The organism is Sphingobium lactosutens DS20, assembly GCF_000445105.1.
GTDB classification, from domain to species: Bacteria; Pseudomonadota; Alphaproteobacteria; order Sphingomonadales; family Sphingomonadaceae; genus Sphingobium; species Sphingobium lactosutens.
Genome location: NZ_ATDP01000108.1, coordinates 54,758 through 111,486, shown reverse-complemented (window position 1 = coordinate 111,486; position 56,729 = coordinate 54,758). Strand labels below are relative to the sequence as shown.

Annotated in this window: 53 protein-coding genes, 1 pseudogene and 1 other annotated feature (2 of these 55 running past the window's edge); of the genes and pseudogenes, 19 read left to right on the top strand and 35 right to left on the bottom strand. The window is 60.1% G+C overall.

The genetic code is table 11. The annotated features are described in order from the left end of the window. Window positions 1-164 carry the end of a LysR substrate-binding domain-containing protein gene (locus RLDS_RS52260; protein WP_021228442.1) on the top strand. The gene continues 787 nt to the left of window position 1, outside the view, so 164 of the gene's 951 nt are visible here — the last part of the coding sequence; its start codon lies off the left edge, out of view; it ends in the stop codon at window positions 162-164. A 121-nt stretch (window positions 165-285) separates the two neighbouring features. Here the strand turns inward: RLDS_RS52260 and RLDS_RS52255 are convergent, their stop codons facing one another. Continuing rightward, entirely contained in the window at window positions 286-861 is a 576-nt protein-coding gene (locus tag RLDS_RS52255; protein ID WP_021228441.1) for an NADPH-dependent FMN reductase, read from the bottom strand. A 184-nt stretch (window positions 862-1,045) separates the two neighbouring features. Between RLDS_RS52255 and RLDS_RS52250 the strand changes: the two genes are divergently transcribed. After that, window positions 1,046-1,429, top strand: coding sequence for a nuclear transport factor 2 family protein (locus tag RLDS_RS52250; RefSeq protein WP_021228440.1), 384 nt, complete (start codon window positions 1,046-1,048; stop codon window positions 1,427-1,429). 252 nt (window positions 1,430-1,681) lie between these two features. On the opposite strand, the gene RLDS_RS52245 is transcribed toward RLDS_RS52250, so the two are convergent. Continuing rightward, entirely contained in the window at window positions 1,682-2,320 is a 639-nt protein-coding gene (locus tag RLDS_RS52245) for a TetR/AcrR family transcriptional regulator (protein ID WP_021228439.1), read from the bottom strand. A gap of 116 nt (window positions 2,321-2,436) precedes the next feature. Here RLDS_RS52245 and RLDS_RS52240 point away from each other — a divergent pair, with 116 nt between their 5' ends. Continuing rightward, a complete protein-coding gene (locus tag RLDS_RS52240; protein ID WP_021228438.1) occupies window positions 2,437-3,132 on the top strand; it encodes an SDR family oxidoreductase in 696 nt (231 codons plus the stop codon). 219 nt (window positions 3,133-3,351) lie between these two features. Here RLDS_RS52240 and RLDS_RS52235 read toward each other — a convergent pair whose 3' ends face one another. Both RLDS_RS52235 and RLDS_RS52230 read right to left on the bottom strand, forming a co-directional pair. After that, entirely contained in the window at window positions 3,352-4,578 is a 1,227-nt protein-coding gene (locus tag RLDS_RS52235; protein WP_021228437.1) for an NAD(P)/FAD-dependent oxidoreductase, read from the bottom strand. Between the two features lie 34 nt (window positions 4,579-4,612). Then, window positions 4,613-4,915, bottom strand: a complete 303-nt coding sequence (locus RLDS_RS52230) for a 2Fe-2S iron-sulfur cluster-binding protein (RefSeq protein ID WP_408021197.1) — start codon at window positions 4,913-4,915, stop codon at window positions 4,613-4,615. 1,222 nt (window positions 4,916-6,137) lie between these two features. On the opposite strand from RLDS_RS52230, the gene RLDS_RS52225 reads away from it, so the two are divergent. From RLDS_RS52225 to RLDS_RS52215, 3 genes are all read left to right on the top strand, one after another. Next, window positions 6,138-7,313: a Gfo/Idh/MocA family oxidoreductase gene (locus RLDS_RS52225; protein ID WP_021228435.1), complete on the top strand. Its 1,176-nt coding sequence runs from the start codon at window positions 6,138-6,140 to the stop codon at window positions 7,311-7,313. Between the two features lie 6 nt (window positions 7,314-7,319). After that, window positions 7,320-8,312 (top strand): ABC transporter substrate-binding protein, encoded by a 993-nt coding sequence (locus RLDS_RS52220; protein WP_021228434.1) that lies wholly within the window; start codon window positions 7,320-7,322, stop codon window positions 8,310-8,312. A gap of 132 nt (window positions 8,313-8,444) precedes the next feature. Then, entirely contained in the window at window positions 8,445-8,936 is a 492-nt protein-coding gene (locus tag RLDS_RS52215) for a MarR family winged helix-turn-helix transcriptional regulator (RefSeq protein ID WP_021228433.1), read from the top strand. Between the two features lie 153 nt (window positions 8,937-9,089). Here the strand turns inward: RLDS_RS52215 and nadC are convergent, their stop codons facing one another. After that, window positions 9,090-9,965 carry a carboxylating nicotinate-nucleotide diphosphorylase gene (gene nadC / locus RLDS_RS52210; RefSeq protein ID WP_021228432.1) on the bottom strand — a complete coding sequence of 292 codons (876 nt, stop codon included), beginning with the start codon at window positions 9,963-9,965 and terminating at the stop codon, window positions 9,090-9,092. Continuing rightward, window positions 9,965-11,287 carry a Rieske 2Fe-2S domain-containing protein gene (locus tag RLDS_RS52205; RefSeq protein WP_031299122.1) on the bottom strand — a complete coding sequence of 441 codons (1,323 nt, stop codon included), beginning with the start codon at window positions 11,285-11,287 and terminating at the stop codon, window positions 9,965-9,967. The genes nadC and RLDS_RS52205 overlap by 1 nt, the downstream gene beginning before the upstream one ends. A 132-nt stretch (window positions 11,288-11,419) precedes the next feature. On the opposite strand from RLDS_RS52205, the gene RLDS_RS56165 reads away from it, so the two are divergent. Then, window positions 11,420-11,611, top strand: a complete 192-nt coding sequence (locus RLDS_RS56165) for a hypothetical protein (protein ID WP_152528142.1) — start codon at window positions 11,420-11,422, stop codon at window positions 11,609-11,611. A 474-nt stretch (window positions 11,612-12,085) separates the two neighbouring features. Here RLDS_RS56165 and RLDS_RS54800 read toward each other — a convergent pair whose 3' ends face one another. From RLDS_RS54800 to RLDS_RS52160, 10 genes and pseudogenes are all read right to left on the bottom strand, one after another. Beyond that, a complete protein-coding gene (locus RLDS_RS54800; RefSeq protein ID WP_031299121.1) occupies window positions 12,086-12,721 on the bottom strand; it encodes a TetR/AcrR family transcriptional regulator in 636 nt (211 codons plus the stop codon). Between the two features lie 405 nt (window positions 12,722-13,126). Next, window positions 13,127-13,534: pseudogene (locus RLDS_RS52195) on the bottom strand (transposase); the annotation flags it as partial. Next, window positions 13,136-13,252: a sequence feature (AL1L pseudoknot), on the bottom strand. (Overlaps the previous pseudogene by 117 nt.) Before the next feature lie 60 nt (window positions 13,535-13,594). After that, the gene (locus tag RLDS_RS52190) at window positions 13,595-14,482 is read right to left on the bottom strand and encodes a crotonase/enoyl-CoA hydratase family protein (protein WP_021228428.1); all 888 of its coding nucleotides are present in this window, start codon (window positions 14,480-14,482) and stop codon (window positions 13,595-13,597) included. Between the two features lie 44 nt (window positions 14,483-14,526). Continuing rightward, a complete protein-coding gene (locus RLDS_RS52185; RefSeq protein ID WP_021228427.1) occupies window positions 14,527-15,450 on the bottom strand; it encodes a BKACE family enzyme in 924 nt (307 codons plus the stop codon). 116 nt (window positions 15,451-15,566) lie between these two features. Beyond that, on the bottom strand, window positions 15,567-15,977 hold the full coding sequence (locus RLDS_RS52180; protein ID WP_021228426.1) for a nuclear transport factor 2 family protein: 411 nt from the start codon (window positions 15,975-15,977) through the stop codon (window positions 15,567-15,569). Between the two features lie 272 nt (window positions 15,978-16,249). After that, complete coding sequence (locus RLDS_RS55620; RefSeq protein ID WP_084515020.1) at window positions 16,250-16,741, bottom strand: SDR family NAD(P)-dependent oxidoreductase; 492 nt, start codon at window positions 16,739-16,741, stop codon at window positions 16,250-16,252. Next, the gene (locus RLDS_RS52175) at window positions 16,644-18,008 is read right to left on the bottom strand and encodes a transposase (protein WP_013039168.1); all 1,365 of its coding nucleotides are present in this window, start codon (window positions 18,006-18,008) and stop codon (window positions 16,644-16,646) included. Before RLDS_RS52175 ends, RLDS_RS55620 begins: the two co-directional genes overlap by 98 nt. Before the next feature lie 5 nt (window positions 18,009-18,013). Beyond that, on the bottom strand, window positions 18,014-18,475 hold the full coding sequence (locus tag RLDS_RS52170; protein ID WP_021228424.1) for an SDR family NAD(P)-dependent oxidoreductase: 462 nt from the start codon (window positions 18,473-18,475) through the stop codon (window positions 18,014-18,016). Between the two features lie 219 nt (window positions 18,476-18,694). Continuing rightward, the gene (locus RLDS_RS52165) at window positions 18,695-20,857 is read right to left on the bottom strand and encodes a TonB-dependent receptor (protein ID WP_021228423.1); all 2,163 of its coding nucleotides are present in this window, start codon (window positions 20,855-20,857) and stop codon (window positions 18,695-18,697) included. Window positions 20,858-21,629: 772 nt separating this feature from the next. After that, on the bottom strand, window positions 21,630-21,962 hold the full coding sequence (locus RLDS_RS52160) for a hypothetical protein (RefSeq protein WP_021228422.1): 333 nt from the start codon (window positions 21,960-21,962) through the stop codon (window positions 21,630-21,632). Window positions 21,963-22,351: 389 nt separating this feature from the next. On the opposite strand from RLDS_RS52160, the gene RLDS_RS52155 reads away from it, so the two are divergent. From RLDS_RS52155 to RLDS_RS52140, 4 genes are all read left to right on the top strand, one after another. After that, a complete protein-coding gene (locus tag RLDS_RS52155; protein ID WP_021228421.1) occupies window positions 22,352-23,332 on the top strand; it encodes a 3-keto-5-aminohexanoate cleavage protein in 981 nt (326 codons plus the stop codon). Window positions 23,333-23,439: 107 nt separating this feature from the next. Continuing rightward, on the top strand, window positions 23,440-24,372 hold the full coding sequence (locus tag RLDS_RS52150) for an NAD(P)H-dependent flavin oxidoreductase (protein WP_021228420.1): 933 nt from the start codon (window positions 23,440-23,442) through the stop codon (window positions 24,370-24,372). Window positions 24,373-25,000: 628 nt separating this feature from the next. Further along, on the top strand, window positions 25,001-26,023 hold the full coding sequence (locus RLDS_RS52145; RefSeq protein WP_031299115.1) for an NADP-dependent oxidoreductase: 1,023 nt from the start codon (window positions 25,001-25,003) through the stop codon (window positions 26,021-26,023). A gap of 102 nt (window positions 26,024-26,125) precedes the next feature. Continuing rightward, entirely contained in the window at window positions 26,126-26,962 is an 837-nt protein-coding gene (locus RLDS_RS52140; protein WP_169534116.1) for an IS5 family transposase, read from the top strand. Window positions 26,963-27,211: 249 nt separating this feature from the next. Here RLDS_RS52140 and RLDS_RS54795 read toward each other — a convergent pair whose 3' ends face one another. Next, a complete protein-coding gene (locus RLDS_RS54795; protein WP_161626760.1) occupies window positions 27,212-27,883 on the bottom strand; it encodes a TetR/AcrR family transcriptional regulator in 672 nt (223 codons plus the stop codon). Between the two features lie 372 nt (window positions 27,884-28,255). Between RLDS_RS54795 and RLDS_RS52130 the strand changes: the two genes are divergently transcribed. Beyond that, the gene (locus RLDS_RS52130) at window positions 28,256-28,948 is read left to right on the top strand and encodes a VOC family protein (RefSeq protein ID WP_021228416.1); all 693 of its coding nucleotides are present in this window, start codon (window positions 28,256-28,258) and stop codon (window positions 28,946-28,948) included. 481 nt (window positions 28,949-29,429) lie between these two features. Here RLDS_RS52130 and RLDS_RS52125 read toward each other — a convergent pair whose 3' ends face one another. From RLDS_RS52125 to RLDS_RS52080, 11 genes are all read right to left on the bottom strand, one after another. Beyond that, window positions 29,430-30,194, bottom strand: coding sequence for an SDR family NAD(P)-dependent oxidoreductase (locus RLDS_RS52125; protein WP_021228415.1), 765 nt, complete (start codon window positions 30,192-30,194; stop codon window positions 29,430-29,432). A gap of 178 nt (window positions 30,195-30,372) precedes the next feature. Beyond that, window positions 30,373-31,779 (bottom strand): aldehyde dehydrogenase family protein, encoded by a 1,407-nt coding sequence (locus RLDS_RS52120; RefSeq protein ID WP_021228414.1) that lies wholly within the window; start codon window positions 31,777-31,779, stop codon window positions 30,373-30,375. A 199-nt stretch (window positions 31,780-31,978) separates the two neighbouring features. Next, window positions 31,979-32,398, bottom strand: a complete 420-nt coding sequence (locus RLDS_RS52115; protein ID WP_021228413.1) for a hypothetical protein — start codon at window positions 32,396-32,398, stop codon at window positions 31,979-31,981. Between the two features lie 533 nt (window positions 32,399-32,931). Then, a complete protein-coding gene (locus RLDS_RS0129035; protein ID WP_031299112.1) occupies window positions 32,932-33,309 on the bottom strand; it encodes a winged helix-turn-helix transcriptional regulator in 378 nt (125 codons plus the stop codon). Between the two features lie 59 nt (window positions 33,310-33,368). Beyond that, window positions 33,369-34,394, bottom strand: a complete 1,026-nt coding sequence (locus RLDS_RS52110) for an NADP-dependent oxidoreductase (protein WP_040603952.1) — start codon at window positions 34,392-34,394, stop codon at window positions 33,369-33,371. A 16-nt stretch (window positions 34,395-34,410) separates the two neighbouring features. Next, window positions 34,411-35,043, bottom strand: a complete 633-nt coding sequence (locus RLDS_RS52105; RefSeq protein ID WP_021228410.1) for a superoxide dismutase — start codon at window positions 35,041-35,043, stop codon at window positions 34,411-34,413. A gap of 31 nt (window positions 35,044-35,074) precedes the next feature. Beyond that, entirely contained in the window at window positions 35,075-35,353 is a 279-nt protein-coding gene (locus tag RLDS_RS52100; RefSeq protein ID WP_021228409.1) for a hypothetical protein, read from the bottom strand. Window positions 35,354-35,394: 41 nt separating this feature from the next. Continuing rightward, a complete protein-coding gene (locus RLDS_RS52095) occupies window positions 35,395-35,805 on the bottom strand; it encodes a DoxX family protein (RefSeq protein ID WP_021228408.1) in 411 nt (136 codons plus the stop codon). Continuing rightward, on the bottom strand, window positions 35,789-37,291 hold the full coding sequence (locus tag RLDS_RS52090; RefSeq protein ID WP_021228407.1) for an efflux transporter outer membrane subunit: 1,503 nt from the start codon (window positions 37,289-37,291) through the stop codon (window positions 35,789-35,791). The genes RLDS_RS52095 and RLDS_RS52090 overlap by 17 nt, the downstream gene beginning before the upstream one ends. Next, window positions 37,284-40,382: an efflux RND transporter permease subunit gene (locus RLDS_RS52085; protein ID WP_021228406.1), complete on the bottom strand. Its 3,099-nt coding sequence runs from the start codon at window positions 40,380-40,382 to the stop codon at window positions 37,284-37,286. Before RLDS_RS52085 ends, RLDS_RS52090 begins: the two co-directional genes overlap by 8 nt. Window position 40,383: 1 nt before the next feature. Continuing rightward, window positions 40,384-41,517 (bottom strand): efflux RND transporter periplasmic adaptor subunit, encoded by a 1,134-nt coding sequence (locus RLDS_RS52080; RefSeq protein WP_021228405.1) that lies wholly within the window; start codon window positions 41,515-41,517, stop codon window positions 40,384-40,386. Window positions 41,518-41,712: 195 nt separating this feature from the next. Between RLDS_RS52080 and RLDS_RS52075 the strand changes: the two genes are divergently transcribed. Next, a complete protein-coding gene (locus tag RLDS_RS52075; RefSeq protein WP_021228403.1) occupies window positions 41,713-42,381 on the top strand; it encodes a helix-turn-helix transcriptional regulator in 669 nt (222 codons plus the stop codon). A 667-nt stretch (window positions 42,382-43,048) separates the two neighbouring features. Then, window positions 43,049-43,531, top strand: a complete 483-nt coding sequence (gene soxR, locus RLDS_RS52070; protein ID WP_021228402.1) for a redox-sensitive transcriptional activator SoxR — start codon at window positions 43,049-43,051, stop codon at window positions 43,529-43,531. Between the two features lie 294 nt (window positions 43,532-43,825). Here soxR and RLDS_RS52065 read toward each other — a convergent pair whose 3' ends face one another. From RLDS_RS52065 to RLDS_RS52045, 5 genes are all read right to left on the bottom strand, one after another. Further along, window positions 43,826-44,281, bottom strand: coding sequence for a lytic transglycosylase domain-containing protein (locus RLDS_RS52065; RefSeq protein WP_021228401.1), 456 nt, complete (start codon window positions 44,279-44,281; stop codon window positions 43,826-43,828). Between the two features lie 68 nt (window positions 44,282-44,349). Further along, entirely contained in the window at window positions 44,350-44,763 is a 414-nt protein-coding gene (locus tag RLDS_RS52060; protein WP_236616938.1) for a restriction endonuclease, read from the bottom strand. A 185-nt stretch (window positions 44,764-44,948) separates the two neighbouring features. Further along, entirely contained in the window at window positions 44,949-47,903 is a 2,955-nt protein-coding gene (gene mobF, locus RLDS_RS52055; RefSeq protein WP_021228399.1) for a MobF family relaxase, read from the bottom strand. Continuing rightward, on the bottom strand, window positions 47,900-49,993 hold the full coding sequence (locus RLDS_RS52050; protein WP_021228398.1) for a type IV secretion system DNA-binding domain-containing protein: 2,094 nt from the start codon (window positions 49,991-49,993) through the stop codon (window positions 47,900-47,902). The genes mobF and RLDS_RS52050 overlap by 4 nt, the downstream gene beginning before the upstream one ends. Further along, window positions 49,990-50,289, bottom strand: coding sequence for a hypothetical protein (locus RLDS_RS52045; protein WP_021228397.1), 300 nt, complete (start codon window positions 50,287-50,289; stop codon window positions 49,990-49,992). The genes RLDS_RS52050 and RLDS_RS52045 overlap by 4 nt, the downstream gene beginning before the upstream one ends. Window positions 50,290-50,518: 229 nt before the next feature. On the opposite strand from RLDS_RS52045, the gene RLDS_RS52040 reads away from it, so the two are divergent. The 5 genes from RLDS_RS52040 (at window position 50,519) to RLDS_RS52020 (ending at window position 54,437) form a co-directional block, all read left to right on the top strand. Beyond that, window positions 50,519-51,034: a sigma-70 family RNA polymerase sigma factor gene (locus RLDS_RS52040; protein ID WP_031299104.1), complete on the top strand. Its 516-nt coding sequence runs from the start codon at window positions 50,519-50,521 to the stop codon at window positions 51,032-51,034. Between the two features lie 91 nt (window positions 51,035-51,125). After that, window positions 51,126-52,118 (top strand): FecR family protein, encoded by a 993-nt coding sequence (locus tag RLDS_RS52035; protein WP_021228395.1) that lies wholly within the window; start codon window positions 51,126-51,128, stop codon window positions 52,116-52,118. A 287-nt stretch (window positions 52,119-52,405) separates the two neighbouring features. Further along, window positions 52,406-53,818: a TonB-dependent receptor gene (locus RLDS_RS57095; protein ID WP_021228394.1), complete on the top strand. Its 1,413-nt coding sequence runs from the start codon at window positions 52,406-52,408 to the stop codon at window positions 53,816-53,818. Beyond that, window positions 53,815-53,988: an energy transducer TonB family protein gene (locus tag RLDS_RS57090; RefSeq protein ID WP_021228393.1), complete on the top strand. Its 174-nt coding sequence runs from the start codon at window positions 53,815-53,817 to the stop codon at window positions 53,986-53,988. The genes RLDS_RS57095 and RLDS_RS57090 overlap by 4 nt, the downstream gene beginning before the upstream one ends. Window positions 53,989-54,038: 50 nt before the next feature. Then, window positions 54,039-54,437 carry a hypothetical protein gene (locus tag RLDS_RS52020; protein WP_021228392.1) on the top strand — a complete coding sequence of 133 codons (399 nt, stop codon included), beginning with the start codon at window positions 54,039-54,041 and terminating at the stop codon, window positions 54,435-54,437. Window positions 54,438-54,593: 156 nt separating this feature from the next. Here the strand turns inward: RLDS_RS52020 and RLDS_RS0129030 are convergent, their stop codons facing one another. Continuing rightward, window positions 54,594-56,540 carry a DEAD/DEAH box helicase gene (locus tag RLDS_RS0129030; protein WP_161626759.1) on the bottom strand — a complete coding sequence of 649 codons (1,947 nt, stop codon included), beginning with the start codon at window positions 56,538-56,540 and terminating at the stop codon, window positions 54,594-54,596. Next, window positions 56,521-56,729, bottom strand: partial view of a DEAD/DEAH box helicase family protein gene (locus tag RLDS_RS0129025; protein WP_031299099.1) — the end only. Its footprint extends 1,183 nt past the window's final position; the window shows 209 of its 1,392 coding nt (coding positions 1,184-1,392); the start codon falls outside the window, past its right edge; it ends in the stop codon at window positions 56,521-56,523. Before RLDS_RS0129025 ends, RLDS_RS0129030 begins: the two co-directional genes overlap by 20 nt.

Genomic DNA, 56,729 nt, shown 5'->3' with positions numbered 1-56,729 from the left:
CGCACTGGTCCGCCGAGACCCACATGATCCATTTGCTCTATCCGACCCCGCGCGGGATGCTGCCGTCGGTCCGCAGCCTGATCGACTATCTGGCGGTGCATTTGCCCGCCTGCATCCAGGAGCGAAGCGTCGAGTTGGAGGATGACCACGAAACGGCGCCATAGCGCGTCGACCGCGGGCGCCGGTTCCGCATGCTTCCCGTGAATCCCGGCGCTTGGGCGAGCAGCGCGCCGACCTCTCTCCCCTTGCTCGCTTATGCAGTTCGAGGCAGGAAACGGTCGTTGGTTATCGGTCGTTTCGACCTTCGCGAAGCGTCCTGGTCCACCAGGCGAGTTCATCGAGCATCGTTTCGGCGCTGCGGGTGAGATATTCATAATCCGAGAAGGTCTTGCCTTCCCTGATGCCGAGCAATTCGGCCAGGCCGATATGCACGGCGTCACGAAGCGGGGCGACCCGAAGCTCCACCAGGATCAGCCGCAATTGCTCGACGGCGCGTGCGCCGCCGACGCCGCCATATCCCACGAAGGCCGCAGGCTTGTGACCCAGCTCCGGGAAAAGATAGTCGATGGCGTTCTTGATCGCGCCTGTCGGCGCGTGATTATACTCGGCGGTGATGAAGATGTACCCGTCCAGTCCCGCCATCCTGGCGCTGAGCCGTTGCGCCACCTCGTGGGTAGCCGGCTGATAGATCGGCGGGGCCGGCTCGTCGTACAGCGGGAGGGGGTAATCACGCAGGTCGACAATCTCGAACTCGAAATCGCTGCGTTGCGACGCCAAGCCATGGATCCAGTCCGCAACCTTGTCGCCGAAGCGTCCTTCACGTGTGGATCCGATCACGATCCCTATCTTCGGCAGGCTCAATTCAGTTCTCCGGCTTCAAATGTCGTCGCGCATGTACATGCGCGACAGGCAGTGATTTGCCAGGACAAGTAACCGAAGGCGCCCGCGCAGGGAAGGGTGAGGGAGCGCGTTGACTTGGGACCTGTTGCAGGATGCGCGCAAGCGGCCGCATATGAGTGGACAGTGATTTTGAGAGGATCCCGCAATGTCTGAACAGGATGTCCGGGAAATTGTGGCCCGGCTCGAAACGGTGCGCATGGACGCCCTCCTCCGCGGCGATGTCGCCACGTTGGACGATATCACGAGCGACCGCTACATCCACATCGAGAGCACTGGCCGGCGGCGAAGCAAGGCCGAATTCCTGGACGGTCTCGCCCGTGCCGAGTTCCGCTTCGAAAGCTTCGATATCGAAGAGAACAGGATAATCGCCCGGCCCGAATTTGCTTATGCGGTGGGCAGTTACAGAAACAGGATCCGGACGCGGGAAGGCCTCAATCCGGTGAAGCACGCACGTCATGTGCGGATCTACGAGAAGGAGAACGGCGTCTGGCGGAATGTCTTCCATCAGGCCACGGAGTCCACGACATAGCCACGACGACCGAGCCCGGCAATGCGCCCGGCTCGGCCGTCACCGGCATCAGTCAGGCAAGGACGGACGGGATACAAGGTGCGGTGCCGATGCCGGCCGATTTCCCGCCAGACCAGGAGCATGGAATATGCGCTCGATGGCATGGACAGCGGGCCGGCCGCTTGGAAGCGCGCCAGCCCGCCGCCGCCAGTCGTCCCGATGACGATCGGAGACCTCTTGACAAGCGGGCGGCACGGAAGCCCGAGGCGTCCCTCAAAGCGCCCGATCGGGCGCGAACCAGGACGGGTACATCGCCTCGATGGCGGCCAGCAGCATCCGTTCGTCGCGAGGCCCGGGAAGATGCAGCCAGGCCTCGACGGCGCCGGCGGCGCCATGGGCGAGCTGGGCCGCATAGAGCGCGGCGGCTTCCGGTCCCGGCATCGGCGGGTTCACGAAGCCTTCGCGAAATATGGTCAGCATGGATTGCTCGATATGCTCGGCGAGCACCACGCGCAGGGCAAACCTGGCCGAGGCGCGACCGACGCCGCCGTAGACATCCTCATGCCTGAGGACATGCGCCAGAATTGCGTGCAGCGTGCTGCGGGTCAGGTCGCGCAGCAGGAGGCCGTCGCGTTCGAGCTGGTCCATCCCGCGCCGCCGCACCATATCCAGCTCGCAGGAGAGGACGCGGGTCAGCAGTTCCACGGGCGTGCGGGCATGTTCGTAAAAAGTGCTGCGATTGATGCCCGCGCGGCGCGTTAGCTCCGAAACCGACACACTCGTGATGTCCCGCTCGGCCGCCAGCGAAAGCACCGCGGCGGCGAGCCGGGCACGGGTGCGCTCTATCCGCGCATCCTCGGCTTCAGCGCCGTCGCCAAAGCCCTTGTCCGCCGCTCGTGAATGCACCGTCATCTGCCGCCCCTATCAGGGCTGGTTAATCCAACACCTGTCGGTTATCATGCTAGGAGAGCGGCGCTTCGGTCGTCAAGCCGGACCGGCGGCGGCATTGGATGGAGGACGGAAAACAGATGAAAGACCTCACGGCATTGGTGCTGGGCGGCACCGGCGACGTTGGCGAAGGGATCGTCCGCAGCTTTCTGAAGCACGGCGCAACCGTTATCGTGCCTTCGCGCAGCCAGGTGAAAGGCGACGCCCTGCGCGACTATGTGGGCGACATCGAGACGGGCACGCTGAAAACCGTCGATGGCCTTTTCGACACGCCGGCCGAGGCGGAGGCGCTGCGTGACAGGATCGCCGCACTGTCCAGCCGCATCGACCTGATCGTCGCGGCGCTGGGCGGCTGGTCGCAGGGCTTTGCCATCACCGATCTCGGCTTCGACCAGTGGGAACGGATCCTCCGCAACAACCTCACGACTCACTTCCTTGCGATGAAGACTTTCGTACCCCTGCTGGCCTCGGGGAGCGGCACCTATGTCCATATCAACGGGCAGAGCGCCGAAGGCCCGCATCCCGGCGCCGGGCCGGTGGCCGCCATGTCGGCCGCGCAGAGATCGCTGACGCTGACGCTCGCCGAGGAACTTCGTCCGTCCGGGCTGAAGGTGCACGAGCTGCTGATGCCTCCCATCAACACCCGAAGGCGCATCAGTCACCACCACGACCGCCCCGAATGGCCGAGCGCGGAGGACATCGGCGACTATGTCGCCACGCTGATCGACCGGAACGACGACGTGGTCACCCACTGGATCGAGCCGAAGAAGATTTAGCCGCCGACCATCGCGTTCTCGCGGGCGCAAGGCAGTCGCCTACAGTGCCAAGGGTTTGCCGAGGCGTTCGAGATAGGCGGAAGTCGCTGCCGCCACTTTTCCTACGGTGCCGGTGCGGGGGTGGACATCAGCTGCCGGCACCAGGTCGCTTGAATACGAAAGGCGCTGTCACGGCAATGAGAGCGACAAAGGACAACGACCTTGCGTCCAATCTGTGGCTCAGGCAGGCAGCAGCGACTTCAGCGGTGCAGTTGCATCCGCCAGTTGCTCTGCTGCGATCTGCAGGCGGCCGGCCACCAGCGCCTTGCCCTGGACGTAATCCTTGGTGGCGTTAACGCAGTCGAGCGCGATCACCCTGCCCTGCCTCAGGTACACTACGGAAAAGCTGCGCGCGCGGGGATCGCCTCGCAGAACTTCCTCGTCATGCCCGATGGACAGCCCGATCGTCTGCAGGCGAAGATTGTACTGGTTGGACCAGAACCACGGCACCGAGTGATAGGCTTCAGGGGCCCCGGTGATCGCCTTGGCGACAATCGTCGCCATGTCGTTTGCATTCTGAACCGACTCGAGCCGGATCTGCAGGCCTTCCGCGAAGGGGTTCGCATGGAGGGCGCAATCCCCTATAGCGAAGACGTGCGGCAGCGATGTCCGGCAATGCTCGTCCACGGCAACGCCGTTGCCTCCTCTGGCGCCGGCAGCAAGCAACGGCTCGACCGCAGGCACGATCCCGATGCCGACAATGACCATCTCTGCGGGAAGCACAGTTCCATCGCCGAGGCGCACGCCGGTAACACGGCTATCCCCCTCGATGCATTCGACCGCAACTCCGAGCCTGAGGTCGACGCTATGCGCGCGGTGTTCGGCCTCGTAGAAGCGGGAGAGGGCGACACCTGCGACACGGGCAAGAACACGCTCCTGCGCCTCTAACACTGTGACCGACTTACCAAGCTTGCTGAGCACCGCAGCTGCTTCCAGACCGATGTAGCCGCCCCCGATGACCACCACGCGAGTCGTATCGTCCAGCTCACCCATCATCCTGTCAACGTCGGCGCGGGTGCGCACCGAATGGACTCCCGTCAGTGAATGGCCGGTGCATGACAGCTTCCGCGGATGGCCACCCGCCGCCCAGACGAGCTCCCCATAACCGATGGTTCCGCCATCCTCCAGCTGAACAGTCCTCGCCTCCGGATCGACCGCGACGACCTTCCCGCCCATTGCCATTTCGACGCGGTGGTCGGCCCAGAAGTCTGCGGGCCGGATGAGAATGCGCTCGAAAGCCTTCTCGCCTGACAGATAGTCCTTCGACAGCGGAGGCCGTTCATACGGAATCTCGGATTCTTCGCCGATCATCAGGATCGAACCTTCGAACTTGCGTTGACGCAGTGCGGCGGCCGCCTGTGCACCGCCATGCCCTGCCCCTACGATCACAATGTCCGCCCGCTTCATCCTGCCCTACTCCCGTACTGACAGCGTATTGGCCTTAATCTTCCGGCGCGATCGTGACCCGCAGCCCGTCCAGTGCCTTACTCAACACGATCTGGCACGACAGGCGCGAATTGGGCCTGCGATGATCAGACGAGTCCAGCATGTCGGCCTCATCCTCGCCAATCGGCGGCACCTTGTCCGCAAAAGCCTCATCCAAATATACGTGGCAGGTCGCGCAGGAGCAGCAACCACCGCACAGCGCCATCAATTCATCGAAGCCGGAATCCCGGATCGCTTCCATTAGCGTGCCTTGGGCTGCCAGCGCGGCAGTCTGGCTGTCGCCTTCTCTCGTCGTGATGAAGATATTCAAGTTACGCCTTGCCTATGGGATCAACTGCCCGGAGGCCCCCGGCATCAGGTGATCGATTGAAACATTGAACGGAACCCACGGGAGCCGCTCAGGGATCTTCCTATGAGGAAGGGCCTGTCCGTTTCCAATACTTCTATATAGAAGTAACTAATTGTCAATGCCCGTATGCCGACGACATTTCGCCCAGCGGACAACCGTGGATCTCATGCACGTGACCTGCGGGGGCAGGTCAGATACCCGCCGCAAAGCTGCTCGCACTGCTCGGTATGCAGCCGGCGAGCGATCTCGAGCCTCAGTCGGATCCGCCACCAACATCCTGTGAAGCCAGAAAACGCTGGCATTAGCGATCGATGGCTTTCTCGTCGGTGCCGTTCACGCATCACCCGGACAGAAAGATTCCCTTCAGCACCCGTGCACTCACCGGATCGACGTCATCAAACAGCGTCGGCTTGTATAAGTCGCCGTCGTCGAGCCGTTCCCGACAACCGCCGCCGACAGGAAGTGCGATTTGGCATCAAAATCTTTTCAACGATATTCTTTCTGGGACGGGCCTCCGCGCGGCTCGGCGGCCGACTATGGCAGAGGACGCGAACGAGCTACTAGGGCTTGACCGGCTGTAATGCGTTCCCCCCCCCCGTTCGGTCGCAATGGGTTCAATGCGCACTAGCTCTGGCAGCGTTGTTCGCCCGGGAGCCGACGGACTGCAACCTCCCAGCACAGTGATGCTCTGCAGTGGACATTCGCAGCCATCGCCCACGATCGAAGACGTGCGCTGCAACATTTCGCTCTCCTCCGCAGGAGCAGGCCCTAAAGCTTCGACGGCACAAACGGAACCTCCTTGCTATTCCAAGACATCTCGCCCCCTGTTCTGGCAAAGCACGCCGGAAGCAGACCCTCAATGTCCAGGCGACAGGATTGTCGATGCTCTTGGATAGGTTGCTTTTTCAAATGCACGCCCTAGCACTGCGCGGCTCAATGTCGACGGACCAGCCACCCTCAGCAGATTGGTGGAAACCAAATGCTCGTTTCCGATTCCAGACCGCCCCATCCCGATCTGCAGGGCATAATACTGGATATCCACGGTCGGTAGACGGGGGAGCTCGGTACGCTGGAAAACCGGGCGAGCCGGACAAGACGATAACAGCTTGCAAATGCTTCTATATCGAAGTACCAATCCGCCATTCATATTGATGTGAACGGAAGGTTCTGGATGACGGCACTGCAGCTGGGGGTGATCGGGCTTGGCCGCGGCTTTATGCTGACTTTGCCCGCCCTGCTCCGGCATCCCCGAATCGAACTGGCCGGCGCCTTCGATCTTCGCCCGGGGGCGCTAACCCGCTTCTCCGAGGAATTTGGCCGCCCGGGCTATGCCGAGATGAATACGCTCCTTGCCAATCCCAACATCGATGCGGTGTACATAGCTACCCCTCACGAATATCATGCAACCCAGACGATCGCGGCCCTGCGGGCCGGCAAGCATGTCCTGGTCGAGAAGCCAATGGCGACCACGGTTGCGGATTGCGCGGCGATGGCTGCAGCCGCGCGGGACAGCGGGCGGGTGCTCGTCGTCGGCCCGAGCCACGGCTTCGACGAGCAGGTCCGGCGTGGCGCAGAACTCGTGGCATCCGGCTGCTTCGGCTCCGTCCGGCTTGTAACGGCGCTCAACTTCACAGATTTCATGTTCCGGCCACGGCGCGCGGAAGAACTGGACAGCAGCCGCGGCGGCGGGGTCGTCTATAGCCAGGCTGCGCACCAGATCGACGTCGTACGGCGGCTCGTGGGCCAACCTGTCGCCAGCGTGCGAGCAATGGCGGCGAATTGGGACGCAACCAGACCGAGCGAAGGAGCATATACCGCGCTGCTGAGCTTCGCGGGCGGGGCCACGGCGACCCTGACGTACAGCGGCTATGCCCACTATGATACCGATGAACTCGTAGGCTGGGTTTCCGAGCTCGGCCAGCCGAAGGACCCCGCCCGTTACGGCGAGGCGCGGCGCCTGCTCGCGACACTCAGCGCGGGCGACGAGCAACGGGCCAAGCTCGCCCGCACTTTCGGCGCGGGCGGCACCCTGCCGAACGCCGCCCCGCATCACGAGCACTTCGGCTTCATTCTCGTCAGCTGCGAACGGGCCGACCTCAAGCTGCTGCCGACCGGCATCGAAGTCTATGGCGATGTCACGCGCGAGTTCATTCCCATCGACCCGCCCGAAGTTCCCCGCGCTGCGGTGATCGAGGAGTTTGCGGACGCGGTACTCGACAGCCGCCCTCCCATTCACGACGGCGAGTGGGGCCTCGACACGATGGCCTGCTGCACCGCCCTGCTTCAATCCAGCCGGCTGGCGGCCGACGTCGACCCGCGCCCCCTTACGATAGCTTCTGGAGAGTAATACACGATGACACGACTGAACCTTTCGTTGGCCTGCTGGGGATATGACCGGACAGAGGCCATTCAGACCGGGCGGGTGGTGCCGGACGGCATCGATTTGAATTTCCAGGTGCTCGATGTGGAGGAAACCTTCTTCCGCATGCTTCGCAACAAGGAGTTCGACGTCGCCGAGCTCTCGATGTCCTCCTACTGCGTCACCCTTGGACGCGACAATCCGGCCTTTGTCGCCATTCCGGTGTTCCCGTCCCGCTTCTTCCGCCACTCGTGCATCTTCGTCTCCGCCAAAAGTGGGATCGAAAAGCCCACGGACCTTGTAGGCAAGCGGATTGGCGTGCCCGAGTACCAGATGACGGCGCCCGTATGGATCCGGGGCATCCTCCAGGACGAGTACGGCATCGACCCATCCTCCGTTACCTATGTGACCGGCGGCGAGGAAGAACCCGGCCGCGAGGAGAAGCTGAAGCTCAACCTCCCGGACAAGTTCAGGGTGGAACCGATCGGTCCCACCCAGACACTGACCCGAATGCTGGCCGATGGCGAGATCGACGCTCTGCATACGGCCCGGGCACCATCAACCTTTTATAGCGAGCCCGGCAAGGTACGGCGGCTGTTTCCTGACTTCGTCGATGTGGAGAAGGCCTATTTCGCCAAGACGGGCATCTTTCCCATCATGCACGTCGTGGCAATTCGCCGCGAAATCTACGAGAAGCATCGCTGGATTGCGCAGTCACTTTACAAGGCCTTCGTCGAAGCGCAGAAGCTCACATACGAGCAACTACGTGTGTCCGCCTCGCTCAAGACGATGCTGCCATGGCAGATCGCCATGGTAGAGGACACCATCGCAACGCTCGGTGACGAATGGTGGCCCTACGGCATTGAGAAGAACCGCAAGGTGCTGGAAACCTTCACGCGCTATCACCACGAACAGGGTCTCTCACCCCGTCGCCTGACGGTCGAGGAGATGTTCGCGCCCGAGACGTTTGCCGAATTCCGCATCTGACCGAGACGCCCGGGATCCGCCGAAGCGCGTCACCTGCGGCGAATCCCGGGCGTTGCACTCGTTGGACACGGGCGGCTTGCCGAGGCGGCTTCATGATGGCATTGACGACCGCCGAACGCGATGGAGGGCCGGATGTCCGCACTTACCCCGCAGCTGGATCCAGAAGAGAGCCTCGGTTATCAGGTGCGCCGTTGCCATCGACGGTTCGACAGGCTGCTCAACGCCTATCTTTCCCGGCATGGGCTGAAATCGGGCTTCTGGTATTATCTGCGCGTACTCTGGCTTGGCGAAGGGGTGACGCAAAAGTATCTCAGCGACATGACCAACGTAGCCGAGAACACAACCGTTACCATGATCAACGGCATGGTGGCGCAAGGGCTCGTGGAGCGGACGCGCGACGCCAGTGATCGGCGCAAGCTGCGCATCTTCCTGACCGACCGAGCCCGCGCCCTCGAACAGGAGATGATGCAGTACGCAATAGACATCAATCAGGTGGCGCTGGCTGGCATCGATCCTCAAGAGGTCGAGATCTGCGCGTCAGTGCTGCGGCGGATGTCCGCCAACCTTAAAGCGGAACTGGAATCCTTACCTGAACAGGTTGCCGCGGCCGGGGACCCCGCCTGATAATTCAAAGGCTGGGCCTCGCTGTAGACGCCGGCCCGGCGCCTGCCGGCCGGTCGCCATCCCGATCAGACCCGTACCTCCCGAGGCAGCCCCTGCCCGCTTCTGCAGGAAGTGCTATCTACGGGACGGACGACCATACTGCGCAGACGTTCGTCAGTCTGAAGCCGGTGTATAGTCCAGGCCGATGTCCGCGGCCGGCGCACTCTGCGTGATGCGCCCGACGGACACGAAGTCCACGCCGGTCTCGGCGATCGCACGGATGGTGTCCAGTCGGACGCCGCCCGATGCTTCGATCGGCACCCTACCGTCCACTAGCGCGACCGCTTGGCGCAGCGTCATAGGCGACATGTTGTCACACAGCAGACGATCGGCGCCCGCACGGAGTGCCGGCTCGATCTGCTCGATCAGATCCACTTCGACCTGGACCTCCAGCCCCGACTGCTTGGCGGATCGCACCGCTTGCTCCACGCTGCCGCAGAGCGCCAGATGATTGTCCTTGATCAGAATACCGTCATCCAGCCGCATGCGATGGTTGGTCGCCCCGCCCATGCGCGCCGCATACTTCTCGATCACGCGCAGGCCGGGAACGGTCTTGCGCGTATCGAGCAGCGTGCAGCCGGTTCCTGCGACCGCATCGGCGTACTGGCGCGTCAGCGTGGCGATGCCGCTGAGATGCTGGAGCGTGTTGAGCGCCGAGCGTTCAGCGGCGAGCATGGCGCGGGCATTGCCTTCAAGACGCATGATCGGTTGATCGGGCTGCACCCGCGCCCCGTCTTCCACCAACCTCTCGACGCGCACCTGCGGGTCCAGGGCCATGAAGAAGGCGACCGCCAGATCCACACCCGCAAGAACGATGTCCTGTCGGCTGCGGATCTGCGCGGAAAGACGAACGTCGGCGCCGATAGTGGACGAGGTTGTGACGTCACCCCCGATTCCGAGATCCTCCGCGAGCACCCTCGCCACGAAGTCATCCAGTCCTTTGCGATAGAGTCCGGCAGTCGGCGGCAGTGCCTCCAGTGTGTCGATCATCAGGAAACGATCTCCTCGAGATCGGTGCGGGACTTCTGATCCGCGCCGATGGCCATTTCCTCTTCCGACACATTGAGCAGGCGCCAGTCCGTACCCTTGGGTACGATGCCCTCAAACGACATCAGCTTCGCATGTGGAATGCCCGTACCGGCACCAAGCGCCGGTTCGCCCCTGGCCACTGCCTGGGCGGCACGGTACATCTGCGTGCGGAAGGCGAAGATTGCCTTATCGCTCGATCCCAGGCGGTCATCGCCACGATCGGCGATCTTGCCCATCGACTCCCACATCGCCATGTCCTGGGTGGGGATGCCGTAGATACCGGTGAAGTCGCCCGCCTTCATCGCCTCGCGATCCTGGAGATAGTTGTTCTCCAGCGTACGGATCTTCCTGAAGGTGATCGGCTCCACATCCTTGCCGATTTCAGCGCCGCAGAACTTGCGCCATGCATCCTGCGAGATACCCTTGGTCGGGTGCCAGGCGATCCAGTAGAACATCGTATTCTCGTCGTCGATCGGAACCAGCATCTGGCTGAGGTGGTACTGGTCGTTCGAAGGAATGTGGACTGTGAACGGCGCCACGAACAGCGTCATTCGGATGTAGTCGGTCGTGTCCTCGTTCACGATCGGCTTGCGGATGGCCACATAGCGGAAGCCGAAGGGGGTCTTCTGAACCTCCAGTCGCGGTGCCTTGTCCGCCGACGGACGCAGCCAGGCTGTGTCGGTGGCCGTGGAGCCGCTTACCCCGGTGGCGGTAGGCATGTTCGACGAGTGCAGGCTGGAGCTGTGCGCGGAGTCGATGGACCCTTCTAGAACCTGCGCCCAGTTGCAAGACCCGTGCATCTTGACGATGCTGATCTTCCTGTCTGGCGCCGTCGCCCAGTTCGGTGCATCGAATGGCGCAACCTGATCGGGATCGCCCATCCATACCCACACGAATCCGCCAGCTTCCCGCACCGGATAGGCCTTGGTCTTCATGGTCGACCGGAGCTTGGCATCGACCGGCTCGGACGACATGTCGACGGCATTGCCATCCACGTCGAATTTCCAGCCGTGATAGAGGCAGCGCAGTCCGCACTCCTCATTACGGCCGAACGCCAGCGAGGCGCGACGGTGAGGGCACTTCTCGTCGAGCGCGCCTACCCGCCCCTCTGTGTCGCGGAATATCACCATATCTTCACCAAGCAGGCGCACGCGCAACGGCGTTCCGTCACGCTCGGCCACTTCCTCGATCATACACGCTGGCATCCAGTGCTGGCGCATCAACTCGCCCATCGGCGCTGCGCCCTCAACACGACACAAAAGATCATTCTGTTCAGGGGTCATGGAACAACGGTTCCTTATCTTATGTCGCAGTCGGCGTGTAACCCCGCGACTCGCATTGGACATTCAATCATCGAGATTGAATATCCTTCTATATCGAAGTTCTTTTAGTATCAAGTCCGAGTTGCATCTTTTTTGACTGCTGCCCGTGGACGCACAGGTCTGAACCCACTTGAGCAGCAATCCGGCGGCCAACCGCTCGGCAAGATCGAGAGCGCTCCGGCTGCCGCTCTGTCAGATGGCCGATGGCTGTTGCTCGTTCAGGATATCTTGAAGCTGACCGCCAGCCTGCGCGACAATGGTGATGCCGTGCGGCCAGCCGAGTAGAACGCGCGGCGGCGCCTACTATTTCAGCGTCGCCTTGGAGGCGTTCGCTTCGCAGGAAACCGCGGACCGTTATCTGGATGCTGGCACCGTTGCCGGCGGCGACGCCTGATCGCTCACCATTTACGGCAAGGAACGGATGGCGATTCTAGAGCCACAACGGGTTCGGAACCGATGGCCCCAACCCCGCCATACTCATATTTTTTCCACGCTGTGGCTCGTGACGTACCTAAATCCTTCGGGTGTCAGTGCTCCTGAACCGCCTCCATGTTGAGGAAATCCGCCTCGGCGAATCCGTGACTGATCTGGTAAGTATGAGTGGCACGGGTAGGCCTAATCACGCAAAGCAAGGCAGCTGCGGAATTGTGATAAACTATGCGGTCTCGGCGCCACGGCGATGCCGGACCCGGCAGCCGCTTAGCATGGCTCACCGCAACTGCCTCACCGATTGGAAATGCTTCGGCTGCCATCGGCCAGTCAGGCTGATCTTCTCAATGCATCACAGTGCTGCTCGGCGAGGCGAAGAGCCGATCTCATGATGCGATCCTCCAGGACATCATCCCTGCGAACCAGCGCACGAATAGCGGTGCCCTTAACCGTGGCCCAGAGGAACCGCGTCACAATGCTTGCCTGGTCGAAGCCGATGCCGGTGTCCGCAAGCCTCTCTGCCCAATCCAGTCTCGCCATGCGGTAATTGGGAGAGGAATATGCCTCCCGCACCTTGATCACAGGTTCTTCGGAGCCCGACGCGACGAGTATGTCAAGTACGATGCGGTACGATTCGTCGAAGAACCGCCTTTGCGCGACGCCGACAAATTGCTTCAAAACATCTTCATTCCGGACGTCGACCAAGGCACTTCTGGCGTTTTGTTCCATGTCCACGAGAATGCGCTCATAAACTGCAGCGACAAGTTCCTCCTTAGAGGGGTAGTGATGAAGCAAGCCGCCACGTGACACTCCGGATTCGGAGGAAATATTGGCTGATCGCAGTCCAGCGTGCCCAACGTCCCGAAGGATGCGGTAAGTTGCGTCCATCAGCTTGTTGCGTGTGATAGCACTTCGGTCGCTTTGTCGTACTAGCAAGGCCTCTTCTTCGCTGACATGCCTCGCCATCAAAGGATCGGCCTCGAAAAGGAACCGTAGCAGATAGACGTCGCATGCGCGGCGGCGGGGGCGGTTTGTCCCCGCGCCTTTTGGAAGGAACCCGATCTTCCTTCCGCTGCCACACTGTAGTTTCCCATCAAATTACCTTCACGACAGACTGGTGTTAGTCCGAGATTCCTAGTCACCATTTGAGCCGAAGGCTAGAGGTGACGGCTGCCCTGTCTCTGCCGCCAGCCCAAAGAGGTATCCCACTGGCAACGCTGCTAACGCGAAGCCAGCATCTGTGATCGTCGCGTGGGACCCGTTTGGCGCAGCCGTCAGACACCATGTTGTCGGCTGTGACGATCTCATGAAGTACGGTGCGATCTTACCACGCAGCGCCGGTGATCCCCGGGGACGGATGAAGCGCTCGTTGTAAGTGGATGGGGCGATCGGCAGGAAGCGGCAGATCGGCTCGACCCCATAGGCATCGCGGTGACCGTCAATGAACGCGATCATCGCCGGAACGGGCGGTCGAGCTCCGCCTGCGCAAAATATGCGGACGCTTTGCGCAAAATCTCGTTGGCCTGCCGCAGTTCACGGACGTCGCGCTGAAGCGCCTTCACCTTGTCGGCAACCTCGGCCGGGACACTGGCACGCTTGCCACTGTTGAACTCAGCTTTCTTCACCCCACTCATGCAGCGTCTGCGGAACGCGGCCGATCTTCTCCGCGATAGACACCACCTCGGCCCATCGCGAGGGATGATCCCGCTCGTGGCCGAAAACCATTCGTACCGCGCGCTCGCGAACTTCCGGCGCAAACTTTTTCGTCGTCTTGCTCATACCGACTCCACCTTCTCAGGAGTTGGAGCCTCCGGCAAACCGGGTGCGGTTCATAGAGATTCAGCGGTCGGTCAACTCCCATGGAAAGAAGGACAGCTCCGAGGCTTTGCCAGTGAAACGGGGCTCACGCTTTTCGAGGAAGGCGCTCACACCTTCCTTGCCTTCCAGCCTGCTCGCGTGAAGGACGGCAAGAGAATCAATCTTATGGGCTTCGACCGGGTGCGGAAGCGCCGGATTCCGGCGCATCATCTGGCGCGTGAGCGCGACCGCAACGGGCGAACGATTTTGGGTCATGCGACGGGCCAGGGCATAAGCCTCCTCCAGCATTGTCGCGTGATCGTCATAGACGCTCCGAACAAGCCCGCCGGCATGTGCCGTGTCCGCATCGATGATATCGGCGGTCAATGTCCATTCCAAGGCAGTCTGTTCGCCAACGATCCGCGGCAAAAACCAACTGGAGCAGGCTTCCGGCACGATGCCGATCCGGCCGAACACAAAGCCGATCCGGGCGTCCCTGGTGGCCAAGCGGATATCCATGGGCAGCGTCATGGTAATCCCGATACCCACGGCTGCACCATGGATCGCACCGATGATGGGCTTCAGACAGTCGTACATGGCCAGCGTGACGCGGCCACCCGTATCGCGAATACCATCCCGGATCGCTTCGTCGTGTAGCCGCTTGTTCATGTCCTCAAGCGTAGGCTGCAGCGTTTCACTGAGACCAAAGACATTGCCCTGGACGCCAAGATCCATGCCTGCACAGAATGCCCTTCCCTCACCGGATACGATAATTGCCCGAATGGAATCATCCAAGCTGGCCGCGCGATAGAAGTGCTCGAGTTCTTGGCACATCTCAACGGTGAATGCGTTCAGTCGATCGGGCCGGTTAAGCAGCAAAAGAGCAATGCCCGTCTCGTCGATCTCATACTTGATCGTCTGATAGTTCATCTGTTGGAGTCCTTCCCCACGATCATTTCTCATCCATAACGTCACTAGAACGAAACATTGTCTCCGCCCTTCAGATCGAGGATGCTCCGCGTTTCGCTCGGCGTCGCAACTTCCAGAGACAACGATTCGAGAACCGATCTAATGATACGAACCTGTTCCCCATTGGAGGTTGCGAGACGCCCTTTCCCGGCGTAAAGAGAATCCTCCAGACCGACGCGTACATTGCCGCCATTCAATGCGCCCATCGTCACGAAAGGAAGCTGGTGATGGCCCGCAGCCATTACGGACCATTGATAGTCGTCGCCGAATAGTTTGTCCGCGATTCGCTTGGCGTGAAGGAGGTTCTCTGTGTCTGCACCCTGGCCACCGAGAATACCGAAGATCGACTGCACAAACAGCGGCGGCTTGACCAGCTTCCGGTCTAGGAAGTGGGCCAGCGTATAGAGATGCCCCACGTCATAGCATTCAAACTCAAAGCGCGTACCGTGTCGCACGCCAAGACGTTCAATGATGTTCTCTATATCTTTGAAGGTATTTCGGAATATCCTGTCGCGGGATGCCTCTAGATAGGCCCCCTCCCATTCCTGGCTGAAATTGTATTTTTCAATCATCGGGTAGAGACCGAAATTCATCGATCCCATGTTGAGAGAGCATAGTTCCGGTGAGGCATGCTCAGCTGCCGCTAACCGGTCCTCCAGCGCCATGTTCTGCCCACCGCCAGTGGTGATGTTGACGACTGCATCAGTTGCCTGCTTGATCCGAGGCAGAAAATCCATGAAAACGGCAGGATCCGGGGTCGGCTCGCCAGTCTCCGGATTGCGGGCATGAAGGTGAAGAATGGAAGCACCTGCTTCGGCAGCCTCGATGGCCTGCTGCGCAATTTGATCGGGTGTGATAGGCAGATGTGGACTCATCGTCGGAGTATGAACCGAGCCTGTGACCGCGCAGCTGATAATGATCTTTGACATAGCAAATTCCTCGATTTGTGTTGCGGGGCGCAGGCAAGTTGCAGGTTATGCCCTGCCTTCCTTTCTCCCATTGCTTGGACTGCGGCGATGTCTCCGTCGCACGCTACCCCACGCCTCTAGTTCGACGCGACCAGGTCAGATTGCTCGACTTCGGGGACCACCGAGTCCTTTGGATCGAAGTACTCATCGATCCGCGAAACTAAACCGTTAGCGCCAATCACAATACGCATGAGCGCCGGCAGTCGCATTTCATAGCCGGACGGGAATTTTGCTGTCAGAAAATGCTGAGAAAATGCCGCGTCGTCGGCCCACGATATCCGCTGCTGCTGATATTTACGAGATATCGTTGAGGAGCAGAAATATTGCAGGATATCCGCCGTTTGCTCGACGGTCTGCTCAGCTTGATCAAAATTGTGCCAAATGATGGCGCCTGCTTCGAAGCAGGTGCGGAATGTTTCCATATCCCCCTGCTCGATTGACGAAAACATTTTAGCTATAACTTTTGCAGACTTCTTATCATGAACCATGACATCTCTCCGATCATTTTTGCGCTCTGAGGCACCGCCCTTCACTTTTCCGGTCCGACGATAGCTTTCCGATTCACCTAACTGGCAATTGCACATGACACCTGCTGCAATCACCGAACCGTCGACGATAATGCCACAAATCACTACGCACGAACAAACGGTATATCCGGTTTTTCGAATTGGTGATACGAGCCGTTTCGGTAGCCTCATGCACCGGCAGCCAGACTGCCCTCTAGTGAATTACCGGCTGCTTGGCACATACAGACCGCCTGCTAAATGGCCGTGAAACCGCCATCGATGAGGAAATCAGCCCCCGTCACGTAACCGCTCTCATCGGAAGCAAGATAGACCGCACAGGATGCGACCTCCTCTGCTTCGCCGGCACGCTTAATGAGGAAATTTTCGCTGATCATATCCATGACCTTAGTATCGGCGATAAAGGGCTCAGTCTGCGCCGATCGAATGAAACCCGGCGAGATCGAGTTGACACGAATTCCGTGCGGACCACCTTCCGCGGCAAGCTGACGGGTCATGGCCACCACTGCGCCCTTCGCAGTGGTATGGGCAAGAGATCCTTGACTTTTCGATCCGACCCTCGCCGCGATAGAGCCAGTATTGATTATGGATCCCCCGCCCCGCTTAACAGCGCGGTGACGAAGTCGGTTTTCAGCCGGGTCTGTCAGCGCCTTCAGGGGTAAAAACGATGAGGAGCATGGCCCTTTCTCCGTCGAACTCGGCGACGAGGGCGATGACGAGCGCAACATCGGTCTGAACTACGAACAAGAATGCCTTGGATGCGCCCCTGGCGCCCCTCGGAGTGCCGCAACCGAACAGGGCGCGCATGAGAATGCCAAGATTGAACCCGGCGACGTGGATCAAATAACGCTTGTGAACATTCTCGCGCCCGCGCAGCCACGCGCGGCGCATGCCGCCGCGATCCAGGACGTGGGCAAAGCTACGCTCGACCATCTCACCACGCTTGCGCATCGCCTTGCGTCCGACGGCGGATTTCAGGCGAGACCGATTGGCGTAGACGGCCTTCTGGGCAGCCTCGTCGCCGTGCCAGCGCAGATATCCATTCGGCGGTGCCGGCTCGGCGATGCGCGTCTTCCAGATGTCGCCGTCGAGACCCTTGAGGAGCTCGCGCGAATGATAGCCTTTATCGGTCACAAGATCGCAGGGATCCCCGGACGTCGGCGCCAGGCCAATGTCGGCGAGGTTGCGTGCTGCCGTCTCCAGCGTGGCGTCGAGCGTTGTCGTGTCGCCCTTGTCGGCCGGGTGGATCGGCGCTGCCACGATAACACCCGTGTCGAGATCGACCGCGTGTTCGGGCTTGTAGGCCAGACGCGTCGAGCCGTTCTTCATCCGCGCGACCTTCGCGTCGGGATCGGTCTTGCTCGCCCAGTCCGCATTCGACAGCTTCTTGCCCTTGCGTTTGCGATCGAGCCGGACAAGGTCGTCGATCGTCGGCGTGTCGATGCCGCTCTCTTGCGCCATGCGCACCAGCATCTCGCGGTAGGTCTCGCCATTGTCACGCCGCACGATGGTACGCAGCGCGGCGTTCGCCTCCATGGTCGAGCCATCGACGCCGATCCGCTCGCCTTTCACCAGATCGTGCCCGGCGACGAGGGCCAGTACCCAGCCGAAGATCTGGTCATGTACCTCGTGCGGCAGGCGGCTCCGCGTCTTCGACAACCAGCTATGATCAGGGACCTTGTCGCGGCTCGACAGTCGCAGGAACTCCCGCAGCGACAGCGAATCCGAACAGCGCCAGACAATCCCGCGTTCGCTGTCGATGCCCTCGAAATAGCCGATCAGCAGCATGCGGAAATAGCGGCCCGGCGGCAGCGACGGGGCTCCCATCCGCGGCGCATAATAGGGCTTGCACGTCTTCTCGACAAAGCCATCGAAGCCCGCCTCGGCCAGCAGCTTCTGGAGCTTGTCGTAGAAAACATGCCCCGGTGAACGCGGTATCTCCGCCCACGTCACGATCAAATCGGACTGGACCTCGCTATCACGCCCCATCGCCATCGCCGCTAACCCGCCAGACAATCCCACTGCCGCACTGAATCAGCCACCGCCGACTTCGTCAACGGCCTGTTAACCATATGCGGCCAAGCCTCGCGAGTGAGAAGAAAGACGATATCGACCTCTTCTCGCATCGTTCGCGAGAACGTCTCATAAGTCATCGCGGGAAAGAAGTCAAAATAGGCCATCGCGGCATTATTATAAAGAATGTCTACTCCGCCGTATTGCGTGAGCGCGAAGTTGATCAAGGCATTAGCGCCATCGGGAACAGAAAGGTCCACAGGTTGCAACGATACCATCTCGCCACCGAAGGCGGTCACTTCTGCAACGACCTGCTCACCACGCGCCTCATTAATGTCGCATCCCACCACCTTCGCGCCTTCACGGGCAAAGGCCACTGCCGCAGCCCGTCCCATACCGCTGCCCGTACCGGTGATGATAGCGACTTTACCAGCCAGTCTTCCAGGCATGTCACATACTCCTACTTATTCCGGAACGTTGTCCGGAGTTGAAAGGTGGCTTGCGGCGGCCAGTTTGGAGACGAAAGCCAAGTCGTTTCAAATGCATCGATTACATCCTGAGGACTAAGGTCTGGGCGGAGGGGGGTGCTTCGGAAAGGATTATCTGCTACCCAAAGGCTTCGTCCGGGACTTCAGACCTGACAGACGTATCGATCCGCCCAGTACACTCTAGAAATCGAAGGTCGCGCGCAGCCCGTAGGTACGCGGCGCCTGCAGGAAGGTTATTGCTGGTCCTGGGGTGCCGCCCAGTCCGAGAGCGGACTGAACAGCCTCATTCTCGATATTCTTGATCCACGCACCCAAACTCCACCCTCCCTGCTCGTCATGATAAGTCAGGTTTGCGTCAGACATGAAGTAAGCCTTCTGTCGGGATCCGATGCCATGGGTGTAGGAGCCGTAGAAGTCGGACTCATAACGGGTTCCGACAAACGCCCGTACGTACCCTCGGGACAGCTGAAAGTCATGCGAATAGCTGGCCGTGATTGTCCAGGTCGGCGCATTCATCATCTGCAGGCCACTGACGTCAAGGCCCGCCGCTTTTCCAAAGAAAGGCGAGCTGGGAACGATCGCCTCCGTCTGGCGCGCATGGAGGTAGCCGATCGAGGCGCTCAGATTGTCATTACGCGTAGGTCTGAATATGATGTCTGTCTGGTTCCCGTAGATTTCGACTTTTTGCGAGTTGAAAATTGGGTTGAAAAGAAGATCGGGGTCATAGCCCTGAAGCGGCAGGTTCTTATAATCATAGTAGAAGAACTCGGAATTCAGGGTCAGTTTATTATCAAACATGCGGCTTTTGAAGCCTGCAGTGTAGGCAATGATGGTTGAGGAATCCACGCGATTGTCGAAGGAATCCGTGTCGGGGGTCGAATTGTATGTCGCCGGCTGGTAGCCGGACTGGACGGTAGCGTATAGCAGAACTTTGTCTGTCGCATCATATTCGAGTCCGACTTTCCAGTCGAGATGGTTCGATTTTACGTCAGCGGTCCAAGGCGCATTCGAGCTGTAGTCGAAAGCTGCTTGCGCCGTTACGCCCCGGCCCGTGCGGCTGTCGGAGCTGTAGCGACCGCCGCCAGTGATACGAAATTCGTCAGTGATGCTGTAGGTCGCTTGTGCATAGATGCCCACGCCTTTCGAGCGATTCCTGTAATTGTAATTAATGAAAATTGGAGGAATGCCGGTCACGTCCGAGTTCACCTGGCGATAGACGTTGACGCCTGCCTGCCACTTCATGCGACCGCTGTCACCGGAGGCTCGCAGTTCATTCGAGTATGCCTTAATCTTCGCATTGTAGACAGCAAACAAAGAACCGAGGAAGTAGTTGATCTTGGAATCGACACTCGTATAGGCAGGAATCGCCGAAATCGTCACGTCACCGAGCGTCAGATCGAATTGCGCGCCGACAGACAGACCATCATAGTCGACTGGGAAGCTTTTGACCGGCCCGAAGAGTGCCGTATATGGCTCCAGAAGCGGACCCGTAAGAGTGTCATCCCACGGATCGTTATGCAGGAACGACTTACCGTCAACCTGCCCGGTCTCTGGATTGAAGCCTTTGTTGACGAGGTTCGTCGCAGTGCCGCGCTTGCGGGTCAGGAAGCCCCAGACATAGGCAGAGAAGTTCTCCGTCGGCGTATAGAGGGCAGAGAGGCGGCCTGCCAGATCATCCGCAGCCGATGCGCCACTTTTCTGATAGCCATTTCTGTTCGTGTAGTCGACACCCGCGCGGAGGGCGAAATTGTCCGAAACCGGAATGTTCTGGACCAGCGTCCCATGGAATAGGCCGTAATTGCCAACTTCGCCGATAGCCTGGGTTTCCCATTCGTGGGTCGGACGCTTCAGAGTGACGTTCACGATGCCGCCAATGGCGCTGCGACCATAAAGCGTGCCCTGTGGACCGGGCAGAATCTCGATCTGGTCGATGTCGAAAAAGGGTGTGCTCATGGCCTCGCGAGGCACATATACGCCATTGATAGCGAATGCGACCGGCGGCTCGGTATTGGCAAAATCGTTGGTCGTGCCAATTCCGCGAATGTAGACCTCGACCGAAGCGCCTTGGGCTTGGATGCGCGCCGAAGGCACAAAGTTCTGCACACTCACAAGATCCGTGATGCCGCGCGTCACGATTTCAGTGGACTGAATAGCTGTGATCGCTGCGGGAGTTCGCTGCAGCGTCTGCCGGTCCTTTTGCGCGGTGACAATTATGTCTTCGCTCAGGGAAGACGCGGTCGCGCTTCCGGCATCCGACACTGAAGTCTGCGCAATAGCGACGACCGGTACTCCCGTTCCCGTAAGAAACAGGCCGAGTGCGGTATGCAGCTTGAATCGCTTCATTTCTTCTTCCCCTCCCAGGATTTTCAAAGCGATGGGCACCGTTTCAGCTGAGTGACCAACCGCTGGATTCGCTCTGTTTCATCGAGCGTCGCCATTTATTAGGAACAGTACATCCTGCCTGTCAATGCGTTTTTTGCTGGTGATTGGCCCAGGCATAAGCCGTGTCGCTTCAAGCCGACTGTGCCCGCGCGCGCTGATCGTACCGGCCAACAAGATGGTGCATAATTTGAGCGCCGCTGACGAAGAGTGAAGATTATCAGGTTCCGGCCAAGCCGCAGCCGCATGGTGGAAGTACCGCCAACTGACGCTTGATAAGAGGAGTGATAAAGGCGACGATCCGAACTGGCGAAAGATCGAGTAGATCGGGTTAGGAAAATCAGCAGATCAACATACCGGCCAAGGGCTGCTGGGGTGCTACATCCGACGTAGCGGATCATGCCGATTGGACTACGCCAACGGGTCCATGTGTCAGACGAACCTGGAAACACGACGGGTCAAATCCCCGGTTCGGTTGACACCATGAGTTCTTATAAATGCATGGTGGTACAACTGAGAGCTAAAGCTGCCGCACTGCAGCAGACCAGCGTCTTACCCGCGATACTAACCTAATATCGCACCCTACATCCGTTGAATGCTCGCAGCACGATGGCATTACCAATGCCAGAAGTCGTTCGCGCATGCTGTTCAATCGCCCAAGGTCGGTAAACTGATGGGTCCAAGGCGGCGAGGCGTTTGTCAGGCGCGCATTGCGCGCTGGTCCTTCGCCGTGATCCTACTTCAGTGACCCGGCGATGCCGATCGCGCAGCATGCCCCCACCAACAGTCCCAGCTTCGGCAAAGACACGCTTTGGCCATATGCTAGATAAGCGATGGCAATCGTAGAGAGTGGCACTGCCGCAGCCATGAAGGGCACCACGATGTTCAATGCCACGCCTTGGCGGACGAGGATCGCCAGGAGCCAGGTGGATGCGATGTATGAGGCCAGGCATGTCGCTGTCCATCCAATATCGGTGAAACCTGCCGTTCTAGGAATGAGGGCCGCCCCCGAGATTTGGGTAATCAATGCAACCAGAAAAATAAAGATGGATGTCAGCGATATACCCATAAAACAATCCTCCCCAAATATTAATATACGATATGATCCTGTTACTCGAAGAAATCTCCGAGATTATTGACGCGCTATCTTCAGATTTTCACTAGCAGTTTTTCTCATTTTTTTGATCTTTTTCACGTAGTTACTCGGAAACTACAATTCATGCCAGAATAGAAGCCAAGATTTCTGGACCTGACGGTAACGCCATGCACTACGGCCAGTCAACAGGCAAACAGGATATCCCGCTTGTAAATAGCAACCTCCTACCCAGTTCGCAATAGGGGCGCTCAGCAGAGGGAGGGAGAGATTTTTTTCCGCAAGGATTGCGCCAGCATAAAAAAGCAGTATGAACGGTCTCTATCATCGCTGGGTGATGAATGCTTTTCAAAAGGAGAGGATAGATGAGTTCAGTATCATCGGTGCAGGAAGAGATTCCTTCGCTCTGGGAGGCAGCGCGCCGGGAGATGGAAGACTATAGCTTCCTCGGCTCCTATGAGCAGCCAAAGTGGGATATACCGAACAAAATCGGAATTTCGTGCGCCGTCTCCAGTCGCTTCTCGGAAGGTTCCGAGCGCGGACATACGACGAATTCCATCGAACGCTATATCGACGAGGCATCCGCGGTCATTGAAGAGGGTGCTTTTTCCGTTCACATCGACTTCACCTGGGTGACCGACGAGAAGGGCCGTCGGCTGGACAAGATTCCCCCTGTCGAGGCCTACTCGATGGTGCTGGAGCCGCTCCGCAAACGCTATGGTTATAGCTTCATGGCCGACCTGAACGTGCTCAATGGCGCCACGTTCGAGGAGTGCCTCAGCCCGGCTGTTGCCGGTCTGGCGGAAATAGGGCCGTGCGCGCCGGGACATCCCGAATCCTTCGCGGGTCCGGCGGTCCGTACGCTCGTTGCCAATGGTGTGGTTCCGGCATTGGCGATCCACAATTCGGGCGAGATCGAACTGGCCAAGCGCCGGCTGATCGACACCGGAATCTTGGAGGGTACGGTGTACTGGGGGCTTCTATTTGGTTTGCCCTTCGATGTCGGTCGTACGCTGCTCTCTGGGAACTCGGTGACGGACGTTGACGACATGGTCCGCCAGATGATGTTGATGGTGCACCAGATCCGCAAGGTTGATCCGACGGCCCCCATACACGTCTGCGCCGCCGGCCGTGCGACGATGTACATGACGACGCTGGCAACGATGCTGGGGCTCCACATCCGCGTGGGGACGGAAGACACCGAGTGGAAATATCCCAACTCCGATGAGCGCTTCTCGAGCAATCTCGAAATGTTCAAGGCCGCCAAGGAGATTGCTGCCCTCCACGGCCGAACTCCGGCAACCGCCAACGAGATGCGTGCGCTACTTGGCGTCCCGCAACGCTAAGCCGATTGCCCCGGCGGCACGGCTTCATGCCGCCGGGGCTCCACGTCGCCGCGATGCGGATTGCTGGCGGCGCTATTGAGTTACACTATCGCCGAGGCAGAGTGAATATGTCAGTGCCGCAACTGCTCGCCGACCGGCTCGCGCTACCCGCGATCGGCGCCCCCATGTTTATTATTTCTCAGCCCGATCTAGTTATCGAACAATGCCGGGCCGGGATCGTTGGCTCCTTTCCGGCGCTTAATGCGAGGCCCTCCGGCGTTCTTGAACAATGGCTGCAGCGGCTCTCGGTCGAACTTACTGATCGGGATGCCCCCTTTGCGGTAAACCTGATCGTTCATAAATCGAACGGCAGGCTGCAGGAAGATCTCGCACTTTGCGTCCGCTATAAGGTCCCTATCGTGATTACCTCGCTCGGCGCAAATACGGAGGTGTTCGATGCGATCCATGCCTATGGCGGAATTATTCTCCATGACGTGATCAACAACACGTTCGCGCAGAAGGCGGTCCAGAAGGGCGCTGATGGGTTGATCGCCGTAGCTTCAGGTGCTGGCGGGCATGCCGGCAGGCTGTCGCCATTTGCCTTGATCGCGGAAATCAGGGAATGGTGGGACGGTCCGCTTGTCCTTTCCGGCGCAATTGCGACTGGAAGCGCCATGTTAGCCGCACAGGCGATGGGCGCAGACTTAGCCTATCTGGGTTCCATATTCATCGCGACGAACGAGGCGAATGCTGCCTCTGAATACAAGCAAATGGTGGTGAACTCGTCTGCTGAAGATATTGTCTATTCCGACCTCTTTACCGGAATTCACGCGAATTATCTGAAGCCGTCTATTCGACAGGCAGGCCTGGACCCCGATAATTTGCCCCTGGGCGATCCCTCTCGCATGGATCTCGTGGGACATGGCGACGGAGCCAAAGCCTGGCGAGACATCTGGGGATGCGGGCAAGGCATAGGAACGGTGAAAGAGATCCTGCCGGCTGCCGAACGCATACGGCGATTAGGCGAAGAGTATCGTGCTGCTATGGCACGCCTCGGTTAAGAGGGAAGTGGCCCACCCAGCTCTAACCGTAGGCGGTGCAAATGTGCACAAAGGTTAAGAGCCTAACGCAAAGGCCTTGCGGGAGCCGGCGGCGCAGAGCGATATTTCTGAGCTTGCGGCGGTGCAGAGCATGAGATCGCGACAAACATTTGCCGAGTGTCCGGTATCGAGGCGCGTGAGAGCATGCTTCGGCTACCGGGCGCCCTACCCCAGTCCATCGGCCGGCGTCGAGTGTCTGAGCAGAGCGCCTTGTCGGACAAAGATCTGAGCTTGCCAACAGTAGAAGGGGAGCTGCATTCTGGAAGACAGGCGACTGCGCGATCGGTGGCCTCAAGCGAATACCGTCCTCGACGATCCGCGTCGGCGTGGGCGCCTGCGGCGAGTGAATCGGTGTCGCAAACCTCCATCAGCAATCAGCGAGCCCTGCGGACGATCTCCACCATGAACGCTGCAAGAAGCAATATCTCCAAAAAGCGCCGAAATGTGCCAGTCAGGCGGACCACGCCATCCTCGGCTTCCGATGGACAGGAACTACCTGCTCCAGCTCCCTTACCATCTTGACCTGCCTTTTTCAGAAGCGAGTTTCCAACTTACGAGGGAACATCTTATATGTCCGAGAGACCGAGCCTTGTCTGATACCTACAACCGTCAAGTCTGGCTTGCATCGCGTCCAACGGCCATTCCGCATGCGGAACATTTCGGAATTCGTGAGGTCGAGATCCCCAACATTGCCGAGGGGGAGATCCTGGTTCGTAACCAATATCTATCAGTTGACCCAGCCATGCGAGGCTGGATCGCCGATCCCCGAGGATATCTTCCGCAAGTCAAGGTCGGCGATACCATGCGCGCCTTCGCCGTTGGAGAGGTACTCATGTCGCGGAACCCGGATTATGTGGTGGGTGAAATGCTCATGGGTATATTTGGATGGCAGGAATATGCGGCCGTGGCGGCTGATGCGGTTCTTCTGCGCGTGAAAGAACGTGATCTGCCTTGCTCACTCGCGTTAGGAGCATTGGGGCTGAACGGTATTACAGCATATTTCGGATTGCTTGAGGTCGGCTGTCCGGAATCCGGGCAAACAGTCGCGGTCTCAACAGCTGCTGGCGCTGTGGGTTCCATCGTCGGGCAGATTGCCAACATCAAAGGCTGCAAGACGGTGGGTTTTACCGGCGGGCCGGCGAAAGTCCGGCAATGTCTGGATGAGTTCGGCTACGAGGCCGCAATAGATTACAAGTCTACCAATGACATTGACGGCGCGATCGCATCAGTCGCTCCTGGGGGCGTTGACGTCTACTTCGACAACACATCAGGACCGGTCAGCGATGCGGTCATGCGCCATATCAATATAGGAGCTCGCGTCGTAATCTGCGGCACAGCTGCCTATCCGAGCTGGAATCCCTGGAATACCGGTCCACGGCCGGAGCGGCATCTTATCGTCAAGCGAGCCAGAATGCAGGGGTTTCTCGCCACTGATTTCAGCGACCGTTTCAACGAAGCGGCGGCCCAGCTTGCGAATTGGATCAGGGAGGGCCGGCTCAGGTATCGCGAGGACATTTTGGAGGGACTGGAGAACGCTCCCGGGGCGCTTCAGAGATTGTACAGCGGCCAAAACGACGGGAAACTCCTGATCAGGTTAGCGGCAGCCGGGTAACGACCATATGATCGCCCGGTTGACTGAGAGCCCGACCCAAAAGTTGTTGAGCAATACCAGCATGTTGTGATTCACGCCGTCCTGCGAGAGATGGAGTGAATGATGGCATGGACTGGTATCGCCCGGCAGGAGCATAGCCGGAAAGGCTTGCGCTATTCCAGCGATATGACGGACAGGGAGTGGGCGTTGGCAGCGCCGTTCATCCCTGGGGCCAAGCGGAGAGCTCGGCGCCGGACAACGGACATGCGCGAAGTCCTGAACGCATTGCTCTACATCGCAGCGAGCGGTTGCGCCTGGCGGCTTCTGCCCAAATGCTTCCCGCCGGTCTCGACGGTCCAGCGCTATTTCTACGCCTGGCGCAACGCTGGTCTACTCGAGGCGATGAACACGGTTCTGGTCATGAACCTGCGCGAGATCGAAGGACGCGAGGCAAGCCCGAGTGCCGGTGTGATCGACAGCCAGTCGGTCAAAACCACCGAAAGCGGCGGCCCTTGCGGCTATGACGCAGGCAAGAAGGTCAAGGGCCGCAAGCGGCACATCCTGACCGACACCTGCGGCTTCCTCATCTTCATTCTCGTGCATACCGCCGATATTCAGGACCGCGATGGCGCGGTCGATGTCCTTAAGGCCGGGCGCCGGCGCTTTCCGTGGCTGCGCCATGTTTTTGCCGATGGCGGCTATGCGGGCGACAAACTCCGCGATGCCATCGCTGGATCGGGGCAATGGACGATCGAAATCATCAAACGGTCGGACAAGGCCAACGGCTTCAAGGTCCTCCCGCGTCGCTGGGTAGTCGAGCGAACCTTTGCATGGCTCGGCCGATGCCGCCGTCTTGCCAAGGACTGGGAAACAACCATTGCCTCGTCCGCCGCATGGGCAACGATTGCCTCCATCCGCATGCTCACCCGTAGAACAGCAAGGTATTGCTATGCTTGGTGAACTTTCGAGTCAGGCACTGAGACCGTCCATCACATAGGCTTTCTTAACTGGGATTTCTTCGTCTGATCCTGAGGCGATGTTCACAAATGGGATCCTTACCGCCGTGGGTTACTCCTACTGTCTGCTCCGATCGCTCGCGTCACCTCGAAAAGTCGCCGCCCCTCTTTGTGGTTCCCTCCCCTGCCCCTCTGGCAAAATCAGCTACTGCGCCCTCAAATAATACTTCCTCAACTAATTAAGTCTTGAAAATTATTCTTGTAGATGACTCTTGACTAATTCCATTGCCAATTCCTTTACGGGCCCTATTTCCATATCCTCGTCCTTGATGCTTTCCTGCACGGCAAAGCCTCGCAAAACGCTAGCCAGGATGCCAAACGACTCCTCGGCCTTCTTCCGTTTGGCTCCGGATTTTACAAAGCGATCGATCCACGCCTGCTCGATGGCCTGGCGGCTTCCTGCAGAAATCGCCCGAATTCCTTCGCTGAATTGCTCGACGGAACGCGCTGAGATGACGAGCCGAAGGCTGACCTGGTATAGATCGCTCTGCTGGAACGTCTCGAAGTGCTTCGTAGCGCTAGATATTTCTTCGCCGCCCGCCGCGAGGTTGGCATCCTCATGCGCCGATTCGACTTCCTTTTCGAAGAGTGCTTCTATCGTAGCCTCAATAAGCTCCCCCTTCGTTGCGAAATGGTGTGTCTGCCCGCCTCGGGAGACGCCAGCGAGGGCCGCAGCATCGGCAATGCGGAAACGGGAGAATCCTTTTTCCTGGAGCAGCCGTATGGACGCATCCAGAAGGCGCGCCCGGGTTTCTGCCCGACGTTCGCTCTGCGATCGCCGACGCTTGATTTGCCGATCCTCAACCCGCTCCGACTTCAAAATTGATCTCCTCATCCCGCCATCTGGCACATAAAGGTTGATCATCCTGCTTAACACGCACTGCAGACACAGGCTAGCGCCGAGGATTCGTAAGCCAGAAAGTTGGCGCATTCGCCCACACCTTTCAAATTGCGATTGATTGGTACTTGTCGGAGATGGGCCGGCGCAACCGGTGTGATCAAAGCAGAGGGAACCGGGGGCTTGCGGACAGGGCGACCCATCTTGCAGGTGCCATGGGTTACTGCAGCCCTTCCCCTGAACATTACCCCCTTGCGCAGCCCGTCTACGGCATTTGCGCTTGACAAATTCTATATCGAAGTTATTTTAACAGACAGGATATCCGGCATTGCACAAGATGCGGACGAAGTAGGCTGTGGTGTGTAGAAACATGCCCCGCTGGGTAGAGGAGAGTTGGGAATGAAGATCTCAGGCGTCCATCATATTGCGTTCTGCACCAATGATATGAAGTCGCAGATCGAGTTCTTCACTCAGGTCGTCGGCATGAAGCTCGTCGGACTTTTTCCCATGCACGGCACGGAGGGTGCCACGCACTGCTTCCTCGAATCTGGCGAGAACTGCTACCTCAGCTTTATTCAAATGCCGGGGCCAGGTGTGAGTCCGGTCATGGGCGTGAGTCACGCATTGGATGCATCCCACCCGGTGGCCGGTGGCGCTATGCAGCACATCTCGTTCAACGTCGACAGCTTTGAGGAATTGATGGACCTGCGCGATCGGTTACGCAGCAACGGCTACGCCGTGGTTGGTCCGCTTGATCATATGATCAGCCACTCGATGTACTTGGGCGCGCCTGAGGGAATCCTTCTTGAGTTCTCCACATCGGAAGGTTGCACGAAGATGACTGCAGCAGCGTGGACGGACCTACAAGCCGCGCAGACAGTCGGAATCGAGTTAGAAGATTTGAAAAGGTTCGCATCTCCTCCCGCCTTTGCGGGCCACCGGGGCGCGGTAGCACAGCCTGACCCCACTACGGCAATCTATCCAACCCCAATCCCGCGCCCCATGTACGAGGCGGTTGCGGAACTAAGCGACGCGGATATTCAAGAAGTTGTTCGTTACGATCCACCTGAGGGTGTAGACCTGGCAGCGTGATGACAACTTTCCGATCCACGTGCCGTCCTGAGCTTGCTTGAGGACCAACGCGTTTCGCCTTGCTGACTTGCGCTCTCATCGCTCACCTCGCGTCCTGGCTGCGCATACTCGAGGCGGTCTAGAACCCGGAAAGCAATCGTGGCCGCCTCTCGCGGCGCAAGAGCTTTCGTGCGATGATGAGCAACGGCCGAGGACGTCCACGTCCTCGGCGTCGGCCTCATGAGGATGCCTCCGCCATAGGTTTTCATATTGGTAGTCTATGGCGAACTCTCTTCGACAGGGCCAGCCTGTTAAATTCACTTGCGGCGGGATTGGCGTTTTCACGCCGCGCTTTGTCCACCGTCTCCTGCAAACCATCCTTGCCCTTGCCCAAACGGGGATCCGCCCTGCATCCCGTTACCGCGCAAGGCGGCTTCGGCGCCACGGTTACGCATTTATGGTCAAGCAAGCCGCTGAGATCTCGGCTGCTATGTAATCGTCTCTAGGTAGCCAGATAACCCCCGTCGACGGGGATCGCTGCGCCGTTCACGAATGACGAGCCGTTCGACAGAAGCCAGACGGCGGCATCGCCGACTTCATCCGGTCGTCCAAAACGGCCGATTGGATGCCGCGACTTCAAACTTGACAACACTTGCCTGAGGTAATTGTCCAGAAGACCTTCATCATGAGTCTCGACGATCCCCGGGAGGATGGCGTTCACACGTATGCCTTTCGCGCCATATTCCGCCGCCGCCGCCCGTGTGATGCCCAGGACACCATGCTTAGCGGCGATATATTCGCTGGCTCCGGTGATGGCCACCTGCCCCAGCGCGGAGGCCGTGTTCACGATCGCGCCGCCCACCCCCCGATCCAACATGGCCATAATCTCGTACTTCATGCACAGGAAAACACCCGTGAGATCGATGTTGATCACCTTCTCCCATTCTTCCGTCGCAAGTTCATGAAGCGATTTCCCATGCTGTAGGACACCTGCATTGTTGAAAGCGCCGTCCAGGCGGTGAAGGTCGGAAGTAATCTTGTTGATCAATCCCGAAATCTCCTCTTCATGGGACAGGTCGGCTCGAACGAAGGTTGCGGTGCCGCCGGCTTCTTTGATCATCTCGACGACCTGTTTACCTTCCTCTTCCAGGATATCACTGACGACGACGTTGGCGCCTGCCCTCGCGATGCGGATCGCGCTTGCCTGTCCGATCCCGCGGGCCGCGCCGGTTACAAGCACAACTTTTCCTGAAAGTTCGTCCGACATACTTGTCCCTTCAATCTGTCCACGCTTGGGCCGAGTGGCCGATGTTCCGTCTGACCAGCCGGCTACTCGCCTGTTTTGCAACAGTCACGAGATCGGCAGCGCGCGCCGACGCGACGTTTGCACGAGCATCCAAATGCCACACTAAGCCAATTTCCTTAAGTTCACTGTGGATGTCGCTCTAACTATGCCGAGCTACGTTGATGATCTTGCCTTGCGTGAATTCCTTCATGCCATCGATGCCCAGTTCACGACCGATGCCAGATTGCTTCGCACCGCCAAGCGGAATGTCGAACGGCAATTCGACAGGCTTGTTCACCCAAATTGTGCCAGACTGGATACGCATCGCAATCTCAAGCCCGCGATCCGTGGCGGCCGTCCAGATCGTTCCGCCAAGACCGTATTCGCTGTCGTTGACCCGCTCGATCACCTCATCGACGCTGTCATAGGCGAGGACCGGAATGGCCGGCCCAAACTGTTCTTCGCGAACCAGGCGAGCGCTGTCGGGAAGGTCCCGCACCACTGTGGGCGCGATGAAGTAGCCGGGGCGATCCAGCGCATGACCGCCAGCGATTACCGTGCCCAGGGTTTTGGCTTCCTCGATGATGTCGAGGACCTTCTCATATTGCTGCTTGTTCTGTACCGGGCCGATTTGCGTTCCCTGTTTCAGCCCGTCATCGACGACGGCTTTTTGGGCAAGCGTTGCCAACTCATCGCAAAGCGCGTCATAGAGTGATCGCGGTGCATAGATCCGCTTGGTTGCGAGGCAAATTTGGCCGGCATTGACTGTAGCCGCCGTGAAGACCTTGCGCGCGACTTCCGCGACGTCGACGTCATCCAGAATGATGGCGGCATCGTTACCTCCGAGTTCCAGCGTCACCCGTTTGAGCGTATCAGCGGCGCTTTCCATTACCCGCTTGCCAGTGGAGGTCGAGCCGGTGAAACTGATCTTGGCGACGTCTGGATGCGTGGTGAGCTTGCTGCCGAGATCGTTCGCATCAATGATGACGTTAAACACGCCCGGCGGAAGGATGTCTGCGGCGACTTCCCCGAACAATGAGGTCGTAAGCGGCGTCGACGGGGCGGGCTTTGCGACCATCGTGTTCCCAACCACCAGCCCGAGCGCCACCTTCACTGCAAGCAAGTAGACAGGATAGTTCCACGGCGTGATAGCGGCAACCACTCCCAACGGAGTTCGCTGCTCCAATACCCGCCCTTCCTCGGTGTCCTTGATCGTTTGGAGGGGCAGATCCTGAGTCGCGAAATAGCGCAGCGTCGCGACCGCCATCGCAATCTCGCCTTTGGACTGATTGAGAGGTTTGCCTTGTTCGCCTGTAAGCAAAGAGCTCATTTCATCGAGCCGAGCCTGCACCGCATCCGCGAGGCGATCCAAACAGTCGCCACGCGCCGCCTGCGTCAGCGAAGCCCAGCCGGGAAAGGCGCGTTTTGCTGCGGCTATAGCCTGCTTGAGCTGGACCTCGTCGGCGCACGCACAGGTTTCAAAAACGGTGCCGCTCGCGGGATTAATCACGTCCAGCCTGGATGCGCCTTCAACAAGCTTTCCATCGATCAGAAGTCGAAATGCCATGATTTTTGCCTCTCCTATGGACAATGTCGAGCTATTACAATGATTGCATACCGCACTGCGCGAAAAATACCGTTTTCCATCCAGTACAAAGCGAATTACCTATAGAGTGATATCGCATGTTATTTAAACCCAACGCAAAATTATAAAGATATTACTGGAGCCTAGCCATTTCATCCGCTCTTTTCGAGCCGCCCTTTATTCAACGTCGCCAGTCATGGCGACAGTCGTGGCTTCCGCGACTTTGGCGTTGTCGGTCTTCCCGGATCCCGAGCAAACTACTCCATGCCAAACGAGTACGGACGGCGGAATCGGTCTTCGCATCAGAAATGTATTTTTCTATCGTCAGAACCGCGAGGATCTGTTCGGCAAGCAGTTCCTGAAGTGTCGATGTAAATGCATTGATGCCTGGCGAGACCTGAGCTCGCCCAGTCGGCTGAACGACCGGGTGGCACTCTCCGCCGCGGATGCTCGCCAACCAGCCGATCGCATCCCACAGGATGCCCGCCAATTTTCGTGCCGAGAACTTAGTCAATCTGGGGCCGTCTTCTTTTCCGATAAGACCAACTCTGAACGAGATCATGACGATGCCCTCCTCGCAGCGTGCCCCATCCATCGGCATGTCGCTCCGATCGCTGACACATATACTTCTATATAGAAGCGATTTCAAGGCTGCGCAGCTTTTCCTGTTCGGCTTCTCTCCAGACGAGAATGGGGCTCGGCAATAATTCGATGCAGACATCACCCCGCCCTTGGTCCGTGAATTCGTCCAGGCGGGGACGATGTCGGTATTTCCCGACGCGTGCCTATTGAGGTGCAAGGACAGGGGTAAGTTGAGAGTTCCCTCCCTAAGGCGCGCGTTCGACGGTCCTACTATCTTGAGCCGATCCTCCTACTGAGGTTCACAAACGCGCCAGCATCGCTCTCATCGCAGAGAGAACGCCACCACCCTCATCCGATCAGGTCGCCACCGCGATCCCTGTTGCCTAAGACTTTCAGGCTAAATTTGCTGAATGCCACTTTGAACAGCGGGGCGTTCTTTCAATCAGGCCCGATAGCATTGAGGGTCATGCGCCGTAACGAATCAGAGGGTCCCGGCTTGGACGTCACTCGGCCAGACCAAATACTCCCTGTGCATCCTCCCGAACTGCACCTTTAGCTCCGCGCATTTCGACCATCGAACTCAGAACGGGCAAGTTCTATGACTGCGGAGTTCGCCTCGGCCCAGCAAGCAATCTCGTTCAGCGGAATGGCAAGGGAATGTCCGAGCGCCGTCAAGCTGTATTCCACCCGCACCGGCATAGTTCGGATGACCGTTCGGTGGAGCAGTCCATCGCGTTGCAGCGCCTGAAGCCTGAGGGTCAGCATGCGCTGTGAAATCCCTTGCACCTTCCGCTTCAGTTCGTTGAAACGATGAGGTCGCTTGGAGAGGGCGGCAACAATGAGAATAGTCCATTTACCTCCAATCTGAGAAATCGCATTATTCGCTTGAGAATATAAATTATTCTGTGCCTCTGGATGATTATTATTCATGCTTCATCCAATATGCGAGAAAGGTCCAAATGCAGGTCGTGAATACTTGGAATTTGTATTTACGCGAGCTTGACCAGCATCTTCCCGATAACCTTGCCATCGAAAAGCCGAACCAATGCGTCAGGAGCACGTTCGATGCCCTCTACTATGGTTTCGCGCCATGTGATCTTACCTTGGGATATCCAAGAAGCGAGATGGGACCGATATTCCGCCATCTTGTCGAGCTGCGCCAACAGCGTGACGCCCTCCATCCGCATCTGCTTTCCGATCATCAGCACGAGATTTCGCGGGCCTGACGGAGCTTCCGAGCCATTATAGGCCGAAATCGCACCGCAAAGGATGATACGGGCAGACGGCCGCCCGGCATTGATGGCCGCCTCCAGATGCTCACCGCCCACATTGTCGAAATAAATGTCGATTCCCTCTGGTGCGACGGCTGTCAGGGCAGCGGTGAGATCGCCTGCGGCTTTGTAGTCTATAACCTCATCGACGCCGATCTCGCGTAGCAAGGCGATCTTGTCGGGACCGCCCGCCGAGCCGATGACTTTCAATCCCATCGCCTTAGCCATCTGGCACACCATCAAGCCCACCGCACCCGCGGCACTCGATACGAAAATGACCTCGCCATCCTTCGGTCTTCCAACGTGGACTAGACCGACATAACCAACCAAACCCGTGGCGCCGGCCGCGCCCAGAAAGGATTGCGGTGGCAGACCGCCGGGATCGAGCTTCTGCAACGATGAGGCCGGCGCATTGAAGGCCTCGCGCCAGCCCAGCCACGACTGCACCAAATCTCCGATGGCAAAGGCCGGGTCTCGCGAAGCGATCACCTCCCCTACAGCCCCGCCATCCAGGACATCACCGAGAGCGAAGGCTGGCGGCGCGATGTTCTGGTCATCGTTGCGATTCATACGCAGACGGGTGACAGGGTCGACTGACATCCAAAGATTGCGCACCTGGACTTCGCCCTTGTCCGGCGCTGCCAACTCTCGTTCGACGGTTTCGAAATCATCGACACCAAGTGATCCCACAGGATGTTTCCTGAGGCAAATTTCGCGTGTGCCGGTCACCTGACACCTCCTCATATGAAGCCGCTGCGGTTCAGGAAGCCTTGCCTGGCTGGTCGGCCCGGGTCAGGCCCATACCATCGAGATTCTGCGCGACGAAATCCCAATCGATCGCATTGCGCAGGATCTTGTCAGCATAGTCTGGACGTGCGTTGCGATAGTCTATGTAATAGGCATGCTCCCAGACGTCGAGGATAAGGAGCGGCACCGCGCCATGCGCGACAGGCGTATCGGCATCGTGATAGGAGGTCACCTCCAGCTTGCCGTCCTTGAGGTTGAGCGCCGCCCATCCGCTCGCGAAATGGCCAACCGCTTCGGCCTTCAGCTTTTCGATCAATGCGTCCACCGAACCGAACGCCTCATTGATCAGCTCGAGCAATGCGCCAGTCGGCTCCTTCTTCTCCGGGCTGAGGCCGAGCCAGTAGAAGCTGTGGTTCCAGATCTGGCCGACCTGGTTAAACAGCCCCTTGGGACCCTGAGCGGCGGTCAGCTCGATCAGTTCGACTAGCGACTTGCCCTGCAGGGCTGGATCGGCGGCGACCAGTTCATTGGCCTTCACAATATAGGCATTGTGATGCTTGCCGTGATGATAGTCGAAGGTCTCGGGCGAGATCAGGTCGCCAAAGTCGTTCTTGGAATATGGCAATGCTGGAAGAGTAAAGGTCATGGGTCTGCTCCTCGATCTTATGGAGTTGTGGTCAGGAAATCGCGATGGTCATGAGCGCCACCAATAAAAGGAACGCGGAAACACCGATCATGCCCGGTTGGCGATGGGCAAGCGCGCTGCCGATGATCGCGGAGAGGATTGCAATGGCGAGCGCTGCGCCCATCGCCCGCGTTGCGGGTAGCGCCACGAGGCCTGCCGCGAGGATTTCGCCGCCGGCCACGAGGTAACGCAGCCGGGGGCCGTAACCGAGGCGCGCATAGCGCCTGCGGATGCGCACCGGCGCTGACAGATTTAGAACGCCGCCCGCCATGAGGAGGACGGCAAGGATCCAGGGTAACAGGTGAGAGACGCTCAAGCTTCATACCCTCCCCATGGATTTGCGTTGCGATCATGCTCCGGTACAGTCTCGACTGTGATCACTTTTTCGTACGCAAGCGCCCGGCAACCCGCCAAGGCGCTCAGGAAAATGAGCGCGGCAGGTGTGGCGGCATAGAGATATTCTCCGGCTCGGATCAGCGTCGCCAGGGCTGCTGTCATGACCGCCGTGCCAAGCGCGGCGCCGACGAGGCGGGTACGCGCAAGGATCAGCAGAATGACGCTGGCTCCCTCCATCGCCGCCGTGACATAGGGAAACCAGCGCGGATAGCCCCATGCGACATACTGCGCCATGGTCGCATCTGAAGCGGTGCCGTTGACGAGACCGCCGATCAGGAAAAAGGCGGCGAGGCCCAACGGCAGAGCCGCGTCAGCGATCCGCCGCATTGGACGCTAGCTCTTTTGCCGACGATGCCAGCGCAGGACTGGCCGCCCGCCTTGCTTGCGCCTGCCCGTCCGCGCGGCTCTGCCATCCCCCGCCAAGCGCCTTGAACAGATCGACCCGCCCCGAGGAGAGTCGCTGGATCGAGCTCGCATAGCTGCTGCGCGCATCGAGCATCTCGCCTTGCGCCACCAGCACATCGAGGTAGCCGACCGAGCCGGCACGGTAGCGCAGATCAGCAAACTTGTAGGCTTTCTCCGCACGATCCTGCGCTTCGCCTAGGGCGTCGAGCCGGCGTTGTTCCGTGGCGACGATCGTCAGCGCCTGCTCGACCTCCTTGAGCGCGGTGATGAGGCGGCCATCGAATGCCGCAAGTGACGCCTCGCCCTGTGCCTTCGCCTGCCGGATGCGCGCCCGCGCCACCGCGACATTGGGGAAACTCCATGAGATGAGCGGCCCTAGCGAGAAGGTGAAGCTGTTGTCTCCCCGAACGGAATCGTTGCGGAAGAAGTTGCCCGAGCCGCCCAGGCTGATCTTGGGATAAAGATCCGCGGTCGCCACGCCGATCCGTGCCGTGTCGGCAGCAAGCTGACGCTCAGCTTGCCTGAGGTCCGGGCGGCGCCGCAGTAAGGCCGCGCCGTCGCCGACGGGGATCGAGGCGGTGGGCCCGGGCGGCGCCGTGCATCGGCGCGCGGTCTCGGGGACCTGATCGGGGGTGGTGCCGAGCAGCGCCGCCAATTCGAACAGCGCGACCTGCTGCTGTCCTTCGAGCGCGGGGATGGCGGCACGTGCAGTCGCGGTCGCGGCGCCGGCGCGCTCGACATCGAGCTTGCCAACCGATCCCGCCTTCTCCTGCTCGGAGACAAGCCTGAGGCTTTCGCCGCTAGCCTTGTAGGACTGGCGCGCGACATCCAGCGCGTAAGCCGACGAGCAGGCGTTGAGGTAGGCGCGCGTGGTTTCGGCCACGACTGTGACCCTTACCGCATCACGAGCCGCCTCGACCGCCGCCGCGTCAGCCCGCGCCGCCTGGACCGCGCGGGAAACACGGCCGAAAAGATCGACCTCCCAGGACAGCGACATGCCCGCGAACTGTGACCATTGGGCGTCGCCCAGATTGCCGGGAAAGCCCGCCTGACCGCCGCCCTGGATGCCGTCGCCATAGGTGACGCCGCCATTGGCGGTTGTGGACGGCAGCCTGCCGGCCCGCGCCTCGGCCAGCACTGCCCGGGCTTTTGCAAGGTTGGCGGATGCTACGCGCAGATCGCTGTTAGCGGCAAAAGCGCGGGCTACCAGGTCGTCGAGAGCCCGATCGTTGTAGAGCTTCCACCAGTCGTCGGGCAGCACCGATGCCGGATCGATCGCCGGCCCGGTGGTGACGAAGGCACCGGCCGCTCTCACCGGCGGCGCAGGCGGCCGGTAGTTGGGCCCCACCGCGCAGGAGGAGAGCGCCAGGCCGGCAAGCGGTGCCAGGACACAGGAGTATTTACGCATGGGCCAGCCCTCCTTCGAGCGGCGTGTCGGTGGGGGCATCAGTCGGCTCGCTTTCCGGCTTCGCTTTGGGCCGGTGGTCGGCTGCGAGCAGCGTGTAGACGGTCGGCAGCACGAACAGCGTGAACAGCGTACCAATGAGCATGCCCATGACGACGACGATGCCGATCGCAAAGCGGCTGTTCGCCCCTGCGCCACCCGCGAATAACAGCGGCACGAGACCTGCGACCATCGCGGCGGTCGTCATGAGGACTGGCCGCATGCGGACGGCGGCGGCATGACGGATTGCCTCCATCTTGCCCCACCCTTCGCTATGCTGCATCTCATTGGCGAAGGAGACCATCAGGATGCCGTGCTTGGAGATGAGGCCTATCAGCGTCACCAGGCCGATCTGCGTGTAGATGTTGAGCGTGGTGAAGCCGAGGTAAAGCGGCACCAGCGCGCCGCACACTGCGAGCGGCACGGTGACCAGAATGACCAGCGGATCGCGGAAGCTCTCGAACTGGGCGGCAAGTACCAGGAAGATCACGATCAGAGCGAAACCGAAGGAAACGGTGAGCTGATTGCCTTCATGCACATATTGCCGGCTGTTCGAGAGCCAGTCGACGGTCATGCCCGGCGGCAGCGGCTGGCTCTTCAGGAAGTCGACCGCCTGGCCCATCGTCACGCCGGGAAGCAGGACGGCCGAGAGGGTGGCCGAGTTCATCTGGTTGAACTGGGGCAGACGGTTGGGCTGCGGCCGTACCTCCACATGGGCTATGGTGGAGAGCGGCACCAGCCTGCCTGATGCTGCCTTCACATAGAAATGGCCGAGATTGTCCGGCGTCAGCCGCTTGCCCTGGGGCACCTGCGCGATGACGTCATAAGAGCGGTCGTGCCAGTTGAAGCGATTGACATAATTCTCGCCCACCATCACCGCGAGCGTGTCGGCGATGGCGGACATGCTCACGCCCATCTCGCCCGCCTTGCCCTGGTCGATACTGATGTGCGCCTCGGGGCTGTCGAAGGCGAGGTCGGTGTCGACGAAGGCGAACAGGCCGCTGCCCCAGGCTGCGCCCTTGAGCGCCTCGAGCGTCTTGTAGATCTCGGGGAAATCGTCGGCTGAGCGGATCACCATCTGCACGGGGAGGCCGCCACTGCCCGCAGGCAGAGGGCTGTCCTGGAAAGCGGTTGCGAACACGCCCGTTACGGCGCCTGTACGGCCGGCGAGTTCCGCCTGGATTTGATCGCCGTTGCGCGAGCGATCAGCCCAGTCCTTCATGACGATGCCGCCAAAGCCGCCATTGGCATTCTGGTCGCCGCCGATTCCGAAAAAGCTGTCCTTATATTCGGGAAGCGCGTGGAAGAGGCGCTCGACCTCGGCGCTGAACCGCGCCGTATAGTCGACATTGGCATATTGCGGTGCCTTGGTCTGGACGAAGACATAGCCCATGTCCTCCTGCGGCGCCAACTCGCGCTGTGCACCCGTGAACAGTACCACGATGGCAGCCATGATCGTGACGCCCACGATCAGCACGGCCGCCCGCGCGGCAAGCGTCTTGTCGAGCAGCCGCACATAGCCGCCCGTGATCTTGTGCATGCTGCGTTCGATCGTCTGGGCCAGACGCCCTTCCCCCATCTTCGAATGAAGCAGCGCGCCGCTCATCATCGGAGACAGGGTAAGCGCGATGATCCCGGAGACGATCACAGAGCCGGCCAGGGTGAAGGCGAACTCGCGGAACAGCGCTCCAGTGAGGCCGCCCATGAGACCGATCGGGGCATAGACCGCAGCGAGCGTGATGGTCATTGCGATGACGGGGCCGATGATCTCGCGCGCGCCGACGAGGGCGGCGTCAAAGGGTTTGAGGCCGTCCTCGATATGTCGATGGATGTTCTCGACCACGACAATGGCGTCGTCGACGACGAGGCCGATCGCCAGCACCATGGCGAGCAGCGTCAGGAGGTTGAAGGAAAAACCGAAGGCCAGCATCAGCGCCGCCGTGCCCAGCAGCGAGAGCGGGATGGTGACGACAGGGATGATGACAGCGCGGAACGTGCCAAGGAACAGGAAGATGACGACGATCACGATGACGATCGCCTCGATCAGCGTATGCTCGACTTCCTCGATCGAAGCGTCGACGAACTGGGCCCGGTCGAACACGTTCGTCACCTTGAGGCCGGGCGGCGCGACACGCTGGATGTCGGGGATCAGTGCCTTTACGGCCTTCACGATCTCGAGAGGATTACCATCAGGCGTTGGTGAAATGGCGATGGTCACGCTCGGCTTGCCGCCGGTGAGGAAGCTGCCGTCGTAATTCTGCCCGCCCAGTTCGACGGTCGCGACGTCGCGGACACGAACGACACTCTCCTGCCCCGTCTTGATGACCATCTGGCGGAAGGATTCGACGTCGCGCAGGTCGGTGCCCGCGGTGATGTTGATCGCGGTGCTCTCCCCCTTGAGCTGGCCGGGAGCTGCCTGCACGTTGTTGGTTCGCAGGGCAGCCGCGAGGTCGCTGGCTGTAAGGCCGCGCGCCGCGAGCTTCACCGGATCGACCCAGATTCGCATGGCCAGCGGCGCCCCGCCGGTGACGGGCGCGGAAGCAACGCCGGGAACCGAGGTAATCAGCGGTTGGGCGACGCGCGTCGCGAAATCCGCCATCTGCGGCGCGGACAATGTATTGCTCGTGAAGGCGATATACTGGATGGCCGAGGCGCCATCGGTGATCTTGGCGATCACGGGATCGGTGACGCCCGCCGGAAGCCGGTACTTGACCTGCTGCACTTTGGCGAGGATCTCGGTCATGGAGCGATCCGCATTGGCGTTGAGGACCAGCTTCGCCTTGATCTGGCTCTTGCCTTGAAGCGAAGTGGAGGTCAGATACTCGATGCCGTTAGCGGTCGCGATCGCCTGGGCTATCGGTGTGGTGACAAAGCCTTGCATCACGTCCTGCGATGCGCCCGGAAGCGACGTGTCGATCGTGATGGTCGCGCTTTCCATGCCCGGATACTGCCGGATCGGAAGCACGAACATGGCGCTGAGGCCGACAAGGAGGATGAGCAGGCTGACGACGATCGCCAGGATCGGGCGGCGAATGAATATGTCGGTGAAGGACATCTCAGCGTCCTCCCGCCTGAATGATCTTCGCGACCTTGAGCTCGGCCCCTGGCTGAACGCGAAGCTGGCCTTCCGAGACCGCGACATCGCCGCTCTTGAGCCCCTTCTCGATCACGACGTCGTTGCCGACGCGCCGTCCCGTCCGGACGGGTACGACCTCAGCCTTGCCTCCCTTGCGTGCGTCCGTGCCGCGGATGACGATGACGCTGTCACCCTGCGCGGAGGTCTGGATGGCCGTCGCGGGGACGACGATCGCGCCCGTCTGGGGCGGAAGGGTGAGCGAGGCTGTCACATACATGCCGGGCCGGAGCGTGCCGCCCGGATTAGGCAAGAGCGCCTGGACACTGACGTTGCGGGTGTCTTCGCCGATCTTGGGCTCGACTGCGTTGACGCGCGCGTTGAACGTCCGGCCGGGATAGGCATCACTGGTCACGATCACGGATGAGCCGGGCTTGAGGCGCGCCAGTTCCTGTTGCGGCACTGCGAACTCGACATAGAGCTGGTCGAGTGCGGTCAGCGTCGCCACTGGATCGCCCGGGTTGAGATATTGGCCAAGGTTGACGCGGCGGATGCCGATCTCGCCCGAAAAGGGCGCGCGCACCTGTTTCTGGACGAGGCGTGCATCGATCTGGCGCACGGCCGCGACCGCCTGGTCGCGCTCGGCGCGGCGCTGTTGCAGCAGTTCGCGCGGCTCGGCACCGGTGGGGGCAAGCTGCTCCGAGCGGGCCAGCTGGACGCTGGCGAACGCCGCCCTTGCCTGGGCGGCTTGCCGGTCGGCACGCTCGGGCCCATCGAAAAGTTGCACCAGCAGCGATCCCGCACGGACCTGAGCCCCTGCCGTGATGTTGAGGGTCGAGACGCGGCCTGCAACCTCAGGCGAGAGCGTCACTTCGCGCACCGCCGTCAGCGTTCCCACCGCCTCCAGGCCTGCAGGAACGTCGCGGGGCGCAGCGACAACCGCCGCCACCGGAACCGCCTGCGGCTGCCACCCCTGCCCCTGCCCGGCCTTGATCGAACGCCACAGGAAGAGACCGCCGAGAAGAACGGCAAGGGCGACGAGCGTGATGATGATGGTGCGGGTCTGGGGCCGTGTCGAGCGGTCCTGTTCGGGAATGTCGTGGAGCGAATCTGTCATGCCGTCACCTCGGGGCTGGAGGGATATGCGGCGCACGCGGCCAGGACCCATGATCCCGAATGCGGCTTGAATGCGGGAAGCATGGGCTTCATCGTCGCGTCTTCCTGTTCTGCTGGTTATCCCGCGCCGCTCTTGTGAAGACGTGCGAGGGGCGTTATTAAACAAGCTATGGCTTTGAAAACTGAATCACCTAATATGTCAAGCTATAGCTTGGAAAATTATGTCTGGCAGGTGAAGACGCCAGCCGATCGCATCCTGATGGCGTTGAAGATGCACGGCGCACTCTCATCTGCCGCGTTGGGCAAGCAGCTCGGCATCACTGGAGAGGCCGCGCGTCAGCAGCTTCTGCGTCTCGCAGAGCAGGATCTCGTAACCTCGATCAGCGAGGCCCGGGGCGTTGGCCGCCCATCGCTACTATGGAACCTGACGCCTGCGGCACAGTCCCGTTTCCCCGATACCCATGCGAGCCTGACGGCCCAGCTTCTCGACATCATCCGGTCTCACATGGGCGATAGCGCGCTGGAGACGATCATCAATGTACGCGAGGCAGAGACCCGCGCGCGGTACCACGACGAACTGTCGGGAAAGGACAGCCTTACCGAGCGTGTAGCAGCGCTTGCCGCGCTACGTTCCGAAGAAGGTTACATGGCCCAGTGGCGGGAAGAACCGGACGGGTCGCTTCTTCTCATCGAGAACCACTGTCCCATCTGCGCGGCGGCCATCGCATGCGCCGGCTTCTGTCGCGCCGAACTCGAAGTCTTCCGGTCCGCGCTCGGTCCCAGCGTCTCCATCACGCGGGCTGAGCATATCATCGAGGGCGGGCGGCGATGCACCTATGTGATCCGGAAGGAGGGCTACACTTGAGGGGAGCGGCGCCTGTCCTGCGCTGCCTTTGCCCCGCGAAATTCCTCGTGGAGCAATGAACCTCCGGGCAGAAGTATGCAATTCTGCCCAGAAGGCTTCTTTTCCGTCCTGCGTTTCTGACCGCGTGGTTCGCGCGCGAGCATAGCATTGCGCAAAATTTCGCAGCGCCTCAAGGCGCGGATCGGCAAGCGGCGTTGCCATTTCTGAGCCGAACACACGTCTAAGCCACTTGCCCGTCCGGCTTTGATACTGCTGGTCTCGTACGATGCGTCCCGTCAGCGCATCGGACAACCCGATCCGCAATGCGCTGAGATCCCATTCGTTGAGTGGACATGAACTTTCGAGCGTCACCCGATGCCTTGCGGCTGAAGATGAGGTCGTGCTGACTGCTGGCCCGCCGACCCGGCCCGGCGTCTCGGGGGCGGGCTCCGGATGGGGTCGGCGAGCCTGTAGAAGCATGCAGGCGGGACGGGGGTACATAGTCTGCGATGCCTCTACAATAGGGAAGGAACCGGACATAGCGCGGCCGGCTCTCGAGCGTTGAGGGAACAGCCTGCTGCTCAGGGCATCTGTCATGTTTGCCGGCTCCCTACCATTAGCCACCGAGCTTGTGGCCGTTAACCGAATCCTCTATACGACCTCAACAAATATTGAGGTCAAGTAGGAAATGTCGGTCGCCGATAGCAACGATGAGTTAACCGTCGGTCAGGTCGCCAAGCGCAGCGGCGTTCCTGTCTCGACAATCCATTTCTACGAAGCGAAGGGCCTCATTCAGGGCTGGCGTTCCGCAGGCAATCAACGGCGCTACTCTCGCCGGATATTACGCAGAGTGGCTGTAATACGAATCGCACAGCGCGCGGGGCTCCCCTTGGCGATCATCAAGGAGCATCTCGATGCGCTGCCGTCTGAGCCGATCTCGGCAAAGGCATGGCGCAGCCTTACGCAGAAATGGCGAGCGCTCCTCGATGACCGCATCACCGGCCTTTTGCAGCTTCGTAATCAGATGGAAAGCTGCATTGGCTGTGGGTGTTTGTCGCTCGAGGATTGTCCGTTACGCAATCCAGGTGATCTGCTGGCCAGTGAAGGTGCCGGCGCGAGGCTGCTGGTCACGCGGGCTGACGCTCTCGATAGCGGAAAAACAAAGGAATAGCGGGCCTAAATCCTTCCCCGCAAATCCAATACAACGACCTATGCAATAAAGGAATGCGCCATTCCCGCAATCATGAAGCGCTTTTATGCGAACCCATCTCTGTGTGTAAACGCACTCTGCTTCTTACGAGTTTGTCCGGATCACGCCAACAGAGGCTTTGCATCGACAAAGCGTTTCCTGCCCTAGTTGGCATCGCTATCTCACCATCCCGTGGCATTTAAGCAGTAGTTCCAGGCTGACAGTGTGTCGGGCTTCCACGCAGGCTTTGGACAGTCGGAAAGGTCGTTCCCGGCGTCATTTTCCTGTCGGCATTGGCTCGCGAAAGACCTTCTCGCCAAAGCGAGCTCTTATCCGACGCAAGACCGAACCCGAGTATCTGCGCTGCCTCCACGTTGTCGGACTGTGATAAAGGCCAATTGCCACCCGGTAATCTTTTGCCGCACGCAGCCCGGAAAGAAAGATCCATCGCGCAGCTTCAGCATTGAAGCAGGGATCGAAGCGCAGCCAGTGTCGCACCTGGAGTTCGGAGTGCCCGACTTGCGCGGCGATGCGCGGCACCCACCAGCTGTTGATCTGCAAGGGGCCAAGATCATGCGAGCCATTGCTGTTACGGACTTCAGCACCGATCCAGCCTGCTTCCTGATCTCGCAGGCCCCAAAGCGTCTTCTCCAGCCACGCGTACCCCATCGACGCCTGACGTATGCAGAAAGCTATACGCTGTTCCTCCTGAACTTTTTCGGGCGCCGCCATGGCCCGTTCCGGCGATGCTGCAAGCAGCGCAGTGGCTGCCCATGTCGTGCTCGAGAGAAGGCGCCACATCACCCTGCCCGCCCCGGCTTTGCTCGATGAGGTTTCACGGGAAGCGTGGCACGGCCTAGTGCTTCAGGCACTGCTATCGGGCCACCTGTCACCAGGGCAAGCAGCCTCCGACCGGATATGATTTCGACGTGGCTGCTGTTGTCGATGGATTCCCGGCTCTGCGGTCCTGTTCGGCCGGTATGGATGAAAAGGCCGCGACAGCTTCTGGCCCGGCACAGCGCATTGAAAGCGCTGACATGTTCGGGCCGAATGGCCGTTGCATAGCGCTTGGCCTGGATGAGCCAGAAAGCGCCGTCGATCATCACCTTTCTATCGATACCGCCATCACCGGTGTAGCGGTGGTTTCTGATGACCCTGAAACCACGACGCTCGAAACTTTCGAGCAGCAATTCCTCAAAGGCGAGCGGATCCATGCTTCTTAGCCTGGCATAGAGGAGTTGGGGCGGTTGCAGGCGATCGCGGCCGCGCAGTTGCTGCGCCATGACCCTTGCCTGCCTGCGACGCCATCGATGCCGCAAGGGCACGTGAAAGCGGCGCAGGACAAGGGCCAGGAGCACCAATGCGACAGCGAGCAGGATGAGGAGCATGGGACGAGCCTCTATCGTTCGGGACCGTGGGAGGGTTCGGATTGGGGTGCGGGGGATGGCGACTGCCGTTCAGGATGCGTTGCCGAGGGCTCGATCCGGATGCGAGCACGATCGAGAATGCCCTCGAGAAACCGGTCGAGGACCTGCGCGACGCTTCGGGCGCCTTCCGCGATATGCTCTGCTGCCCCTCGTGGCCCGCGATCCCGGCGAGACAATTGCCTTTCAAGTGCGCGATCCCGACGCGACGTTCGGTCCTCTTCCTGTTCGGCCTTCAGGGTCGCCAGGCGCGCGCCCTTCCGGTTCGTGAACGGGCCAACGCGGTCCTGGTCCATGCGTCCAAGGCCCTCGGTGGAGGACGTTTTCTCACCCGACTGGCGCTCCAGCTTGGCGACAAGTTCCTTGACGTTGTTTGTCCAGAGCCTGACGCCGTACATGGCGCGAGTAATGGCAGTGTAGAAATTCTGGGCATTGACCAGCGGCGATTCCACAGGGGCCAGCAGGAAGACCCGCGGATAGGTCTTCGACTGGGAGGAATACACAGTCTCGGCATAACCATGGTCCCAGGTTTTGTGCTCTGTCAGGTCGACCTGCTGTACACGACCGTCCCGATCCCATCGGATGATAGCAAGGTCACCGTCCAGCTTTTCGACAGTGCCGCGCTCGGCGTTGCGCAGATCGAGATCGCGATTGACCAGGCGCCACTGGATACGATCCCCCTCGGCCAGATCACGCTCTTCGGGGTTGAAGACATTGATGTGCCGGGCTCGTGTCGTCTGCGGATCCCAGCGGATGATGCGCCCCTGTTCATCGACAAGGCGCACGACCTGCCGGCCGTTGGGCTCCCGTCCAAGCCCTATGACGCGATAGTCCGTGTGCCGGGCAACGCCGAGACCGGCGATGTCGCGGTCGAAGCGCACCACCTGCCCCGCTCCGTAGAAGCGGCCCATATGTTTTTCGATATCGGTGAAGCCTGCCGGGGCAAGGATCGAGAGCCTGCTGTCTTCGGCTGCCAACCCATTCTCATTCCGGAGCGCTTCGCGGATCTTGCTGTTGACGATGAGGCGCGTGGCATTGTCGAGCACGAGGATGTTGGTGCCCGCACGGGAGTCGGGCTTGAGCCTCACCCACGCGCTGACCACCATCGCGGCCATGGCCTCATTGTCGGTGACGGTCGTTACGCTATCGAGATTCTTGAGCGACTGCTCGAAATTGCCTGCCCTCGCCTGAGCGACCGCTTCCTTGATCGTACGGGTTTCCTGGCGAACCGCCTCGGTCAGTTCCACCACCGGCAAACCCAGCCGGCGCATCAGCCAGAAGGGCTTGCCCTGTTCGATGGCGCCGGTCTGTTTCTCGTCACCAAGGAACAGGAGCCTCGCTCCGGTTATCCGGCTGATTTCGAGCAGCCTTCTGGCCTGGCGGTTGCCAAGCTGACCGGCCTCGTCGAGCACGAGCACATGGCGGTCCGTTATGCCATGGCCGCCGCGCGCTACGAAGCTGGCGACCGTGTGCGCCTCGATATTGGCCTTCTGCCCCAGTTCCGCAGCCGCCGATGATGTGGGCGCCAATGCTATCAGCGTCGTTCCGGGTTCCGCCGCTTCGCCCAATACCCGCACCAGTGTCGACTTGCCCGATCCGGCAACGCCATGGATCCCGGTGACGCGATCCCGCGACATAGCGGTCTCGACCAGGGCCCGCTGCTGCTCAGCATTGAGCGTCGTCTTTTCCAGTACGGCGAGGAGCCGGTCGCCCGACGCGACCGGCCGGGCGTCGTCGAGGCCAAGTGCAATATGTTGGGTAAGTGCCAGTTCCAGCCGCCACGACTTGCGGGTGGTGCGTCCATGCGTGAGTACCCTGTCGCCCGTTTGCTCGTGGGTCGGCAGCAGTTTTCGCATGAGTTCATGCGTCTCGATCCGGGGGCGCAGATCCTCCAGTCGCATTTCCCCGACATGGGCTGCGAGTCCCGTGCGCAGGATATCGCCAAGATTGTTAACGGCTTCGGCGGTTTCCAGTTGCCGCAGGCCGAAAAGGGCAGCGCGTGAAGCCGTGCGTTCGGTAGGAGGAGAATGTTGTCCCTCCCGTTCGCGTGCAACGGCAGCGATTTTTCCAAGCGTTTCGAGTTGGTCGCCAGTCCGCTCATGCCATTGCACAGTAAGTTCTTGCGCGCCGATCTTCGCCTTGGCCTTGCGGGTGGCATAGAAGGAGGCGCGCTGGGCCTTTTGGCCGACCAGGCCATGTTCCCGGGCATGCTCCTCGATCGCCTCTGCGCGCTGCGAGAAGCGCTCGATGAGCTCCTTGGGCACGCCCCGTATCTCGAACAAGCCGGTACGAGGATCGAACTCGACCTCATAACCAGCCTCGCGAAGGCTGAAGGCGAGCGCATTGCGATAAATCTGCCCGGCGACGCGCTGCTCACCATACATGACGCGGCTTTCCAGGCTTGCCATCGGGTCGCCATCCTGGCGATTGGTCATGTTGAGGACGACCAGATGGGTATGGAGGTGCGGGTCGAGTTCCCGGCTGCCATGCTCGGCGAAGCGCGCAACGAGAATGCGCCCCGTGGTCTCGTGAACGATCTTGCCTTCCTCGCGGCGGCGAAGTTGTGCCTGTTCCTCCAGATAGGTGATGGCAGCTGTGACAGCATGTTCATGCGCGGCGAGCACTCGCTCATCCCCTGCCACCAGCGCCATGATGGATACGGATTTCGGGGCATTGACAGCAAAGTCCCAGCCAGGATGATGCTGGATTTGCCCGTCCGCGCGGTGTCGCCCCAGTTGCTGATCGCCGACTTTGCCGGCAAGCAGGTCACGAAACTGCCTGGCGTCGACGGGATCGGAAAGGCCGAGGTCGGCAGCAAGTTTGCCACCCCATTCGGACGGCTCGTTGCCGCCCTTGGTGTAATAGTCCCCAACCGTATAATATCGGGCGATATTGGCGGGCTGGCCGTGGAGACGTTGCGGCTGGATCATGCCGGCCGTGACGGTTCGCGCGGACCATCGTCCCGCTCATGTTGCACCAGGTCGGAGCGGATTTCGCCCTGCTTGCCGGCCAGGATCGTCCAGGCGAGCCGGGGCGGAACCGGGAGTTCAGCGTCTTCCTCGTTCAGCAGAATGGCTTCAACCCGCTGCGTATCGACGTGCGGCTCAGGCGGCTGGAACAGGTCCGGTTGCCGCGGCGGTGATTGGGGCGGTAGTTCACTGCTCGTCGCCTCGTCCGGGGAACTGGCCGGCAGTTTCGTGGGCGGGGGCGGCGTCTGCCTCGCTTCCCGCTCGATCGCCTCCCGCACGCGCGCTTCGGCGTGGGCGATCCGGGCGAGCTTCTTCGCGTTATCGATCTGAATGGGGGGCTCCGTCCGCTCGATAAAGGCGGGGCCGAGCGAGGGAATCTCATTGAAGCGGCTGTCGAAGCGGACAACGGGCAGATTGCGGCCGAAGCGCAGAAATCCGACCAGGTTAGGCAGGTTGGTGACCTCGGTCGGCATCACCAGCGGCCGCGTCACCTGCATGCGCGAGAGGTTGACGCCATCACGCATGTCGTTGACGCCATAGGACATGCCCTCATTGGCCTCGACCTGCTCGACCTGACCCAGATTTTCCGACACATGTTTGGCCGTCGCGGTATCGTTGGCCCGCAACGCTACCCATGTGGAACAATAGCCGGTGACGGCAGCGGCATCCTGAATGCCGTAAGTGGCTTCAAGCTGGGGATAGGACTGGAACCCCAATATGCCGCAGCCGCCATATTTACGGGCCCGGGCAAGGAAGTCGGAGAGTGACGGCAGCTTCTGGAGCGTCGGCAACTCGTCGATCACGCAATAGAGACGCCGACCGCGGTCCGGCGTGAGGCTCATGATCGCGCTGATCGCGATATCGAGCCAGACGGTGATCAGGGGCCGCAACGAGGGCAACTGATCTGCCTTGACGGTGATAAAGAGCCAGCTCCCTTCCTGACCCTTCTTCACCCAGTCGCGGATCGAAAAGCCATCCTCGGTATCGTCGAGATACCCGAAGCTGCGCATGACCGACGCCAGTTCCGCCTGAATGCCTGCCGAGGTCCTTTCGCCTTCGGTGCTGATGAAGGCTGCTGCATCCGTCCCGGACACGAAAGCGGCGAGATCCTTCAGTTTGGAGCGTAGCAGCCGGTCGAGCAGCACCGAGACATAGGTATGCTTCTGCCGCGCGAGCTTGCGCATGACCGCGACAAGGGTGCCCCGCGCGGCCTTGGCCCAGAAAGGATCGCCATGCTTCTCGGGGATCGTCGACTCGGCAATCTGGTCATAATGATAATCGCGCGGCACATCGACCCAGGGCGACCAGCGCGCCGTGCGCTGATCGAGCGGATTGAGCAGCATGTCCGTGCCCTGGCGATAGAATTTCTCGACGAAAGTGCCCGCCGTGTCGTAGACGATCGCACGCCTCCCCGACTTGCGAATGCCGTCAAGCATGCCGTTAATGAGGTTGGTTTTGCCTGTACCCGGCGCGCCGCACAGAAGGATATGCTCGGGTTCGAAGGCTTCCGGGACCGGGACATTGCCTACGACCAACGGTCCTTTGCGTTGCCGCCAGAGTGCGCGCTTCACTTGCCGGATGGTACCGAAGCGGGCGCCCCGCAGATATTCGTTGGAGCCAAGGCCCCTGCCCGTCCGCGTGAAGTAGAACCATGCCCATCCGAGCATGACGAGGGTGAACAGCCCCGATAGAAGAGCGCCGTGCAGAAGATAGATCTCGAACTGGTGCAGCGTCTTCTTTGCCAGGGTCGAAGCGACCAACCAGTCCGCGGACGTCCAGTAGGATTGGCCTGCGGGCGTGCGAAACTGGACCGGATCGTTGGTGCCGCCCGCTGCGTCGACCTTGATCATCGCCTCCGCGAGCTTGACGAGCACGAAGCGCTCATATTCCGTCGATTTTTCGAAGGCATACCAGAGCGCGCCGATGATCCAGATGATCAACCCGGCCAGCATGGTCTGGTAGAAGACCTGGGTGGTCATGCGGACATTGTGGACGATCGCTTGCCCGCCCCGTGTCCAACTGCCCAGCGTGTCGTTGCGAAAGATGCTCACGAGGCGTCCTCCTCGCCCAGCAATCCGCGTTCAGCAAGTATGGCGCGGGCCTGCGCCATGCCCTGCTCCAATGCCGCGGGCGATCGCTGACCGACCGACGTCGCGAGGATCGAGAGGATCTGGATGGAGGTGGCGAGAATTTCGTCTTGCGAGGAGAAGACGTAGCGCTTGCGCTCATCGACCGCTTGCTCAAGCACCTGGCGGATGAAGGCGGATAGCGAGAGATTGGCGCCATGCGCGCGTCGCATCAACGCGACATGCAGCGCTGGTGCAAGACGGAAATTGACCTTGGACAAGCGAAGGACCTCCGTAATCGGATACCTTCGCAGATGTCATGAAGCATTACCCGTTTAGTGGAATTTTCTGGATTCTGCAATACGCTCTACCCTGCCCTCCCACGATCTAAAGCTTGAGCGTCATCGTGGAAGTAATTCGGCATGCAGGGCTGTGAGTGCATTTGCGAGTGACTCGCATTAAAGAAAAGTGCTAACCCATATTGGTTTTAATGGTGTGAGGGAGTTGAGAGTGTCGGATGGGAAGGCCCCGCTCAAGCTCTTCCTCTCGCATCGCGCATCCCTGATCCGATACGCCAGACGAATGGCGGGCAACACGGACGATGCGGAAGACATCGTTCAGGAAGCATGGCTGCGGACCACCACCGGGGCTGCCAAATTGCCGGCCGCAGAGATGATGGCCTATTTGCGGATGACAGTGCGCAACCTCGCCCTCAACGGCATTCGACGCAAGAGGATAGAGGCGCGCATATTTGAAGCAGAGGGTGAAACAGAGACAGTCGAGATCCCTTCGGAATTGCCGGACCCCGAAGCCACCGCGATTTCACGCGATGAATATGCGCGGATCATCGCCGCGTTCAACGGGATGCCGGAAAATATGCGCAAGGCAGTAGAAATGCACCGGATCGGTGGGGAAAGGCTGAAGGACATCGCCGCGCATCTGGGTGTCTCTACGACCACCGCGCACACGCTCGTCATCAACGGCATCGAGCGCTGTCGAGCCGAAGCGGATCGTGGACCGGCATGAGAAATTCCGAGTGCTGCCGAAAAATCGCGCCGCTCGGTTGTTTAATCAATAAGGGAGCTATTGTGGCAACGGTCCCGGCAAAAGGGCAATCATGAGCGCTGGGCGTGAGGAAGACAGGGCTGAACGCGGTCGAGCCAATCGTGAGGCGTCGGGATGGGCTATCCTGCTTCAGGAAGAGCCTGACGATCAGGCTGTGCGCGCCGAGTTCTCCGCGTGGCTCGACGCAAACCCTGTTCATGGCGCGGCATGGGCCGAGACACAGCGTATCAGTCATGTGATCCGGACCGCGCCGATTGCTTCGCCGAACCGCTGGGATAGGCGGTCGCCTATCATTCTTCCGTTCGTCGGGAAGGGAAGGCGACATGGGGCCGGCATTGCCGCTCTGGCTGCGGCCGCCTGTCTGGCGATTGTTGCCGGCCCCAGCCTGCTCCTCGATCTGCGCGCCGACGTTTCGACCGGGACAGGCGAGATACAGTCGGTCCATCTGGCCGATGGCAGCACCATGCTTGTCGCCCCGCAAAGCGCGGTCGCCTTTGACGTGAGCAAAGGCGGGCAAAGTGAAGTCCGCCTTATCAAAGGCAGGGCCTGGTTCGAAGTCGCGCCGGATCCAGATCACCCGTTCCGGGTTGCCGCTGCCGATACGACCACGACGGTTCTCGGTACGGGCTTCGAGGTCAGCCGAATCGACGACCGGCTAGCCTCTGTGGCCGTCAAGCACGGGCATGTCCGCGTCTCGTGCGACGCTCAGCCCCGGTTGACTGAAGGGCTGACGGCGGGCGACACGCTCAGCCTGCGCTGCGATGACGCCAGTGCCGTCCGAAGCAGCATCGATCCCACGCAAATCGCGGCGTGGACCGACAGTCAGATCGTTGCCAGCGACAGGCCGGTCATGGAAGTGATCGACGCGCTGAAGCCCTGGCACAGCGGCGTCATCCTGACCTTTGGCGAGGGCTTTGCCAAACGGCGCGTCACAGGCGTCTACGACGCGCACCATCCTGCCCGCGCCCTACAGGCGCTCGCCAAGGCGCAGGATATCACGGTGCGCAACCTAACCCCGTGGATCACGGTGGTTTCAGCCGAGTAGCCATCTTTTTCGGTGCCGCCTTACTCCGATACTGGAGAATCAACAGGTTAATCGGCCGAGTCAACGATTTAGGCGGCACCGACAATCGTCTGCGATTTTTTCTGCGGCCCTGCATTTTTTTCCGAAAAACCCCCCGCCTGGATTGTTCTTATATTTAGGGGATTCTGCAACTGCTTCGCAATTGCATGTGATTCCCCGACAAAGAACGAAAGGTGCGTAGGATAGTGTTTCCGGGGATTTTTAGATCAAGTACGAAGAAGCGGGATCGGATTCTTGCGGCATCGCTAATGGCATCGGTTGCGACCGTGGGTCTTGTGGCGCCCCACGCCGCCCGTGCCCAGACCAGCAGCGCCGCCCGCACCAGTGAGTTCAATATTCCTCCACGCACGCTGAGCGACGCGCTGACCGATTTCGGGCGGCAATCGGGAATGCAGGTCAACGTCAATGCGGACCAGATTCGCGGGCGATCGTCGCCGGGAGTAGCTGGCCGCATGTCGAATGCACAGGCGCTGAGCCACATTCTGACGGGAACGGGCCTCACCTGGCGGCTCGACAATGGGTTTGTCACCCTCACCCCAGCGCCCCGGACCGCGCAAGCCTCCGGTGATGCTCAAGGCAGAGTGGACCTTGGTCCGCTGCGCGTAGATGGAGAGCAGACGGGCAGCCTCGCTGTCGCACAGGAGACCGGCGCCGATCGCGATGCCCGCCGCAAGGATGAAATTTACGATCAGGACATTTCCACGACCTTCGCGAGCCGCGAGGAAGTCGAGCGCTACCGGGGCACCAACACGGCCGACGTGCTCAAGGGCATGGTCAATGTGTTCAGCGGCGACGCTCGCAACGGTGGCGCGCTCGATCCCAGCATTCGCGGCATCCAGGGGCCAGGGCGTGTGCCGGTCATCATCGACGGCAGCGAGCAAGCGCTGACGGTCTGGCGCGGGTATAATGGCGCGGGCAATCGCAGCTATATCGACCCCAGCCTGATTTCTGGCGTACAGGTTCTCAAGGGACCTGTATCCACACGTGGGGTCAACGGCTCGACTGGTGGCGCTGTGGTTGTCAACACGCTCGACGCCGCCGACATATTGAAGCCAGGACAAAGCTTCGGCATCGAACTGAAGCTCGAAGGCGGCAATAATTCCACCAACCCGCGCTGGCCGACACTGCTGACGGGGCAGGATTATCGCGATATTCCTGGCTTCCCGACAGGCTGGCAAGCCAGCTACCCCTATGGAGATCCTTCGCTCCGCGTGAATTTACGCACGGAAGATGACAACGAGGCCTTTTCCGCAGGTGATCGCGCAATCCGGATCGCGGCGGCGGGCCGTGTCGGCGATTTCGAGCTGTTCGGCGCCTATGCCTATCGCGAGCGCGGCAACTATTTTTCAGGCACAACCAAGGCCGATTACTACCAGCAGGAAGGGCTGCCGCTCAACGCCGCCAATTATGTTCGCCTGCTTGGTCTGAACTATGAGTCCGGCAACGAGGTGCCGAATACGTCGAGCGAGCTTGAATCCGTCATGCTCAAGGTGGCGTGGAGCATCACGGACGATCAGACGCTGCAAATCGGCTTCCGCGATACCCGTTCGAGTTTCGGCGAGATCATGCCCTCGCGGATCATGACGACGGGCGATGGGTATATCCGGCCCGCGCCCGCGCAGCTCGTCAACAAGGCGTCACCACTATTCGCTTCACGATGAACCGTACAGGGATGGTGCTGTCCTCCGTCATCGTGAAGAAATCTGGTTCCTTCGATCTGGATCAGGCCGCGCTCGATACGCTCAAGCGCGCCCAGCCCCTTCCTGCCATTCCCGCAGACAGGCCCGATGTGGTCGAGCTGACCATCCCGGTGGAGTACAATTTACGATAAACGGCTTTGCCTCCTACGTCCTGCGCCGTCGCTCGCAGCGCGAGCAGAAGGTGATACGCATCATTCGCGGTTGCCTCGTCGATGATGCTGCGCGCGCCGAAGCCGCAGCGGAGATAGTCGCGGTGGGCGGTGACGAAAGGAGCCGGATTGGCATAGCGGCCCTCTGCGCGCTGTTGGCGCGGACGGGCATTGAAGTGCGTCGGCCCGGCAGCGCGTGGCTGTCGATCGACGAGCTACGTTTGCTGGCCTGGCTCGCCTATGCCCCACGCGAAACAGCGATGGACGACTATCTCACCTTTGGACTGACGATCGATGCGAACGCGGCGGCCGAGCTGCGCATCGAATTGGCGACGTGCGGCCGCGAACTGGCCAGGATCGGTTGCCGCCTGCCAGCGCTCGCCTGGACCAACGATTTTGCCTGCCCGCTTTACGCGCGGGGCCGCCGCTGATGAGCACCATTCATGTTCAAGCTCTCAGCGACAAAAAGAACCTGCGAGAATAGCTTGAGTCTGAGCTATTCCCTGTCCGTTTGTAGCCCCATCAACGAATCAAAAATCTTCGCAGGCTCTTCGATGCCTACAGTGTTATATGCCACTGGAGAACCGTCACCCAGCTTTGACACCGATGCTCCGACGCGCTTCCGCCCAGACATCGGCAGGTACCACAGGGAGCATTTCAGCGGCAGTCGCAAATACCCCGGCTCCCTTCCATAACTCGCGATTGCCGACCACATACAGACTTCGCTTTGCCCTGGTCGCTGCGACGTTCAGCATGTTGGGCGTCCTGCCTGCCCATTTCCGAGAACCGTTCTTCGCGCCTCGCCCGGCTCCTAACATCAGAATAACGCTTTCGGCTTCCTTACCCTGGAAGGTATGGAGCGTTCCGACATGATGATCGAGCCAAACCTCCGCCCTCCTCCGCGAAAGTTTACTCAAGGCAGCATCTCTACGCGTCAAAAGGGCCTTGAGATTAACTATCGGCACACGAAACGGACTGATGATATATAGGTCGGGCAAATCCTGATCGTTTCGCAACAGGGAGCGGAGAACGTGATCGATCACTCGTCCTTCTTCCGCAACCCACTTGTCGGCGGACGGCGCATCGATATCGATCCAGGCTGTAGGGCCCAGCATTTCGCGTAGCCGGGAGTCGTCGCTGCGAGTCGCGTGGATCATCCGTTCGCCATACGCGATGCGATTGGCGATGGCGAACATGGGGTCATCACAGCGCCGATGCACGAGAAGCGGAAAACCCGTAATGCGGGGGCGTTCCGGGTTCCCATCCAGCGCAGGGAACTGCCCCTGAATGGCGCTGACGCGATCCGCCAGCGTCTGCGCCGACTGGCCCGGTGCGCCCCATTCCGTAACCTGGCTCCCGCAATTCTCGAAGATTTGCCGGGTTGTCTCCTTACCCAGGGTAGCCACTGGCGGAATCTGTAGTGGATCGCCAATCACAATCGCGCGGCGAGCACGCCAGATCGCGCCGAGGGCATATTGGGGACAGGCTTGCCCCCCCTCGTCGAGCAGGAACCACCCCACCGATGCCCCTTTGAGAGTGGGAAACATTCGCCCTAACGAAGCGAAGGTAGTCGACACAACGGGAACGAGCAGGAAGAATGCGCCCCAATCGCGCGCGGTCGGCGGATCACCTCGGCTGGCCGACATCACCTTGTTCAAAGCCGGTTTGATATGCTTCACACCGGCGATCACAAATGCTCGGTGGAGGCGCACGGCCGCCACGAAAAGGGCATCACGAACGGCGCGGAACTCGCCGCCGTTCCAGGGCGCTGTCTTTTGCAAGACTTCTTCAGACTGCTCCCAGAATCCGGGCTTGGGATAGCAATCTTCCAACTTGCTCTCATCCATCGAAACTTTGGCGGAAAGATCTTCAATTTCGGTGTCCAGATTACGCAATTGGTGCTCTAATTCATCATACCGCGCGGCAAGGATCTTCACCAGGTGCCTCGTTGTATCCCGATCTCGCGCTGCCTCGGCGGCCGCGTTGCGGGTGCGATCGACAGTGCTGACCCGCGCCTCAATCGAACGTTGATATGCCTGCCATTTGTCCGATCCAAAGAGTCGCGCCAGGAAACCTGGCCTCGCACTCTTCAGGGCCGAAAGCGTACCTATTTCTGCCTGGCTGGCGGCTTCCACCACTTTATACTGCTCTTCATCAACGACGAGAGCCCGCTCGGCATCCTCGCGCTCATGAATCGCGTCGCGGATTTTTTCCTGCAGAGCAGGCTTTCCGCTCTCCAGCAAACGCAGCCTGTCCTGTGCGCGTGCCGTTTCGATCAACTCCGAGCGCAAGCGCCTGCACTTCTCCAATGCGATGCGAAATTCTGATCGTGCCTTTCGCCATTCTGCGCGCGCCTGCTCCCTTGTGGGCGGTGGATCGACCTTGCAGAGCCGGCTAGGCTCTTTCCCTTCGAACCGCGACTGATTTGGCGACCACGCCCGGTCGAGCCACTCGGATAATCCCCAGTCCTTGTCGAGCCAGAAGCGCTGGTGAAACTCGTAACGGTTGTTGGAATTACCAAGCTTCGCCGCCATCACGCCCCTTTCGGGCTTCGGCTTCATCCTGCGATAAACCCAGAACATGGCTCGCGGTATGCGAGAAATGGGTTAGACGGCCCTCCTTCCAGATACTGGGATCGAGCGCCTTTTCGCGGAGGGGAAGTTCCAGACTGATATTCTCGACGGCAGCATTATTGTTGCTCGCCACTACGATCGCATAGTCCA

Excerpts from the sequence above, each read along its gene's own strand:
- RLDS_RS54795 (WP_161626760.1), bottom strand. The coding sequence starts at position 27,883 with ATGATCAACCTTTATGTGCCAGATGGCGGGATGAGGAGATCAATTTTG.
- RLDS_RS54800 (WP_031299121.1), bottom strand. The coding sequence starts at position 12,721 with ATGGCGAGGCATGTCAGCGAAGAAGAGGCCTTGCTAGTACGACAAAGC.
- RLDS_RS52105 (WP_021228410.1), bottom strand. The coding sequence starts at position 35,043 with ATGACCTTTACTCTTCCAGCATTGCCATATTCCAAGAACGACTTTGGC.
- RLDS_RS52080 (WP_021228405.1), bottom strand. The coding sequence starts at position 41,517 with ATGACAGATTCGCTCCACGACATTCCCGAACAGGACCGCTCGACACGG.
- RLDS_RS52090 (WP_021228407.1), bottom strand. The coding sequence starts at position 37,291 with ATGCGTAAATACTCCTGTGTCCTGGCACCGCTTGCCGGCCTGGCGCTC.
- RLDS_RS52130 (WP_021228416.1), top strand. The coding sequence starts at position 28,256 with ATGAAGATCTCAGGCGTCCATCATATTGCGTTCTGCACCAATGATATG.
- RLDS_RS55620 (WP_084515020.1), bottom strand. The coding sequence starts at position 16,741 with ATGTTGCGCTCGTCATCGCCCTCGTCGCCGAGTTCGACGGAGAAAGGG.
- RLDS_RS0129030 (WP_161626759.1), bottom strand. The coding sequence starts at position 56,540 with ATGGCGGCGAAGCTTGGTAATTCCAACAACCGTTACGAGTTTCACCAG.
- RLDS_RS52225 (WP_021228435.1), top strand. The coding sequence starts at position 6,138 with ATGACGGCACTGCAGCTGGGGGTGATCGGGCTTGGCCGCGGCTTTATG.
- RLDS_RS52165 (WP_021228423.1), bottom strand. The coding sequence starts at position 20,857 with ATGAAGCGATTCAAGCTGCATACCGCACTCGGCCTGTTTCTTACGGGA.
- RLDS_RS52215 (WP_021228433.1), top strand. The coding sequence starts at position 8,445 with ATGTCCGCACTTACCCCGCAGCTGGATCCAGAAGAGAGCCTCGGTTAT.
- RLDS_RS52075 (WP_021228403.1), top strand. The coding sequence starts at position 41,713 with ATGTCAAGCTATAGCTTGGAAAATTATGTCTGGCAGGTGAAGACGCCA.
- RLDS_RS52140 (WP_169534116.1), top strand. The coding sequence starts at position 26,126 with ATGGCATGGACTGGTATCGCCCGGCAGGAGCATAGCCGGAAAGGCTTG.
- RLDS_RS0129035 (WP_031299112.1), bottom strand. The coding sequence starts at position 33,309 with ATGAATAATAATCATCCAGAGGCACAGAATAATTTATATTCTCAAGCG.
- RLDS_RS52150 (WP_021228420.1), top strand. The coding sequence starts at position 23,440 with ATGTCAGTGCCGCAACTGCTCGCCGACCGGCTCGCGCTACCCGCGATC.
- RLDS_RS52035 (WP_021228395.1), top strand. The coding sequence starts at position 51,126 with ATGAGCGCTGGGCGTGAGGAAGACAGGGCTGAACGCGGTCGAGCCAAT.
- RLDS_RS52205 (WP_031299122.1), bottom strand. The coding sequence starts at position 11,287 with ATGACCCCTGAACAGAATGATCTTTTGTGTCGTGTTGAGGGCGCAGCG.
- RLDS_RS52085 (WP_021228406.1), bottom strand. The coding sequence starts at position 40,382 with ATGTCCTTCACCGACATATTCATTCGCCGCCCGATCCTGGCGATCGTC.
- RLDS_RS52115 (WP_021228413.1), bottom strand. The coding sequence starts at position 32,398 with ATGCCGATGGATGGGGCACGCTGCGAGGAGGGCATCGTCATGATCTCG.
- nadC (WP_021228432.1), bottom strand. The coding sequence starts at position 9,965 with ATGATCGACACACTGGAGGCACTGCCGCCGACTGCCGGACTCTATCGC.
- RLDS_RS52250 (WP_021228440.1), top strand. The coding sequence starts at position 1,046 with ATGTCTGAACAGGATGTCCGGGAAATTGTGGCCCGGCTCGAAACGGTG.
- RLDS_RS52245 (WP_021228439.1), bottom strand. The coding sequence starts at position 2,320 with ATGACGGTGCATTCACGAGCGGCGGACAAGGGCTTTGGCGACGGCGCT.
- RLDS_RS52175 (WP_013039168.1), bottom strand. The coding sequence starts at position 18,008 with ATGGCGATGGGGCGTGATAGCGAGGTCCAGTCCGATTTGATCGTGACG.
- RLDS_RS52110 (WP_040603952.1), bottom strand. The coding sequence starts at position 34,394 with ATGAGGAGGTGTCAGGTGACCGGCACACGCGAAATTTGCCTCAGGAAA.
- RLDS_RS52125 (WP_021228415.1), bottom strand. The coding sequence starts at position 30,194 with ATGTCGGACGAACTTTCAGGAAAAGTTGTGCTTGTAACCGGCGCGGCC.
- RLDS_RS52235 (WP_021228437.1), bottom strand. The coding sequence starts at position 4,578 with ATGAAGCGGGCGGACATTGTGATCGTAGGGGCAGGGCATGGCGGTGCA.
- RLDS_RS52100 (WP_021228409.1), bottom strand. The coding sequence starts at position 35,353 with ATGGCGGGCGGCGTTCTAAATCTGTCAGCGCCGGTGCGCATCCGCAGG.
- RLDS_RS52185 (WP_021228427.1), bottom strand. The coding sequence starts at position 15,450 with ATGTCAAAGATCATTATCAGCTGCGCGGTCACAGGCTCGGTTCATACT.
- RLDS_RS52155 (WP_021228421.1), top strand. The coding sequence starts at position 22,352 with ATGAGTTCAGTATCATCGGTGCAGGAAGAGATTCCTTCGCTCTGGGAG.
- RLDS_RS52240 (WP_021228438.1), top strand. The coding sequence starts at position 2,437 with ATGAAAGACCTCACGGCATTGGTGCTGGGCGGCACCGGCGACGTTGGC.
- RLDS_RS52170 (WP_021228424.1), bottom strand. The coding sequence starts at position 18,475 with ATGCCTGGAAGACTGGCTGGTAAAGTCGCTATCATCACCGGTACGGGC.
- RLDS_RS52160 (WP_021228422.1), bottom strand. The coding sequence starts at position 21,962 with ATGGGTATATCGCTGACATCCATCTTTATTTTTCTGGTTGCATTGATT.
- mobF (WP_021228399.1), bottom strand. The coding sequence starts at position 47,903 with ATGATCCAGCCGCAACGTCTCCACGGCCAGCCCGCCAATATCGCCCGA.
- RLDS_RS57095 (WP_021228394.1), top strand. The coding sequence starts at position 52,406 with ATGGCATCGGTTGCGACCGTGGGTCTTGTGGCGCCCCACGCCGCCCGT.
- soxR (WP_021228402.1), top strand. The coding sequence starts at position 43,049 with ATGTCGGTCGCCGATAGCAACGATGAGTTAACCGTCGGTCAGGTCGCC.
- RLDS_RS57090 (WP_021228393.1), top strand. The coding sequence starts at position 53,815 with ATGAACCGTACAGGGATGGTGCTGTCCTCCGTCATCGTGAAGAAATCT.
- RLDS_RS52095 (WP_021228408.1), bottom strand. The coding sequence starts at position 35,805 with ATGCGGCGGATCGCTGACGCGGCTCTGCCGTTGGGCCTCGCCGCCTTT.
- RLDS_RS52220 (WP_021228434.1), top strand. The coding sequence starts at position 7,320 with ATGACACGACTGAACCTTTCGTTGGCCTGCTGGGGATATGACCGGACA.
- RLDS_RS52190 (WP_021228428.1), bottom strand. The coding sequence starts at position 14,482 with ATGAACTATCAGACGATCAAGTATGAGATCGACGAGACGGGCATTGCT.
- RLDS_RS52060 (WP_236616938.1), bottom strand. The coding sequence starts at position 44,763 with ATGGATCCGCTCGCCTTTGAGGAATTGCTGCTCGAAAGTTTCGAGCGT.
- RLDS_RS52065 (WP_021228401.1), bottom strand. The coding sequence starts at position 44,281 with ATGGCGGCGCCCGAAAAAGTTCAGGAGGAACAGCGTATAGCTTTCTGC.
- RLDS_RS52120 (WP_021228414.1), bottom strand. The coding sequence starts at position 31,779 with ATGGCATTTCGACTTCTGATCGATGGAAAGCTTGTTGAAGGCGCATCC.
- RLDS_RS52180 (WP_021228426.1), bottom strand. The coding sequence starts at position 15,977 with ATGGTTCATGATAAGAAGTCTGCAAAAGTTATAGCTAAAATGTTTTCG.